Source organism: Ellagibacter sp. (genome assembly GCF_048412355.1).
In the GTDB taxonomy this organism is placed as follows: domain Bacteria; phylum Actinomycetota; class Coriobacteriia; order Coriobacteriales; family Eggerthellaceae; genus Ellagibacter.
Window position 1 is genome coordinate 1 of sequence record NZ_DBFSAP010000052.1, and the last position, 42,841, is coordinate 42,841.

The 42,841-nt window shown below is 61.9% G+C and carries 39 protein-coding genes and 1 pseudogene; 25 read left to right on the top strand and 15 right to left on the bottom strand.

What is annotated here, in order from left to right:
• The first annotated feature begins 19 nt into the window (after nt 1-19).
• Nucleotides 20-355: an HIRAN domain-containing protein gene (locus tag ACMRQN_RS08400; protein WP_418734606.1), complete on the top strand. Its 336-nt coding sequence runs from the start codon at nt 20-22 to the stop codon at nt 353-355.
• Nucleotides 356-513: 158 nt separating this feature from the next.
• Nucleotides 514-882 (top strand): 3-hydroxyisobutyrate dehydrogenase, encoded by a 369-nt coding sequence (locus ACMRQN_RS08405; protein ID WP_297149599.1) that lies wholly within the window; start codon nt 514-516, stop codon nt 880-882.
• 233 nt (nt 883-1,115) lie between these two features.
• Here ACMRQN_RS08405 and ACMRQN_RS08410 read toward each other — a convergent pair whose 3' ends face one another.
• The 3 genes from ACMRQN_RS08410 to ACMRQN_RS08420 all read right to left on the bottom strand — a co-directional run bounded on the left by ACMRQN_RS08410 (nt 1,116) and on the right by ACMRQN_RS08420 (nt 4,732).
• On the bottom strand, nt 1,116-2,501 hold the full coding sequence (locus ACMRQN_RS08410) for an APC family permease (RefSeq protein ID WP_418734607.1): 1,386 nt from the start codon (nt 2,499-2,501) through the stop codon (nt 1,116-1,118).
• Nucleotides 2,502-2,724: 223 nt separating this feature from the next.
• A complete protein-coding gene (locus ACMRQN_RS08415; protein ID WP_418734608.1) occupies nt 2,725-3,636 on the bottom strand; it encodes an acetamidase/formamidase family protein in 912 nt (303 codons plus the stop codon).
• Between the two features lie 295 nt (nt 3,637-3,931).
• Nucleotides 3,932-4,732 (bottom strand): SDR family NAD(P)-dependent oxidoreductase, encoded by an 801-nt coding sequence (locus tag ACMRQN_RS08420; protein ID WP_418734609.1) that lies wholly within the window; start codon nt 4,730-4,732, stop codon nt 3,932-3,934.
• Nucleotides 4,733-5,192: 460 nt separating this feature from the next.
• Between ACMRQN_RS08420 and ifcE the strand changes: the two genes are divergently transcribed.
• From ifcE to ACMRQN_RS08450, 6 genes are all read left to right on the top strand, one after another.
• Nucleotides 5,193-7,031: a putative FAD-dependent oxidoreductase IfcE gene (gene ifcE / locus ACMRQN_RS08425; RefSeq protein ID WP_418734610.1), complete on the top strand. Its 1,839-nt coding sequence runs from the start codon at nt 5,193-5,195 to the stop codon at nt 7,029-7,031.
• Complete coding sequence (locus ACMRQN_RS08430; protein ID WP_418734611.1) at nt 7,024-8,742, top strand: [FeFe] hydrogenase, group A; 1,719 nt, start codon at nt 7,024-7,026, stop codon at nt 8,740-8,742. The genes ifcE and ACMRQN_RS08430 overlap by 8 nt, the downstream gene beginning before the upstream one ends.
• Nucleotides 8,743-9,849: a [FeFe] hydrogenase H-cluster radical SAM maturase HydE gene (gene hydE, locus ACMRQN_RS08435; RefSeq protein WP_418734612.1), complete on the top strand. Its 1,107-nt coding sequence runs from the start codon at nt 8,743-8,745 to the stop codon at nt 9,847-9,849.
• 24 nt (nt 9,850-9,873) lie between these two features.
• Nucleotides 9,874-11,325, top strand: a complete 1,452-nt coding sequence (hydG, locus tag ACMRQN_RS08440; protein ID WP_418734613.1) for a [FeFe] hydrogenase H-cluster radical SAM maturase HydG — start codon at nt 9,874-9,876, stop codon at nt 11,323-11,325.
• A 61-nt stretch (nt 11,326-11,386) separates the two neighbouring features.
• Entirely contained in the window at nt 11,387-12,667 is a 1,281-nt protein-coding gene (gene hydF / locus ACMRQN_RS08445; RefSeq protein WP_418734614.1) for a [FeFe] hydrogenase H-cluster maturation GTPase HydF, read from the top strand.
• A 122-nt stretch (nt 12,668-12,789) separates the two neighbouring features.
• Nucleotides 12,790-14,295: a uracil-xanthine permease family protein gene (locus ACMRQN_RS08450; RefSeq protein WP_418734615.1), complete on the top strand. Its 1,506-nt coding sequence runs from the start codon at nt 12,790-12,792 to the stop codon at nt 14,293-14,295.
• 80 nt (nt 14,296-14,375) lie between these two features.
• Here ACMRQN_RS08450 and ACMRQN_RS08455 read toward each other — a convergent pair whose 3' ends face one another.
• Nucleotides 14,376-14,987, bottom strand: coding sequence for a nucleotidyltransferase family protein (locus ACMRQN_RS08455; protein ID WP_418734616.1), 612 nt, complete (start codon nt 14,985-14,987; stop codon nt 14,376-14,378).
• A gap of 134 nt (nt 14,988-15,121) precedes the next feature.
• Here ACMRQN_RS08455 and ACMRQN_RS08460 point away from each other — a divergent pair, with 134 nt between their 5' ends.
• From ACMRQN_RS08460 to ACMRQN_RS08470, 3 genes are read left to right on the top strand one after another with little or no spacing between them, the layout of a single operon-like run.
• Nucleotides 15,122-15,892 carry an FAD binding domain-containing protein gene (locus ACMRQN_RS08460; RefSeq protein WP_418734617.1) on the top strand — a complete coding sequence of 257 codons (771 nt, stop codon included), beginning with the start codon at nt 15,122-15,124 and terminating at the stop codon, nt 15,890-15,892.
• On the top strand, nt 15,892-16,365 hold the full coding sequence (locus ACMRQN_RS08465) for a (2Fe-2S)-binding protein (protein WP_418734618.1): 474 nt from the start codon (nt 15,892-15,894) through the stop codon (nt 16,363-16,365). The genes ACMRQN_RS08460 and ACMRQN_RS08465 overlap by 1 nt, the downstream gene beginning before the upstream one ends.
• Nucleotides 16,358-18,652: a xanthine dehydrogenase family protein molybdopterin-binding subunit gene (locus tag ACMRQN_RS08470; protein WP_418734619.1), complete on the top strand. Its 2,295-nt coding sequence runs from the start codon at nt 16,358-16,360 to the stop codon at nt 18,650-18,652. Before ACMRQN_RS08465 ends, ACMRQN_RS08470 begins: the two co-directional genes overlap by 8 nt.
• Nucleotides 18,653-18,865: 213 nt before the next feature.
• Here the strand turns inward: ACMRQN_RS08470 and ACMRQN_RS08475 are convergent, their stop codons facing one another.
• Nucleotides 18,866-19,705, bottom strand: coding sequence for a hypothetical protein (locus tag ACMRQN_RS08475; RefSeq protein ID WP_418734620.1), 840 nt, complete (start codon nt 19,703-19,705; stop codon nt 18,866-18,868).
• A 106-nt stretch (nt 19,706-19,811) separates the two neighbouring features.
• On the opposite strand from ACMRQN_RS08475, the gene ACMRQN_RS08480 reads away from it, so the two are divergent.
• Complete coding sequence (locus tag ACMRQN_RS08480) at nt 19,812-20,168, top strand: DMT family transporter (protein WP_418734621.1); 357 nt, start codon at nt 19,812-19,814, stop codon at nt 20,166-20,168.
• A 166-nt stretch (nt 20,169-20,334) separates the two neighbouring features.
• On the top strand, nt 20,335-21,087 hold the full coding sequence (locus ACMRQN_RS08485) for an EFR1 family ferrodoxin (RefSeq protein ID WP_418734622.1): 753 nt from the start codon (nt 20,335-20,337) through the stop codon (nt 21,085-21,087).
• Between the two features lie 120 nt (nt 21,088-21,207).
• On the opposite strand, the gene ACMRQN_RS08490 is transcribed toward ACMRQN_RS08485, so the two are convergent.
• On the bottom strand, nt 21,208-22,161 hold the full coding sequence (locus tag ACMRQN_RS08490) for a tRNA dihydrouridine synthase (RefSeq protein WP_418734623.1): 954 nt from the start codon (nt 22,159-22,161) through the stop codon (nt 21,208-21,210).
• Between the two features lie 297 nt (nt 22,162-22,458).
• On the opposite strand from ACMRQN_RS08490, the gene ACMRQN_RS08495 reads away from it, so the two are divergent.
• Both ACMRQN_RS08495 and ACMRQN_RS08500 read left to right on the top strand, forming a co-directional pair.
• On the top strand, nt 22,459-23,796 hold the full coding sequence (locus tag ACMRQN_RS08495; RefSeq protein WP_418734624.1) for a transposase: 1,338 nt from the start codon (nt 22,459-22,461) through the stop codon (nt 23,794-23,796).
• Between the two features lie 526 nt (nt 23,797-24,322).
• Complete coding sequence (locus ACMRQN_RS08500; RefSeq protein ID WP_418734625.1) at nt 24,323-25,045, top strand: SAM-dependent methyltransferase; 723 nt, start codon at nt 24,323-24,325, stop codon at nt 25,043-25,045.
• Nucleotides 25,046-25,315: 270 nt separating this feature from the next.
• On the opposite strand, the pseudogene ACMRQN_RS08505 reads toward ACMRQN_RS08500, so the two are convergent.
• The 3 genes and pseudogenes from ACMRQN_RS08505 to ACMRQN_RS08515 form a co-directional block, all read right to left on the bottom strand.
• Nucleotides 25,316-25,612: pseudogene (locus tag ACMRQN_RS08505) on the bottom strand (carboxymuconolactone decarboxylase family protein); the annotation flags it as partial.
• Nucleotides 25,613-25,692: 80 nt separating this feature from the next.
• Nucleotides 25,693-26,466, bottom strand: a complete 774-nt coding sequence (locus ACMRQN_RS08510; protein WP_418734626.1) for an iron-containing alcohol dehydrogenase — start codon at nt 26,464-26,466, stop codon at nt 25,693-25,695.
• Entirely contained in the window at nt 26,424-26,882 is a 459-nt protein-coding gene (locus ACMRQN_RS08515) for an iron-containing alcohol dehydrogenase (RefSeq protein ID WP_418734627.1), read from the bottom strand. The genes ACMRQN_RS08510 and ACMRQN_RS08515 overlap by 43 nt, the downstream gene beginning before the upstream one ends.
• Nucleotides 26,883-26,978: 96 nt before the next feature.
• On the opposite strand from ACMRQN_RS08515, the gene ACMRQN_RS08520 reads away from it, so the two are divergent.
• The 4 genes from ACMRQN_RS08520 (at nt 26,979) to ACMRQN_RS08535 (ending at nt 31,574) form a co-directional block, all read left to right on the top strand.
• Nucleotides 26,979-27,416 carry a MerR family transcriptional regulator gene (locus ACMRQN_RS08520; RefSeq protein ID WP_418734628.1) on the top strand — a complete coding sequence of 146 codons (438 nt, stop codon included), beginning with the start codon at nt 26,979-26,981 and terminating at the stop codon, nt 27,414-27,416.
• 12 nt (nt 27,417-27,428) lie between these two features.
• Nucleotides 27,429-29,948 carry an excinuclease ABC subunit UvrA gene (locus ACMRQN_RS08525; protein WP_418734629.1) on the top strand — a complete coding sequence of 840 codons (2,520 nt, stop codon included), beginning with the start codon at nt 27,429-27,431 and terminating at the stop codon, nt 29,946-29,948.
• Nucleotides 29,949-30,105: 157 nt separating this feature from the next.
• Nucleotides 30,106-30,306, top strand: coding sequence for a helix-turn-helix domain-containing protein (locus ACMRQN_RS08530; protein WP_418734643.1), 201 nt, complete (start codon nt 30,106-30,108; stop codon nt 30,304-30,306).
• 5 nt (nt 30,307-30,311) lie between these two features.
• Nucleotides 30,312-31,574, top strand: coding sequence for a HipA domain-containing protein (locus ACMRQN_RS08535; RefSeq protein WP_418734630.1), 1,263 nt, complete (start codon nt 30,312-30,314; stop codon nt 31,572-31,574).
• A 133-nt stretch (nt 31,575-31,707) separates the two neighbouring features.
• On the opposite strand, the gene ACMRQN_RS08540 is transcribed toward ACMRQN_RS08535, so the two are convergent.
• Genes ACMRQN_RS08540 through msrB form a run of 4 tightly spaced genes read right to left on the bottom strand, consistent with a single transcriptional unit; the run spans nt 31,708 to nt 34,940 of the window.
• Nucleotides 31,708-32,679, bottom strand: coding sequence for a TlpA family protein disulfide reductase (locus ACMRQN_RS08540; RefSeq protein WP_418734631.1), 972 nt, complete (start codon nt 32,677-32,679; stop codon nt 31,708-31,710).
• A gap of 52 nt (nt 32,680-32,731) precedes the next feature.
• Nucleotides 32,732-33,634 carry a 4Fe-4S binding protein gene (locus ACMRQN_RS08545; protein ID WP_418734632.1) on the bottom strand — a complete coding sequence of 301 codons (903 nt, stop codon included), beginning with the start codon at nt 33,632-33,634 and terminating at the stop codon, nt 32,732-32,734.
• Nucleotides 33,627-33,773, bottom strand: coding sequence for a CD1871A family CXXC motif-containing protein (locus tag ACMRQN_RS08550; RefSeq protein WP_418734633.1), 147 nt, complete (start codon nt 33,771-33,773; stop codon nt 33,627-33,629). Before ACMRQN_RS08550 ends, ACMRQN_RS08545 begins: the two co-directional genes overlap by 8 nt.
• A gap of 48 nt (nt 33,774-33,821) precedes the next feature.
• The gene (gene msrB / locus ACMRQN_RS08555; protein ID WP_418734634.1) at nt 33,822-34,940 is read right to left on the bottom strand and encodes a peptide-methionine (R)-S-oxide reductase MsrB; all 1,119 of its coding nucleotides are present in this window, start codon (nt 34,938-34,940) and stop codon (nt 33,822-33,824) included.
• A gap of 116 nt (nt 34,941-35,056) precedes the next feature.
• Here msrB and ACMRQN_RS08560 point away from each other — a divergent pair, with 116 nt between their 5' ends.
• Nucleotides 35,057-35,731 carry a response regulator transcription factor gene (locus ACMRQN_RS08560; protein ID WP_418734635.1) on the top strand — a complete coding sequence of 225 codons (675 nt, stop codon included), beginning with the start codon at nt 35,057-35,059 and terminating at the stop codon, nt 35,729-35,731.
• Nucleotides 35,728-36,876 carry a sensor histidine kinase gene (locus ACMRQN_RS08565; RefSeq protein ID WP_418734636.1) on the top strand — a complete coding sequence of 383 codons (1,149 nt, stop codon included), beginning with the start codon at nt 35,728-35,730 and terminating at the stop codon, nt 36,874-36,876. Before ACMRQN_RS08560 ends, ACMRQN_RS08565 begins: the two co-directional genes overlap by 4 nt.
• 461 nt (nt 36,877-37,337) lie before the next feature.
• Here the strand turns inward: ACMRQN_RS08565 and tsaA are convergent, their stop codons facing one another.
• Both tsaA and ACMRQN_RS08575 read right to left on the bottom strand, forming a co-directional pair.
• The gene (gene tsaA / locus ACMRQN_RS08570) at nt 37,338-38,063 is read right to left on the bottom strand and encodes a tRNA (N6-threonylcarbamoyladenosine(37)-N6)-methyltransferase TrmO (protein ID WP_418734637.1); all 726 of its coding nucleotides are present in this window, start codon (nt 38,061-38,063) and stop codon (nt 37,338-37,340) included.
• A 123-nt stretch (nt 38,064-38,186) separates the two neighbouring features.
• On the bottom strand, nt 38,187-38,975 hold the full coding sequence (locus ACMRQN_RS08575; protein ID WP_418734638.1) for a DUF3825 domain-containing protein: 789 nt from the start codon (nt 38,973-38,975) through the stop codon (nt 38,187-38,189).
• A gap of 534 nt (nt 38,976-39,509) precedes the next feature.
• Between ACMRQN_RS08575 and ACMRQN_RS08580 the strand changes: the two genes are divergently transcribed.
• From ACMRQN_RS08580 to ACMRQN_RS08595, 4 genes are all read left to right on the top strand, one after another.
• Nucleotides 39,510-40,010, top strand: a complete 501-nt coding sequence (locus ACMRQN_RS08580) for a DUF6323 family protein (RefSeq protein WP_418734639.1) — start codon at nt 39,510-39,512, stop codon at nt 40,008-40,010.
• Nucleotides 39,979-40,659 carry a DUF6179 domain-containing protein gene (locus tag ACMRQN_RS08585; RefSeq protein ID WP_418734640.1) on the top strand — a complete coding sequence of 227 codons (681 nt, stop codon included), beginning with the start codon at nt 39,979-39,981 and terminating at the stop codon, nt 40,657-40,659. The genes ACMRQN_RS08580 and ACMRQN_RS08585 overlap by 32 nt, the downstream gene beginning before the upstream one ends.
• Nucleotides 40,660-40,907: 248 nt before the next feature.
• Nucleotides 40,908-41,105 carry a hypothetical protein gene (locus ACMRQN_RS08590; RefSeq protein ID WP_418734641.1) on the top strand — a complete coding sequence of 66 codons (198 nt, stop codon included), beginning with the start codon at nt 40,908-40,910 and terminating at the stop codon, nt 41,103-41,105.
• Between the two features lie 16 nt (nt 41,106-41,121).
• Nucleotides 41,122-42,450 (top strand): IS4 family transposase, encoded by a 1,329-nt coding sequence (locus ACMRQN_RS08595; protein WP_418734642.1) that lies wholly within the window; start codon nt 41,122-41,124, stop codon nt 42,448-42,450.
• Nucleotides 42,451-42,841 lie beyond the last annotated feature (391 nt).

Consider the following 42,841-nt stretch of genomic DNA (forward strand, 5'->3'; position numbering starts at 1 on the left):
AGGAAGGACGGCTTCGATTATGAGCTCGAGTTCTCGCTACGTCGCGGATTTCAACGTTGCCGGAATGCGTTACTGGGATGGTGCAAAGGTGATTTCCAAGCTTAAGCCGGGCAAGAAGCTGCGCCTCGTTGCGGAGCCGCACAATCCGGCGGATCCCAACGCCGTCGCCATCTATCGCAAGGACGTGAAGCTCGGCTACATTCCCCGCGATCAGAACGACCTTGCAGCCCAGTTGCTCCGCTTCGGCCACGACGACGTGCTTGAGTGCCGCATTCTTAAGGTTGACAAAAAGGCTGAAACCTGGAATCAGGTTCGCGTCGGGCTTTACATGACCGACAAGGTGAAAGGGGAATAGTGCAAGGCGAGGCGAGCTGTTCGGGAAAGGGCTTTTGGCGGTTTCCGAAGACCCTCGACGGCATGTCTCCTTCGGTTTTCTTGGGACGATAACTTGGATTGCACTGACGGCGCCCTATAATGTCCGCAGGAATATACGCGCAACCAAGGAGGTTCATCATGGAGAAGGAACTGTTCGATTACGTTGCCGAGCGCGCGGGCATCCTCGCCACTGCTGACACGAGCAAGCAGGACACCAAGGACGCGGCTGCTGCCTGGAAAGACGCTGTTGCCGCCGACAGCAGTGACGCCGCTGTTGAGGCTGCGACCACCAAGCTGCTCGACTTCCTTGAGGGGCGTCCCACCACGATCGATGGCGTTATCGCGTTCGCTCAGGGCCCGGCGAAGGAAATGATGGGCGAAGAGGCCGCCGCAAAAATGCTCGAAGCGCAGCTTGCGCGCAAGGAGGCGGGCGCCAAGTACTGCAATTGCCCCTCCTGTGCCGCCGCCTCTGAGCTGCTTGCGAAGTTCGGCCGCATCGAGCTGTAATACATCTCACGTCGCAAACTATGCATCGAGCGCGCGGGTCCTTCAAGGTCCGCGCGCTTTTGTTTTGGCGCACGATAGGAGGGGATTCGGCGGTTTCGCTCTCCCTTTGTCTTCCCGCAAATGCAAAACAGGCCGCGTGTGCGGGACACGCGGCCTGTCGAGTGTGCCTCGCGGATAGCTGCGAGGCGGCTTGCTTAAAGGCGAAGTTTAAGCCTGGGTAACGCGATGAAGCGCTACACTTCCAGATTCTTGAAAGCCTCGGGGACTTCCTTGTAGCCCTTTGATTTCACGGCACCGATGATAAGGCCGATGACGAGCCATGCGACGCCCACAATGTAGGTCGGCACGTCGAAGCCGGTGAACACGTACAGCAGGATGAGTACGCCGAGGACCGGGCAGATCAGGTACTTCACGATGTCGCCGAAGCTGTTGCGCTTCTTCTCCTTGATGAAGAAGAAGACGAACACGGCGATGTTCAGCAGCACGAACGAGGACAGCGCGCCGAAGTTGACGAAGCGGGACAGCGTCGCCATGTCGAGGAACAGCGGCAGAATGAGCGAGACGCAGCCGATTGCGATAGCGGCGAACCAGGGCGTCTGGAACTTCGGGTGCACCTTGCCGAACGCGCGCGGGATCACGCCGTCGCGGCCCATGGAGTAAAGCAGGCGGGCGGACGCGGTCTGTGCGTTCATGATGTTCGCGATGCCCACGGCCACGATGTTCACGATGAGCAGCAGCTTGTAGAAGACGGGGCCGCCGCAGGCCAGAGCGGCGTCGAAGAAGCCCATTTCAGGGTCGATGTTCTGCCAATCGGGCTGGATGAGCGCGGCGATGTAGGTCTGCGCGACGAACACGACGACCATGATGCACAGAGCGATGATGATGCCCTTGCCGATGGTCTTTTCAGGCTTTTCGGTTTCCTCAGCGAGCGTGGACATACCGTCGAAGCCGAGGAACGACAGGCACGCGATGGAGCAAGCTGCCGCGATGAAGTGCACATCGACCTTGCCGGGCTGATAAATCGGGTCCATGGTGAACTCGCCGGAGCCGCCGCCACCTAAGATGAAGTTCGTGCCCAGGGCGATGAAAGCGATGACCGCGAGGATCTCGATTGCGAAGATGACCCAGTCGACGCCCTTCTGCATGGTGATGCCTCGGATGTTGACGATCGTGTTGAACGCCACGAACACGAGGACCCACAGATACCAGGGGCTTCCCGGGATGAGCGCTACACCCCAGTTCGCCACCATAACCAGAAGAAGCGAGGGGACGAAGATGTAGTCCAAAAGGATAAGCCAGCCAGCGACGAAACCGACATGCGGATTGATGCCGCGCTGCACGTAGGAGTACACCGAACCCGCGATGGGGAAGCGCTTCGACATGTGCATATAGCCCATTGCGGTGAAGCTGATGGCGATGAAGCCGATGATGTACACCAGCGGGGTCATACCGCCGGATTCCTGCTGAATCTCACCGTAAATCGACTGCGGCGCGATGATAACCATGAACAACACGCCGTAGAGAATGACGTCCTTCAGCGTGAGGCCGCGGCGCAGCTCCTGCTTGTAGCCGAAGGCCTCGATTCCTCCGCTTTCTGCGGAGACTTTCTGCTCTGCCATTTCCCTTCCTTTCATTATCTCGATAGGAAAAAGCATTACGCAGAGCCAGAAGCGCTATCCGGCTCTGAGTAATAGGGTGAACTTTAGCACGATAAAGCACTGTATCGTTCATTAAATAGTGAAATGGTTGCCGATTCGAACGGAACGGCAACCATTTCTTGGTGAGTGGTTAGTTTTTTGCGCCCTCGGCCTTCCCCAGCGTGCGCTGCGGAAGCGCGAAACCTTACGGCTGGGGAATCAGCACGGGGAACTGCGTCAGCTTCGGGGTACCGATGCGCAGCGACACGTCGACTTCGCACGGCTCGCAGCCTTGGTTCACTTCGACGTCGCTTTGCACCGACATGTACATGTAGGTTTCAACGGCATCCCAGCCGGTGACGCGCATCAGCAGGCGCTGCAGCTCCTTCGATCCGTTCATGAGAGCCTGCTCGTAATGCTCGCCGCAGCTGTTCACGTACCACTTGCCGCCCTCGCCGAAGGTTTCGAGCACTGGCCAGTTCAGCTCGAAGTCCTTCACCAGCTGCACGCGGCAGGTGATTTCCGCCGGGATTTCGATGCCGGTGCCGCACAGCTCGGCGTCGCCCATCGTGGCGTGCACGTCGCCCATCTGCAGCAGCGCGCCGGGGACGCGGACGGGGAAGTACAGGCGCGTGCCCTTGGTGATCTTCTTGTTGTCCATGTTGCCGCCGTGGCTGCCGACGAAGCCGTCGATGACGTCGGGGCCGGAAGGCGCGGTGCCGATGACGCCGATCATCGGATCGATGGGGAAGCTGACATCGTTGAACGTGGCCATGCCGTCTTTGATGGGAATCTTTTTGGTGCGATAGCCCGTCGTCTCGAAGAGCGGGCCGCAGTGGTCGTCGGTGGCGATGGTTCCCTCATCGGTGACTTCCACGTCGAAGATGTCGACGACGAGCACGTCGCCGGGCTCCGCACCTTCGATGTAGACGGGGCCGGCGGCGGGATTTGCGAAGCCGTAGGAGTAATCCAGGTCGGCCATCGTCGTCTGCTCGTCGGGGATGCGGTTGCTGAAGCAATCGAGCGTCTTAAACAGCAGCACTTCGCCCGGCTTGGCGGTGGCGCATGGCTTGTTGTCCTTCGAGAACACGGTGACCTGGTCGGTGATAACCTGCATGATGCTCATCCTTTCGTTGGCTGCATGGCATCGTGAGGTTGTGCCGCGGGGCTGCCGTGGGGCTTTCCGCTTGCGACGCCGATGCCGATGAGGCGATTCTACACCTTATCGGCATCGCGGCGCGTATCGCCTCGGCGTGGGACAGGGTCGGGCGGAGTTGGGGGCCGTCTCGCGCGCAACCCTGTGACGCAAAACGCCCGGGGCGTGTCGGGTTCAACCGACCTGCGCCTCGGGCGTTCGCGTTGATTCTCGAAAAGTCGTTCGCGGAGGTTTGGGGACACGCGGCGGAAGCAGCTTACGGGCGCTGGCCCATGCCGCCTTCGAGCGTGATGGTCTCGCCGCTCATGAACTTGAAGTCGGGGCCGCAGAGTTGAACGACCGCACGCCCGATCTCGGTCTCGACGTTGCCGTAGTGGCCCATCGGCGGCATGTGGACGTTGGCCTCGTATGCCTCGGGGTACTGCTCCTTGAAGTTCTCCAAGGCGGCGGTCCATGCAAGCGGGCACACGATGTTCACGTTGATGCCGTCCGGACCCCACTCGGTTGCCGCGACGCGCGTCAGGCCGCGGATTCCCTCTTTGGCGGCTGCGTAGGCGCACTGCCCATAGTTGCCGAACAGGCCGGCGCCGCTCGCGAAGTTTACGACGGAACCCTTCGTCTCCTTAAGATGCGGGTAGCAGGCCTGCATGTAGTAGAAGGCTGCGTAGAGGCCGGAGTAGATGGCGAGATCGAACTGCTCGGGGGTGTGGTCGGCGAGCGTAACGCCCGACGCGGACGCCTGCGCGTTGTTCACGAGGAAATCGATGCGCCCGAACTTGGCCATCGCCTCGTCGACGACGCCCTGCGCAACCGCCTTGTTGTCGGCGGACGCGTTGATGTCTGCCTGCGCGGTCAGCACTTCGATGCCGTAAGCGCTCTCGAGCTTCTCCTTCGCGGCGTTGAGTTTCTTCTCGTTGCGGCCGGTGATGACAAGGTTCGCGCCTTCCTTGGCGAACGCCGTGGCGATGCCGTAGCCGATCGATCCGGCGGAGCCGTCCTTCAGTGCCGCGAAGCCGGCACCCGTGACGATGGCGGTCTTTCCACTGTAGAAGCCCATGGGTCCTCCTTATTGATGGGGATTCCCCCTGCGATTGGGGTATGGGCCGATTCTAGCCATATGTGGCTTGCGAGGTAGCAATCAATTTCTGCGAGCTTGCCCAGCGGTAGATTCTGCCCGTCCTGCGCGATGGACGGGAGAAGAGGAAGGCGGGGGGAACAAGGTGCGGCGGCGTCCCTCAAGCAGCGACAATCCTGCATCAAGAATAACGAGGAAGCGAAGCAGATAAAGCGCGCTCACGCGGCAGGAAAAGAAAGGGGAAGGAGAGATGTCGCAACGAGTGATAACGGTGCGCTTGCAAACCCCTATGCCGCTGATGGCCGCAGATTCCCGCTTCGGCGATTGGGGTTTGCGGGCTTTCATAGCGTAATGGTAGGGTGAGGAAACCGTGATGACGACGCATGCCATACACGTGTCACATTCTATCACATTTCATCACTTAAACGATGAGGGGGGTCATATGGCAAGACTATCGGTCGCGCCGCGCGCCAAGGACGACGCCAAGTTCGCAACGTTTTTGGACGAGTATGAGCGCAGGGTGGAGGCTACGCCGCCTGGTATGTGCGCCGTTGCGATGCAGCTCGACCTGCTGCGTGCGGGCGGATGCCAAACGTGCGGCAAGTGCGTGCCGTGCCGCGAGGGCATAGCCCATATCGAGACGCTGCTCGAAGAGGTGCTCGCGTTCGACGCCGAGCCCGATGCGATCGACGAGATCCGCGCCCAGGCCGTAGTCGTGCGCGACACCGCCGACTGCGCCATCGGCTGGCATGCAGCCGAAGTGCTCCTTGCGGGCCTCGATACGTTTAAGGAAGAGTTCGAAAGCCACGTCAAGCAGGGAAAATGTCGCGAAGGCGTCGCACAGACGGTGCCGTGCGAAACGCTGTGCCCGGCACACGTGAACGTGCCGGCCTACATCGCGCTTGCGGGCTCAGGCGATTACGCCGGGGCGATCGGCATGATTCGCAAGGACAACCCGTTCCCCACGGCGTGCGCGTTCGTGTGCGAGCATCCGTGCGAGAATCGCTGCCGCCGCACGCTCATCGATGCGCCGATCAACATCCGGGGCATCAAGAAGTTCGCGGTCGACCAGCTCGCCGCCGATCAGGTGCCGACTCCCGCCCCCGCCGCGCCCACGGGCAAGAAAGTCGCCATCGTGGGTGGCGGCCCCTCTGGCCTGACCTGCGCATACTTCTGCGCCCTTATGGGACATGAGGTGCATGTGCTCGAGATGCGCAAGCAGCTCGGCGGCATGATGCGCTATGGCATCCCGGCGTACCGCTTCCCGCGCGAGCGCCTCGACGAGGACATCAGCGCCATCGTGTCGGCGGGCAACGTCACTGTGCACACGGAGGTGCGCATCGATGCTGAGGGCATGCGCCGTCTTTCGGAAGAGTACGACGCGGTGTATGTGGCCATCGGCGCGCAGGGCGGCAAGACCTTAAAGCTCGATGGGGCCGACGCCGAGGGCGTCATGAGCGCCGTCGACCTGCTCACCAAGATCGGCGATGGCGACTATCCCGACTTCACGGGCAAGAACGTGGTGGTCGTCGGTGGCGGCAACGTCGCCATGGACTGCGCGCGCACGAGCGTGCGTGCCGGCGCCGCGAGCGTGACGGTCGCCTATCGTCGCCGCCTCGAGGACATGACGGCGCTGCGCGCGGAAATCGACTCCGCTATGCAGGAAGGCGTCGAAATGATGACCCTGCAGGCACCCGACCATATCGAGGTCGAAGACGGGCGCGCGGTGGCGCTGCACACCCAGCCGCAGTTCATCGGCCCCGTGAAGCGCGGCCGCCCAGCTCCGCAGAAGGCGGACAAGCCGCTTGTTCGCATGCCCGCCGACGTGGTGCTCATCGCCGTTGGACAAGACATCGAGAGCGCGCCGTTTGAAGAGGCGGGCATGCAAGCCGACCGCACCTACTTCGAGGCGGACGACGGCTTGAAATCGGTGGGTTCGCTCGACAACGTGTTTGTGGGCGGCGACTGCCAGGTGGGCCCGAAGACCGTGATCATCGCCATCGGCGCCGGCAAAGTCGCCGCGCGCAATATCGACGACTACCTGGGATTCAACCACGAGCTTGATTGCGGCGTCGAGGTTCCTCCTGCGGCTGCGAACTGGCGTCAGCCCTGCGGCCGCGTGAACATCGTGGAGCGCCCCGCGCGCGAGCGCAAGGGGGACTTCGATGCGGTCGAGGTGGAGATGTCGGCCGAAGAGGCGTTCCAGGAAGCGCGTCGCTGCCTGCGCTGCGATCATTTCGGCTGCGGTGTTCTTGACGAGGGAAGGGTCCAATATGTGTAAGGTTACCATCGACGGTGTGGCCGTAGAGGTCCTCGAGGGCTCCACCATCTTGGATGCCGCGAAGCTCGCCGGCGTCGACATCCCGACGCTGTGTTACATGGCGAAGATTAACGAGATCGGCTCGTGCCGCGTGTGCGTGGTCGAGGTCGAAGGGCAGGACGGCCTGGCCGCCGCCTGCAACACCCCCGTGTTCGACGGTATGGCCGTGCGCACGGCGACCCCGCGCGCCATCTCCGTCCGTCGCCAGAACGTGAAGACCATTCTCGCAGGTCATCGTAGCGAATGCACCACGTGCAAGCGCAGCGGTACCTGCGCGCTGCAAAATCTCGCGAACTCGCTCGGCGTGGCGGACTTGGAGCGCGACCCCGTGTTCGCCTTCGAAGCGTGGGATGGGGAATTCCCCTTGCAGCGCGACGCCACCAAATGCATCCGCTGCATGCGCTGCGTTGCCGAGTGCGCCAAGGTGCAGCACTGCTCGGTGTGGGAGATGTCCGGCCCCGCGGCAAATCGGGGCGTGCGGGTCGCTGGCGGTGCGCACATCGCCGATGCAGGCTGTGCTCTCTGCGGCCAGTGCATTACCCATTGCCCGACGGGCGCCCTTACTGCGCGCGACGACACTGACAACGTGCTCGCGGCGCTTGCAGACCCCCAGACGATAACGGTGGTCCAGGTCGCGCCCGCCATCCGCTCGGCGTGGGGCGAGGGCGTGGGCCTTGCCCGCGAGCAGGCCACGCAGGGCCGCATGGTGTCGGCATTGCGCGCGCTCGGCTTCGACTACGTCTACGACACCGACTTCGCCGCCGACCTCACCATTATGGAGGAAGCGAACGAGTTCATCGAATGGGTCAAGGAAAGCAAGCCGCGGCCCATGTTCACGAGCTGCTGCCCGGGCTGGGTGCGCTTCGCCAAGCTGCACTACCCGCAGTTTGTCGCGCAGCTTTCCTCGAGCAAGTCCCCGCACCAGATGCTGGGCGCCACGGCGAAGGCGCTTCTGTCCGAACAAGCTGCCGAGCGGGGAAAACGCATCTTCGTCGTCTCCGTTATGCCGTGCGTCGCCAAGAAATACGAGGCGGGCGTCCCTCAGCTGTCCTCAGAGGCTGGCCAGGATGTCGACGCCGTGCTCACCACGCGCGAGTTCGATCGCATGCTGCGCATGTTCAGCGTGGACTGCGCCGCGCTGCCCGAGCAGAAGTTCGACGACCCGCTGGGAACCTCCACGGGCGCGGGAACCATCTTCGGGCGCACGGGCGGCGTGATGGAGGCGGCGCTTCGTTCGGCCGCGTTCTTCCTCACGGGCGAAAACCCCGACTTCAGCACGTGCGACACCACGGCGGCGACGCCCGATAAGCCCTGGGTCGACAAGACGCTTGAGATCGCGGGCCTGCAGCTTCGCATCGCCATCGCGAGCGGTCTGGAGAATACGGCGGCGCTGCTCGACGCGCTCGAATCGGGCGAGGCAAGCTACGACTTCGTCGAGATTATGGCCTGCCCGGGCGGCTGCGTGGGCGGCGGCGGCCAGCCGATCGCCTTCAACCAGGAGCTCGCGCGCGAGCGTGCTGCGGTGCTCAACTCGCTCGACGGGGCCGACGTGCTGCGCTACTCGCACGAGAACCCCGACATCGCGGCGCTCTACGAGAGACTCTACGGCCGCCCGCTTTCCGAGAAGGCCGAGAAGCTGCTCCACACCGATCAGCTGACGTGGGATATCTAGGTGCCCCACGACTTACATAGCAGTGAAGCCGATGAGGGGCTCGCGCTCCTCATCGACAAGCTGTGCCGCACCCGCTCGCTTTCGCTTGGCGAATACGAGCGGCTCATCGCGCAGCGCACGCCCGGCACGGCCCGTGAGCTTGCGAGTCGCGCCGATGCCGTGCGCAGGCGGGTATACGGCACGAAGGTGTTCACCCGCGGGCTCATCGAGGTGTCGAGCTTCTGCAAGAACGATTGCCTGTACTGCGGCATCCGCCGGTCGAACACCTCTGCACGCCGCTACCGCCTCTCCGCCGACGAGATCGTCGAATGTGCGGACACAGGCTACGAGCTGGGATTTCGCACGTTCGTTTTGCAGGGTGGGGAAGACCCCTTCTTCACCGATGACGTGCTGTGCGGCATTGTGGAGCGCATCCATGCGGCGCATCCCGACTGTGCGATCACGCTGTCGTTCGGCGAGCGAAGCCGCGAGAGCTACGAGCGTCTGCATGAGGCGGGCGCTGGGCGTTACCTGTTGCGTCACGAGACGGCAAGCCCCACGCTCTACAGGCGTTGGCATCCCGCCGAGATGTCGCTTGAGAACCGCATGCGCTGTCTGTCCGATTTGCGCGAGATCGGGTATGCGGTGGGTGCCGGCTTCATGGTGGGTGCGCCGTTCCAAACCGCGACCGATCTTGCGTGCGACCTGCAATTCATCGAGCGGTTCCAGCCCGAGATGTGCGGCATCGGCCCGTTCGTCCCGCACCACGCGACGCCGTTTTCCGCCTTTGCGCCGGGCACGGCGGAGCTCACGTGCTATCTGCTGTCGATCATCCGGCTCATCAAGCCGAATGTGCTGCTTCCCGCAACCACGGCGCTCGGCACGATCGTTCCCGATGGGCGCGAGCGGGGCATCCTCGCGGGCGCAAACGTGGTGATGCCGAACCTTTCGCCGGTTAATCGCCGCAAAGACTACGATTTGTACGATAACAAGATATGTACGGGTGAAGAGGCTGCGGAGTGCCGCGGCTGTTTGGGCGCGCGCATGCTGTCGATCGGCCACGAGCTCGTCGTCGACCGCGGTGACATGGCGCCCCTGCCCGAGATGCGATTGCCGTCGGGCGCTTGAAAGCACTGAAGAAAGAAGGACCCTATGGGGTATTCGTATAACCCGAAATCGCTCTGCGCCGATGAGTTCATCAACGACGAGGAGATCTTGGAGACGCTCGCCTTCGCCGACGCGCATAAGAACGACGTGCAGATGTGCTACGACATCCTGGAGAAGTGCAAGCCCCATTTGCACCCGGCAAACGAGCACGGAGCCATGATCACCCATCGCGAGGCGAGCGTGCTTCTGGCCTGCGAGGATGCGGGGGTGAACGAGGCCATCAAGCAGCTTGCGCACGACATCAAGCAGGCATATTACGGCAACCGTATCGTGCTTTTCGCGCCGCTGTATCTGTCGAACTACTGCGTGAACAGCTGCCTGTACTGCCCCTATCACGCCAAGAACCGCGAGATTCCGCGCCGCAAGCTCACGCAGGACGAGATTCGCGCCGAGGTTATCGCGCTGCAGGACATGGGCCACAAGCGCCTGGCCATCGAGGCGGGTGAGGACCCAAAGCACAACCCCATCGAGTACATCTTGGAGTCGATGGACACCATCTATTCCATCAAGCACAAAAATGGCGCCATCCGCCGCGTGAACGTGAACATCGCCGCCACGACGGTGGACGAGTACCGCATGCTCAAGAAGGCCGAGATCGGCACATATATCCTGTTCCAGGAAACGTACAACAAGGAAGGCTACAAGCGCCTGCACCCGACGGGGCCGAAAAGCGACTTCAACTGGCACACCGAGGCGATGGACCGCGCCATGGAGGGCGGCATCGACGACGTGGGCTTGGGCGTGCTGCTCGGGCTCGAGAGCTATCGCTACGAGTTCGCGGGCCTCATCATGCACGCGGAGCACCTGGAGGCCGTGCATGGCGTGGGCCCGCACACCATCAGCGTGCCGCGCGTGAAGCCCGCCATGGACATCGACCCCGACGTGTTCGACAACGGCATTCCCGACGAGATGTTCGAGAAGATCATCGCGCTCATCCGCATTACCGTGCCCTACACGGGCATGATCATCTCCACGCGCGAGAGCCAGGCGGTGCGGGAGCGCGCGCTGCGCTACGGCATCAGCCAGATTTCGGGTGGGAGCCGAACGAGCGTGGGCGGCTACACCGAGCAGGCGCGCCCGCACGACACCGAGCAGTTCGACGTGAGCGACCAGCGCACACTCGACGACGTGGTCTCGTGGCTGATTGATCAGGAGCATGTGCCCAGCTTCTGCACGGCGTGCTACCGCGCGGGGCGCACGGGCGATCGGTTCATGAGCTTCTGCAAAAACGGGCAGATTTTGAATTATTGTCACCCCAACGCGCTCGTCACGCTTGCGGAGTACCTGACCGATTACGCCAAGCCCGATACCTCCCAAAAGGGCTTTGCGCTCATCGAGCGCGAGTTGCAGAAGGTCGAGGACGAGAAACGGCGTCGCCAGTGTGCTGAGGCGATTTCGGCGGTCGTGCACAAGGGCGAGCGCGATTTGAGGTTTTAGCGAGGTTTTCGCGCGGTGCGGAAGGCGCGCTGCGACGGTAAGGCGAAAGGACGGCTTCGACATGGGTTTGAACGAGACGCCTTCAGGCGAGCGCGTGCGAATCGGTTTCTTCGGGGTGCGCAATGCGGGGAAGTCGAGCCTGGTGAACGCTGTGTGCGGGCAGCAAGTGGCGCTTGTGAGCGACGTCGCTGGCACCACGACTGACCCGGTGCGCAAGGCCATGGAGCTTCTGCCGCTCGGGCCGGTCGATATCGTAGACACTCCCGGCATCGATGACGTTGGGGAACTGGGCGCGCGCCGCGTCGAGCGCACGCGCGAGACCTTGCGCAGCTGCGATGTGGCGGTGCTCGTGACCGACGCCACGCGCGCGCCGGTCGCCGCCGAGCGCGAGCTTATCTCCCTGTTCGAGGAGCTCGGGCTGCCCTTTGTCGTGGTGCGCAACAAGGCCGACCTTCTGCCTGGGGAAGAGGCGGCTGCGGGTTCAGATGGCGCTATCGGGGGAGCCGCATCGGGCGCTGCCGCTCCCACCCCCCAGGTCGTCGCTGCCCCCGATGCTGCCCCCGCCCCTGTTTCCCCAGTTCGTGCAGAGGTGCTCGCAAGCGCGCGCACGGGTGCGGGCATAAACGAGTTGAAAGAGGCCCTCGCGCACGTGGGCGGCTCGGCAACGCGTGAGCGCCGCGTTGTGGCCGACCTGCTCTCGCCGGGCGACAAGGTGGTGCTCGTCGTGCCCATCGACTCATCGGCGCCGAAGGGCCGCATCATCTTGCCGCAGCAGCTCGTTCTGCGCGACGTCCTCGATGCCCACGCGAGCGCTCTCGTCTGCCAGCCCGAAGAGCTTGCCGATCTTATTGCGGCGGTTGGCGACATCCGCCTCGTGATCACCGACTCGCAAGTGTTCCAAAAGGTTGCGCGCATCGTTGCGGAAACGACGCCGCTCACGTCGTTTTCCCTTCTCATGGCGCGATATAAGGGCGATCTGCGCACGCTTGTGGAAGGCGCGGCGGTGCTCGGTGCTCTTACCGACGAGAGCCGCGTGCTCATCTCGGAGGGCTGCACGCACCATCGTCAGTGCGAGGACATCGGAACGGTGAAGATGCCCGCGTGGATTCGCGGCCATTGCGGCGCGAATCCGACGTTCGAGTTCACCCAGGGGCATGGGTTTCCCGATGACGTCAGCGGCTACGACGTGGTGGTGCATTGCGGCGGGTGCATGCTCAACGAGAAGGAGATGCACTGGCGACAGAGCGTGGCGGCGAAGAGCGGTACGCCCATGGTGAACTACGGCGCGGCAATCGCCTGCGTGCACGGCATCCTGGAGCGCAGCTTGCGGCCGCTTATGTGATGCGGGTCCGAATCAAGGGGCGGAATTTAAGACCCTACGTGGAAAAATCCCTGTTGCTTCTTCAAATGCGCGCCCTGCGGTGTTATTTTTTCACTTTACTGTCCTTTTAGAGAGGGATTCAGATGGTGGAGGAAAAACAGGAGGCGGCTTCAGAGGCTCGGGCTTCAGAAGCTTCGGGAGAGAAGCCCGCGGCCGCTTCTTCGGAGAAGACGTCTGGCAGCGCGAGGTCGCTCGGCGTTTTCTCGTTCGAGGGAGACATGCCCCTCGCTCAGGCGATACCCCTGGGATTGCAGCATGTTTTGGCCATGTTCGTGGGCAACCTGACGCCGCTTTTGATCGTGACGGGTGCGTGCGGCCTGGCGGGAGCCGAGTTCGCCGATGTCCAGCTGGCGCTGCTGCAGAACGCCATGTGGATCGCAGGCGTTGTGACCTTGGTCCAGCTTTTCGGCATCGGCCCTGTTGGCGGTAGGGTTCCTATCATCATGGGCACGTCTTCGGGTTTCATCGGCGTGTTCAATTCCGTAGCGGCGTCGATGGGCGGCGGCCTTGTTGCCTACGGCGCCATCATGGGCGCTTCGATCATCGGCGGCCTGTTCGAGGCTGTGCTCGGTTTCTTCCTGAAGCCGCTGCGCCGCTTCTTCCCGTCCATCGTTACGGGTACCGTCGTCCTTTCTATCGGCCTGAGCCTCATCAGCGTCGGCGTCAACGCGTTCGGCGGCGGCAATAGCGCGGCTGATTTCGGTTCCCCCGAGAACCTGTGCCTGGCGCTTATCGTCCTCGTCGTCATCTTGGCGGTGAAGCATGCGACGACGGGCTTCGTCAGCGCGTCTTCCATTCTGGTCGGTATCGTCGTCGGCTATGTCGTTGCGGGCATTATGGGGCTGGTCCTGCCTACCACAGGCATCAACTCCGAGGGTGTCGAGTACACCAAGGCATGGGTTTTGAACTGGGATAAGGTCGCTGCAGCGGCATGGTTTGCCATCCCGAACCCGCTGCCTGTGGCGCCGGTGTTCGACATGCGCGCCATTGCCCCCGTGCTCGTGATGTTCATCGTCACGGCGGTCGAGACCGTCGGCGACATCTCCGGCGTCACGCAGGGCGGCATGGATCGCGAGGCGACCGACAAGGAGCTTTCCGGCGGCGTGGTCTGCGACGGCGTGGGCTCGAGTTTTGCGGCTCTCTTCGGCGTTCTGCCGAACACGTCGTTCAGCCAGAACGTGGGCCTGGTCACGATGACCAAGATGGTGAACCGCAAGGCTCTGGCCTGCGGCGCCGTCTTCCTGATTTTGTGCGGTCTGTGCCCGAAGCTCGGCGCGGTGGTGTCCATTATGCCGCAGTCCGTCTTGGGCGGCGCGGCCGTTATCATGTTCGCGTCCATCGTGGTGAGCGGCATCCAGCTGATCACGCGCGATCCGCTGACGCCGCGCAACCTGAGCATCGTGTCGGTGGCGCTGGGCTTGGGCTACGGCATCGGCGCCAATCCCGCTATCCTGGCGGGCTCTCCCCAGATGGTAAGCCTCATCTTCGGCGGCTCCGGCATCGTTGCCGCTGCGGCGGTCGCCATCGTCTTGAACGTCGTTCTTCCCAAGGATAAGGCAATCGCTTCGAAAACGGACGCAAACGCATAGAGGTTAGCAGATAAAGCGTAAGCGCAGAAGGCGCCCCGTGGAACGACGATTCCGCGAGGCGCCTTCTTTCTGTTCGGCCCCTATTTGAGCCTGTTTTCGAGATGCGCTTGAAGGGTTTGCAGGTCATCGGGGGTGTCCACGTCGAAGAGCTCCCATTTGCTGGAAACCTCGATGGTGCGCACGCGCTCCTTGTGCGCCTTGGCGACCACGCCGCCGCCCTTGCCGGGCGGAAGCGATCGCAGCTCGTCGAACGACCATGAGGGAAAGAGCACGGGAGCGCCCGGCGTGCCCCGAAAGCTTGCCCGCCAGATGCAATCAGGGTGGCTCTCGGCGCCGCGAAGAAGCGCAGCGAGGCTGTTTGCGCTGACGAGCGGCTGATCACCTTGAACGAACGTGACCGTGTCGCAGTCCGCCATCTTTTCCATTCCCAAGCGCACGGTGTCGTTTCTTAGGGGCTCGTCGTGCAGGACGGCTTCGACCCCTCGCATATCGCACAGGCGCGCCACGTCCGAGTGCCGCGTGACCACGACGCGCCTGCTGTACAGCCCATCGGTTGCTCGCAGCACGTGCTGGATAAGCGGCATGCCGCCGAGCTCGGCTATAAGCTTGTTCGCTCCGAAGCGGGTGCTCGTGCCCGATGCCATGATGATGCATCCGTGCTTTGTCTGCGATCCTCGGGCGGGGTGGGTCATGATGGGGCGCCTCTGCAAATTCGATGGTTGGTCAGGTGTGTTTTCGGGGATGCCCCCTGCGCCACAGTATAATAGCGAAGACTATGTAAACCTCAAATAATGGGGCGAGTGACATTATTACCTTCCAAAAATACGTGCGCCCGCAAAGCCTGGAAGAGGCGTGGGAACTCAATCAGAAGAAGCGCAACCGCGTGGTCGGGGGCATGATGTGGCTGAAGATGGGCACCCATTCCTTCGGCACTGCCATCGATCTTTGCGATTTGGGTTTGGATGCGATCGAGGAGACCGAAGGCGAGTTTCGCATCGGCGCTATGGCGACCCTGCGCCAGATGGAGAAGCATCCTGGCCTGGACGTTTACTCCTGCGGCGCGGTGAAGGCCGCGCTGCGCGACATCGTGGGCGTGCAATTCCGCAACGGCGCCACGCTGGGCGGAAGCCTGTGGCGCCGCATGGGCTTTTCTGACGTCGTTGCGATATTCCTTGCCATGGACAGCTCCGTTGAGCTTTTCAAGGGCGGCGTCGTGCCCTTGGAGGAGTTTGTGCGTATGCCCTACGACAACGACATCCTCGTGCGCTTGATCGTCAAGAAACGTCCGGGCGCCTTCGCCTACCAGGCGGTGCGCAAGCAGCGAACCGACCTGCCCACGCTCAATTGCGCAGCGGCCAAGGTGGGGGAGGAGTACCGCGTCGTCGTGGGTTCCCGCCCGGCGCGAGCGATGCTTCTTCGCGATGAGCGGGGCATTCTCGCTGGCGGCATTACCGAGGAAAGCGCTGCGGCGTTCGCCGACTACGCGGCGGGTGCCGTTCCTGTTTCCGGGAACATGTGGGGCTCGGCGGAGTATCGCCGCGCGCTGGTACCCGTGCTTGTGCGTCGCACCCTGCTGGCATTGGGGGAGGTGCGGTAATGGAGATTGCGATCAAGCTGAACGGCAAGGCGGTATCCGACAACGTCTCGGCCGATATGCTGCTCATCGATTTCGTTCGCGCCCATGGCTGCTTAAGCGTGAAGCGCGGCTGCGAGACGTCTGCCTGCGGTCTGTGCACGGTGCTTCTCGACGGTGAGCCGGTGCTGTCTTGCTCCACGTTGGTTGCCCGCGCCGATGGGCATAGCGTGCAGACCCTCGAGGGACTGCAGGATGAAGCGTCCGAGTTCGTGGGTTTCATCGCCGATCAGGGCGCTGAGCAGTGCGGTTTCTGCAACCCGGGCTTCGTGATGAACACGATCGCGCTTTTGCGCGAGAACCCCGACCCTACCGATGAGGAGATTCTTTCGTACCTTTCCGGTAACCTGTGCCGCTGCTCGGGGTATGTGGGCCAGTTGCGCGGCATTCGCAACTTCCTCACCAGCAGAAACGAGGAAGGGAGCTCACGTGAATAGACCCGACTACCAATCGGTCGGCAAGTCCGTCCGCAAGAAGGACTCGCTGCAGCTCCTTTTGGGCAAGCCCGTGTTTACCGAGGACATCGCGCCCGACGCGCTTGTGGTGAAGCTTTTGAGAAGCCCTCATGCCAACGCCATCGTGGAGGATATCGACACGTCGAAGGCGAAGAAGATTGCCGGCGTGGTTGACGTGTTCACCTGGGAAGACGTGCCGGGGGAGCGCTTCAGCAACGCGGGGCAGACCTATCCTGAGACAAGCCCCTACGACCGCCTGATCATCGATCGTCATGTGCGCTATGTGGGCGATGTGGTGGCTATCGTGGCGGCCGAGAGCGAGAAGGCGGCCGAGGCAGCCCTTTCGCGCATCAAGGTGACCTACGACGTGCTCGATCCCGTGCTGGATTTCCGCGCCGCTAAGGACAATCCCACCCTCGTGCACCCCGAGGACAACTGGCATATGCTGTGCGACTTGGGCGGAGACAACAAACGAAACCTCGTGGGCACGACCGCTGACGCCGACGGTGATGTGGAGGCGGTGTTCGCCGACTGCGACATCGTTTTGGAGCGCACCTACCACACGAAGGCCTTCAACCAGGCCATGATGGAGACCTTCCGCACGTATACCGAGCTGGACCGTTACGGGCGCCTGCATGTGATCTCGTCCACGCAGATCGTGTTCCACGTCCGCCGCATCTTGTCCCATGCGCTGGGCATCCCGAAAAGCCGCATTCGCGTGGAGAAGCCGCGCATCGGCGGCGGTTTCGGCGCGAAGCAGACCGCGGTATGTGAGGTGTATCCCGCGTTCGTCACGATGAAGACGGGCCGCCCCGCGATGTGCGTGTTCACGCGAAAAGAGGCCCAGACCTGCGGCTCTCCGCGTCACGAGATGGAAATCAAGGTTCGCCTCGGCGCGAACGACGATGGGCGCATCCGTGCGCTCGACGTGACGACGCTGTCGAACTCGGGCGCATATGGCGAGCACGGCTGGGCGACGGTGGGTCTCACCGGGCACAAGTCCATCCCCCTGTACACGGGTTCCCTCGAAGCGTTCAAGTTCACGGCCGACGTGGTGTACACGAACATGCAGCCTTCGGGCGCGTACCGAGGCTTCGGGGCGACGCAGGGCCAGTTCGCCGTGGAAACGACGGTGAACGAGCTCGCCGAGACGCTGCGCCGCGACCCGATCGGGCTGCGCGAGCAGAACATGCTGCGCGAGGGAATGACCATGCCCGCCTACTTCAACGAGGTGGCCAACGCATGTGCGCTCGATCGCTGCCTGGACCGTTGCCGCCAGATGTTCGACTGGGAAGCGAAATACCCCGTGCGCGACATGGGCAACGGCAAGGTTCGCGCTGCGGGCGTGGGCATGTCCATGCAGGGCTCGGGCATCGCCGGTATTGACTCGGGGTCGGTCACCGTCAGGCTGAACGACGATGGGACCTATATGCTGGTCATCGGCGCGGCCGACATGGGAACGGGCTGCGACACCATTCTGGCCCAGATGGTCGCCGAGCATATGGAATGCTCGGTGGACGATGTTTCGGTGTTCGGCGCCGACACGGATGCCTCGCCCTACGACTCCGGCTCCTACGCGTCTTCGACGACGTATGTCACCGGCATGGCCGTCGAGAAGGCGTGCGTGCAGCTGAAGGAGCGCTTCTGCGCCATTGCGGCGGAGGTCCTTGGGTGCGCGGCGGACGAGCTTGCCTTCGAAGGCGGCTGCGTGGTTCGTGAAAGCACGGGCGAGACGGTTTCCCTTCCCGCTATCGCCGAGAAAAGCCAATGCAACAGCTGTCAGCTGGCGGAGGCCACCGCGATGCATTCCTCCCCGGTGTCCCCGCCGCCGTTCATGGTGGGCATGGCTGAAATCGAGCTCGATCGCGAGACCGGCACAGTCGAGGTGCTCAACTTCGCCGCCGTGGTCGACTGCGGCATTCCCATCAACCCGGCGCTCGCGCGCATCCAGGTCGAGGGCGGTATCGTGCAGGGCATCGGGCACACGCTCATGGAGGACGTCACCCGCACGTCCAAGGGCGCCATCCGCGAGTCGAGCCTGTTCACCTACCGTTTGCCCACGCGCCTCGACGTGGGGCAGATCGACGTGGGGTTCGAACACTCCTATGAGCCCACGGGCCCCTTCGGCGCGAAATCCATCGGAGAGATCGTCATCAACACGCCGGCTCCCGCGATAGCGCATGCGATCTACCGGGCGACGGGCGTGTGGCATCGCGAGCTTCCCATTCTGCCGGAGCATATCCTGCTCGCGAAACCGGAGGCGAGCTAGCGCGACGGGGTTGAGGAGCAGGGGCCGGGGCGCCGGGTAGGCTCCCAACCCGCCCCTCCTGAGACAGGGGTCGGGTGATTTGTCTCGCTTTCGCGTTACTCGTCCGACCACGCCTCGGCTGATTCCCGTTAGGCAGTGAGCCGAACCGCCCGACACCCGCCTCGCCCCGTCCCACCTGACAGGAAAAGCCTTGCTGTTTCGCTTTCGCTTGCGCTAGGAGCGGAGCGTGATGGCGTCACCGGGGGCGATGCCTGCGGCTTGCGGGCTTAAGATCACTATGGCGTGCATCCCCTCGAGGATTCCCGCTCTATCGGATTCGAGGTCGCCGCCGTCGATGTTGCTTTCCTTGGGATATTTGCCCGAGGCGGAGGCGTATGCCGGATACAGCCAAAGGCTCAGGTGGAGGCGCGATTCCCTAGCGGTGAGGATCGTCGCCGACAGCGTTTCGTTGCCATGGTGGATCTCGACCACGTCGCCCTTGCGGAAGGCGCCCAGGCGCACGATTCCTGCAAGCGCAATCGCGCCCTTGTAGCGCTTGATGTTCGGAAGGCCGACGCGTAAGGGCTTGAGCTTCGGCATGTTCATGACCTCGAGCACCTCGAAAGCGTTTTTGGCGCCGGCGAATTCCTGCCGCGTTTCTTCGCGGTACGAACCGATGCTTGCCAGTTCAGCCCGCACCTGGCTAGAAGTCAGCTTTGCGAGCGGGTCGAAGTTCAAATGCTCGGTGTAGCTGGTGGTGCTGTTGTCGATGATGCTGTACTCGTCTGTGTAGAAGAGCTCGTTTTTGATCGCGGTGAGAACGGGCCGCCCGCCGTCTTCCGACTTTACGCGAACGTAGCTATCGCCCTTTTTCTCGTAGAAGTACTTCTTATCCTTCTCGTAATACATTGGATATTTGATACGCAGCTTGGAGGCGCAGTCCTTGCAAAGCCAGCCGTCCACGAGCTTCGCTCCGCAGGTTTCGGTGATGGGGCTGAAGGCCGTGTTCTTCATGATGGCTCCGCAACCTGGGCAAATGAACTCTTTCGGACCTGTCCTATCCGCTTTCGCCATGACGGGCTCCTTTCGTTGGGGAACTGGGCCATGCTGGTAGCGCCACCGCCGTTAAGATAGAAACAGTATAACAGTACGCGAAGACCTTCCAGGAGGAGGTGCAGCGATGAGCCCCTATGCGCTTTTGGGACTGTCGGTGCTCTTTGAGGTGTTCGGTACCACGTGTATGAAGCTGTCGGAGGGTTTCACCCAGCCCGTGTTCGGCATCGTGACCGCTGCGTGCTATATCTTGTCGTTTGTGATGCTGACGTTCGCGCTCAAGGATCTGAGCCTGGGGATGGCCTACGGCATCTGGGGCGGCGTCGGCACGTTTCTGACGACGCTTATCGGCATCATTTTCTGGAACGACCCGTTCTCTATCGTCGTCGGTATCGGGATGATCGCGGTCGTCGCCGGCATCGCGCTGCTCAGCAAGGGAACGCAAGAGGCCGAGGAAGCGGAACTCGCCCCCGCGCAAGGCTAGAAGAGCGCCTTGCTCGCGGGTCTCTTCTCGGCAATTGTCAAGGGTTCGCGAAGGGAACATCGCTAGTGCTTCATCTCGGTAGATGTGTCCTTTTCCAGCGTGTCGGTGCGATTCTCGAAGAATGCTGCGATAATCGTCGCCGCAGAGCTTCGATGAGGGGAGTGCCGTGATTTTCTTCTTTTCAGCTACGGGCAATTCGAGATACGTTGCTCAGCGTGTTGCCGCAATGACGAGGGAAGAGGTGGTCTCGATTGCCGAGTGCGTCAAAGAACAGCGATTTCGCTTCGTCGCAAACGGCTGCCCCATCGGCATCGTCAGCCCTGCGTATGCCTGGGGGCTGCCCAGTATCGTGCGGGATTTCCTGCGGCAGTTGTCGTTGGACGGGAAGCCGAGCTATCTGTGGTATGCCGCCACGTACGGAAGCACGCCAGGGCAGCCAGGGCGGTTCGCCAACAAGATCATGGGGGAGAAGGGCCTCGCCTTCGATGCGTACTTCGGCGTGAAGATGCCGGACACTTGGATGCCTATTTTCGACTTGAGCGACAAGGAGAAAGTCGACCGCATTAACCAGGACGCGGAGCGGGAAATTGACTTCTTGGTCGAGGGGGTGGAAAGCCGGGCAATCGGGGACTTCACGCGACGCAAGGTTCCTGTGTTCGCGGCGAAGCTGTTCTATGTGTTAGAGTACGATTCGATGCGCAAGACCAGCCATTTTACTGTTGAAGATTCCTGCATTGGCTGCGGGTTCTGCGCGAGGAAATGTCCCGCCTCCGCCATCGAGATTCGCGATACAAAGCCTGTTTGGGTGAAGGAACGGTGCGTGATGTGCCTCGCTTGCCTGCACCATTGCCCGAAGTTCTCCATCCAGTACGGAAGCCGAACGAAGCGCCACGGCCAGTACGTACACCCAAATATTTAGGAATCTCGCTGATTTCGGTTAGCGTGTCGGCGGCGGGGCGAAGGATTGCCCGCGTCCGTTTTTCGCGCATGGAATTATGGATGCCTCGGTTTGCTTGCCCACCGACTTTTCAGCCTGGCCTCAGCAAAGTCGCGGCGAGTTGGCGAGTCTTTCGGTGGAGAAGATTTTGCGTGCGGCGGCTTCGTACTCGTCGGCGCGGCGGGTCTTTCTCATGGTGCGGTGGACCGAGGACGGGTCGGCGAAGGCGTGCTCGGCGTATCCCCACCACTCCTTCATGCGAAACACCGCGTTGCCGCCCATGTCGTCGGTATATGCCTGATAGAGTTCGTCGTGGAAGCGCTCGAGCTCCTCGTGCGTCAAACCTGCGCCGCCGCGAATCATGCGTGCGAGGGCGGGGTTGGCCACGATCCCGCGACCGATCATGACGTGACGCGTTTGCGGGTAGGCTGCGACCAGCGCATTGTAGTCGTCCAGCGTGAAGATGTCTCCGTTGTAGGCGACGGGGAGCGGTGCGCGCTCGAGCGTCTTGCCGTACAGTTCCTGGCGCGGGGCGCCGTCGTAGAAGTCCTTCTGCACGCGGGGATGCACGATGAGCTCGGTGATTCCGCAGCGGCAGAACAGAGCAAGGAGCTCGTCGTACTCGTCGTCGTTCGCGATGCCGACGCGCGTTTTGACCGAAACCGGCAGCGGCGAGCGCTCGCACACGTCGGCAAGAAACGCCTCGAGCCTGGGTAGGTTGCGCAAAAGGCCGGAGCCCTTCTCCTTGGCGACCACTGTTCCCGAGGGACAGCCGAGGTTGAGGTTGACTTCCTTGTAGCCCATGTCGGCAAGAAGCCCAGCCGCCCAGATGAACCTGTCGGCGTCGTTGGTCAAAAGCTGGGGCACGACATTGAGGCCCTGGTTGTTCCCGGGGTCGAGCTCGCGGCTGTTGCGCTTGCTGAATGGCGTTCCCACCTTGGGGAGCGGCGAGATGAACGGCGTGTAGTAGCGGTCGAGCGCGCCAAAGATTTCCGCGTGCACGCGGCGAAACGCATATCCGGTGATTCCCTCCATGGGGGCAAGCGATAGCAGCATTCCGCCTCCTTCTTCATCTGAGCATACTTCTGGTGATGACGCCTCTTGAACGGGCTGATGATTTCATTATCGCAGGATAATCCCGTTCGCGATGCTGCGATTACTCAGTTGGGCTCTAGCTGTATTCTTGTAGGTTGAAAAAGTAAGCGCAAAGTCGTTGCGTTTAACCTTGCAGCGCGGCGCAAGCCGCCCGGTTCGGGAGGGCGGGCCCCGGCCCGGCCGAGCGAACCGCAAGGAAGCCCCGAAAGGCCTTACAATCTAGGCGCGCTTTCCCTCCGGGCGGGAAGGAGGTGCACCATGCCGAAGAGCGGAAAGCACCTGACGCTGGAGAGCCGGGAAATCGTCGAGCAGGGCATAAGGGACGGCGACCCGGCCAGCAAGATAGCGCGCAGGCTGCGCGTCGCCGCCTCGACCGTGACGCGGGAGGCCAGGGCCCACCGCACGGTGAGGCCCAAGAAGATGTCGCCGCACGAGAGGGCGTCGAACCGCTGCGCCAGGCGGCCCTCGTGCTCCAAGAGCGGCACGGCCTGCGCCAAGTGCTCCACCAAGTACACCAACTGCAAGGACTGCAGGACGCGCAGGTGCGTTCTGACCTGCCCGGACTTCGAGCAGAAGACGTGCCCGGACACCGAGAGGTGGCCCTACGTCTGCCCGGACGGGTGCCGCAGGCGGGGCGGCTGCAGCTTCCCGAAGTGCTCGTACCGGGCCTCCGAGGCCCAGGCCGCCTACGAGGCGACCCTGTCGCGGGCCCGCTCGGGGATCTTCGCGACGGAGGCGGAGCTCGCGGCGGCCAACGAGCTCGTCGTCCCGCTCGCGAGGAAGGGGTGGAGCTTCGAGGCGATATGGCTCGCGCACGGCGCTGAGCTGCCGTTCGGGCTGCGCACGGCCTACCGGTACCAGGAGGGGGGCCTGCTCGGCGTGGCGGCCATTGAGATGCCGCGCAAGGTCAGGCACCTGCCGAAGAGGAAGGCGAGGACGCCGGGAAGGCCGCGCGTGGACCGGTCCGGGCGGGAGTACGCCGACTTCGAGGCGCTGCCGCTCTCCGAGCGCGCGCGGGCCGTGCAGGGCGACTCGGTGGAGGGCCTCGGGTCCAACTCGACCGACGTGCTGAGCCTGCACTTCCTGGCCAGCTCGCTGCAGCTCTACCTGAAGAAGGGGAGGGGGTCGGCGGCGGACACGGTGGCCTGGCTGGACGCGATGGAGTCCGAGCTGGGCTCGCCCGGGGCTTTCCGGGCCGTCTTCCCGGTCCTGCTCGTCGACCGCGGCGTCGAGTTCGACGATTGGGCCGGGATGGAGCGGTCGTGCCTGGCCGGGGGCGAGGCGAGGTGCTCCGTCTACTACTGCGACCCCATGAAGTCCAACCAGAAGGCCCAGGCCGAGAGGAACCACGAGCAGCTCAGGCGCATCCTGCCCAAGGGCCGCAGCGACTTCGACAGGCTCAGCGCGTGGGACGTGGCGGTGTGCTGCAGCCACGTGAACTCCTACCCTTTGGGGAGGCTGGGCGGCAGGTGCGCCATCGAGGCGTCCGAGGGGGTCGTGCCGAGGAGCCTGCTCGAGTTCCTGGGCGTGGAGCGCGTCCCGGCGGACGAGGTGTGCCTTAGGCCGTGGCTCATGGCCCACGCCGTCGATCAATAGCGATAGATAGATAGATAGATACCGAAGAAAGACGAAGCCTGGGGGCGCGCCCGAAAACCTACCGAGAAGCCGGGCCCCGCCCGTTGCGTTTACCTTGACAGGAAAACGGGCCGGGCCCCGCGTCAGCGCGCCCTCCGGGGGCCGGGGCGGCGCGGGGCGCCGCCCCGGCAGGTCCCATTCTGCCCTTCTGCCAAGGTAACCGCAACGGTTTCAGCCATGTTTTGCCTGTGAAGGCGCAACCGTTGCGCTTAGGTTGTCAGCGTTGCGTTTACTTTTTCAACCAACCAGCTGTATTCTTGCTTGCGCCGCCTGCGACCAGTTGCCGTTCGACCGTGCCTGGTTGTATACTTCGTCCGACGGGGCAATCGTGCTCCGCGCAAACGCATCTTAGGGGATGTCTTTTTGGTCATTGTTCTTTAGGGAACGGTTAATCGCAGAGCACTTCTGAAAAGGCCGCATCAAGGCCTTATGTTTATGCGCCGTTCCGCACCTGTTTTTACCATCGACTCAACAAACAGGAGTAACAATGAACAACTTCCCAAAAGCGAACAGCTTCGACATCAACCTAGTCCGATCCAAGATCATGGGGCCCAACCCGCTTAAGCTCTGCGAGGAGCTACTTTGCGACGCCGATGTCGCGAAGGGGTCGCGCGTGTGCGACCTCGGCTCTGGCACTGGCATAACAAGCGTGATGCTTGCGCGCGAATACGGGCTCGATGTGTACGCCGTCGACCTGTGGAGCGACCCCGATGAGAATCGCGCGTTCTTTCGAGAGATGAGCGTGCCGGACGAGCGGATTCATCCCGTTAGGGCCAACGCCGCGGAAGGCTTGCCTCTCGAGCTGGGGTTCTTCGATGCCGTGGTGAGCATCGATTCGTATAACTATTTCGGGCGCGACCCGCACTATCTGGGGGAGAGGCTTCTTCCGTATGTGAAGCCTGGTGGCAGGATTTACCTTTCCATCCCCGGCATGGTGCGCGATTGCCATGACGCGCTGCCGGCATGCCTGCTTGCATCTTGGAGCGTCGAGCAGCTTGAATACATGCACGATATGGCCTGGTGGCGATCTATGATTGGGCAAACGGACGGCGTTGCTATCGAGGATATGCATCAGATGGCGTGCACGCCCGAGGCGTGGGCCGACTGGATTGTCTGCGATAACGAGTACGCTCAAGGCGACCGTGCGGCCGTTGAGGCGGGCGCGCTCGAGTTCTTGAACACCATCGCGGTCACGCTTGTGAAGGCCTAGGCTAGGTAACCGGAAAACGGGCGGCGGGCGCATAGTTTGCCCGCCGCCTCTGCTCGCATGATGGATATGCCAATTGTTGCGACAGCCCGGCTCGAAAGTCACGTTGAAAATTGCCAGGTAGTCATCGGGCCCAGTGAGCGCGTTGAGATAGCTTTGCCCGATGAAGTACTGCGCGAAACCGTCGTTGGGTTTGCCCAGGCCGAAGAACCCACCGTGGGACTCGGGGCTGCCGCTGCCCGCAGTGTCTTCCGCATACACCTCCTTCGCCATGTTGAAGGCGGCCCAGGCGTTGGGCCAGCCGGCGTAGAAGGCGATATGGGTGAGAATCTCGGCCATCTCCTCTTGCGTGACGCCGTTCTTCTTGGCGCTGGCCAGGTGATATTTCAGCGAGCTGTCGACGATGCCTTTCCCGATGAGCGTGCTCACAGTGACGATGCTGCGCAGCTTGAGCGATAGCTTGTCCTCGCGGTTCCACACCTCGCCGAAGAGAATATCGTCGTTCAAGTGCGCGAACTCGGGCGCGAACTCGCCGAGCGCATCGTGTCCTGCGGTTTGCTTGATTGCCATTTCTGATTTTCTTCCCGTCTTCTTTCTGAGGAGTTGATTGGTAGTGAATGGTGTCGCTATCCGCGATTGAGTCCTGCCCGCTACTCCGCAGCGAGGCTCTTGCGCAGGACGTCGAGAATCTCGACGCGGGTGAGCGTGCGGTAGCCGCCCGTCATTGTGAGGGTCGCGTCGGCGATGGCGTCGAGGCTCGACTCGTCGGCGCCCAGCTCGCGAATGCTCATCACGCAGCCGATTTCGCGCATCCAGGCCTCCATGGCGTTAAGGCCGGCAATCGCAAGCTCCTCGCTGGTTTTGCCTGCGGCGTCGATGCCCCACACGTTTACGGCGAAACGGGCGAACTTCCCCAGACCGTAAGGCATGATCAGGCGATAGTAGGGAAGCGCTACGGCGAAGAGGGTCATGCCGTGCGTGGCGTCGGTGACGGCGCCTACGGCCTGTCCGATCATATGGACTTCCCAGTCCTGCGTCTTTCCGCAGCCTACGAGGGTGTTGAGTGCCCAGGTCGCCGTCCACATGATGTTCGAGCGCGCCTCGTAGTTCATCGGGCTGGTTACGGCGACTCGGCTCGCGGTGACAAGGCTGCGCATGAGCGATTCGGCCAGGAAGTCGCTCGTGTTGTCGTCGGTGCCGGAGAAGTACTGCTCGGTGATGTGGTTCATGATGTCGAAGATGCCCGCGACCATCTGATAGCGCGGCACCGTGTAGGTGAACTCGGGGTTCAGCACGGCGAAACGCGGCGAGACGCGCTCGTCGGTGAAGACGTGGCCGACCTTAAGGCCAAGCTCTCGATTGGTGATGACCGAGCCGCGGTTCATCTCGGAACCGGTGCCCACCATGGTGAGGACCGACCCCACGGGCACGATCTCCCTATCTGCCGAGGGTTCCTCGAATCGGTCGAAATACACGTCCCAGGGGTTTTCCCTGTGGGAAGGTTCTTAGAGACGGCGACCGCCTTCGCGTAGTCGACGCACGAGCTGCCGCCTACGGCGAGGATGAAATCGACATCGTTCTCGCGAGCGATTCGCGTCCCCTCGCGGAGCTTCTCGATGGTGGGGTTCGGCATGACGCCGCTGTCTTCGACGATGTGCTTCCCAGCGGCGCGAAGCGCATTGATAACCTGGTCGTAAATGCCAAATCGCCTGATAGATCCCCCACCGTAGACGAGTTGGACGGTGTCACCGTAGGGGGCGAGCTCCGCTGCCAGCGAGGCGAGGGCGTCTCTGCCGAAGATGAGCTTGGTGGGATTGTGGTAGGTGAAGTTGCCGAGCATGCAGTTCCTTCCGCTTGTGGCCTGCTTTTGGTATGATGGGGGCACCTTAATACCTAAACCTAACTTCAGGTCAAGATACTTTGAAAGGAATTTACCATGTATTCAATCGGGCAGGTTTCGGAGATGTTCGGCATCCCCGTGTCGACGCTGCGCTACTACGACAAAGAGGGGCTGTTCCCCAACTTGGAGCGTTCGGGCAGCACGCGCCGCTTCGGCGAAGGCGAGCTTGAGCTGCTTCGCGTCATCGATTGCCTGAAGAAGACGGGGCTTGAGATCAAGGACATCAAGCGTTTCGTCGAGATGGTCCAGGAGGGGCCGTCGACGTACGCCGCGCGAAAGGAGCTCTTCGAGGCGCGCAGGGCCCAGGCCGAGGAGGAGATCGAGCGTATGCAGAAGGCGCTTGCCATGGTGAAGTTCAAGTGCTGGTACTACGAGACGGCCCAAAAAGACGGCGGGGAAGAGCGCCTTCGGGAGATGATTCCCGACGGTTTGCCGAAAGAAATTAGGGAACTATACGATTGGGCGCATCGTTAAGTGAAGGAAACCATGCAGAATATCGACCATATCGAGGTGCGCGGCGCGCGCGTGCACAATTTGAAGAACGTGAACGTGGACATCCCGCTCGGCAAGCTTGTGGGCATCGCGGGCGTGTCGGGTTCGGGCAAAAGCTCGCTTGCGCTTGGCGTGCTCTATGCCGAAGGGTCGCGCCGTTATCTGGAGGCGCTTTCCACTTACACGCGTCGGCGCATCGCTCAGGCGGGCAAGGCCTCGGTCGACGACGTGCGCTACGTTCCCGCCGCCCTCGCGCTGCACCAGCGCCCGGCGGTGCCCGGCGTGCGATCGACGTTCGGTACCTCGAGCGAGCTTTTGAACAGCCTGCGACTCCTCTTCTCGCGCGCCGGCAGCCATGTGTGCCCGCATTGCGGAAAGCATGTGCCGCCAAGCTTGAACGTTGCTGCTGAACTGGCGATTTCGTGCCCGCATTGCGGTGGTGAGTTCTTCGGCCCCGGCGCCGAGCAGCTCGCCTTCAACAGCGAGGGCGCTTGTCCCACCTGCGGCGGCACCGGTATCGCGCGCACCGTGAACCGCGCTGCACTCGTGCCCGACGAGAGCAAGACCATCGACGAGGGCGCTGTGGTGGTGTGGGGCTCGCTTATGTGGGACCTCATGAAGCAGGTGTGCGGCGCCATGGGCGTGCGCACGGACGTGCCGTTTCGCGAGCTTTCACCCGCCGAGCGCGAAATCGTGTTCAACGGTCCGGCCGAGAAGCGGCACATCCTGTACAAGGCCAAGAAGGGCGAGAACTTCGCCGAGCTCGATTTCACCTATTACAACGCCGTGCGTACGGTGGAGAACTCGCTTGCGAAGGCGAAGGACGAGAAGGGGTTGCGCCGCGTCGCGAAGTTCCTGACTGAGGGGCCTTGTCCCGATTGCGGTGGCACGCGCCTCTCGGTGGCTGCGCGCGGGCCGCTTGTGCGCGGCATCAACCTGGCGCAGGCGACGGAAATGACGCTTGACGAGGCGGTTTCGTGGGTGGAAGGCGTGCCGGGGAGTCTTCCCGATAAGATGCGCCCCATGGCGAAATCCATCTGCGAGTCGTTTACGGGCACCGCCCGACGCCTGCTGGAGCTGGGGTTGGGGTATCTTACGCTCGACCGCGCGGGCGCAACGCTTTCCACGGGGGAGCGCCAGCGCGTGCAGCTCGCGCGTTCGGTGAGGAACCGAACTACTGGCGTGCTCTACGTGATGGACGAGCCTTCCATCGGCTTGCACCCCGCCAACATCGACGGCCTCCTCGGCGTGATGCGCGATTTGATTGCCGACGGGAACTCCGTGGTGATGGTCGATCATGACACGCGCATCCTGCGCGCCGCCGACCATCTGGTGGAAATGGGTCCTGCCGCGGGCGCGGACGGCGGCGCGGTGGTTTCCCAAGGCTCGGTTGACGAGGTCGCCCGCGATAAGGCTTCGATCATAGGCCCCTTTCTTTCGGGAGCGAAGCGCGTGGCGGCTCGCCCGCAGGCGCAAGCTGGGGAAATGTTCGATCTGGGGCGGATTCACCTCGAATCGAGCGGCCTGCATACGGTGAAGCCGTTCGCCATCGACATCCCGCGGGGCCGGCTTATCGCCGTGACGGGCGTGTCGGGTTCGGGCAAGACGACGCTCGTGCTAGAGACGCTCATCCCCGCGCTTTCCCATGCGGCGGCGGGCGAGGCGCTCCCCGAGCACGTGATGGCGCTTGCCGCAGACGGCATCAGGCGTGCGAACCTGATCGACGCGACCCCCATCGGGGTAAACGTCCGCTCGACCGTGGCGACGTACTGCGGCGTGCTCGACGACTTGCGCCGCGCCTATGCGCGCACCGAGAGCGCGAAGGCGGCGGGTCTTAAGGCGGGCGACTTCTCGTACAACACGGGAAGCCTGCGCTGCCCCACGTGCGACGGCACGGGGCAGATCTCGCTCGACGTGCAGTTCTTGCCCGACGTCGACATCGCCTGCCCCGATTGCCGCGGCTCTCGCTTTAGCGCTGCGGCCGAGGGCATTCGCCGCCTCGAGAAGGGCGCGAAGGGCGAGAAGGGCACGCCCCGTGGCCAGGCGCTCAGCCTGCCGGCGCTGCTCGCGCTCTCGGTCGATGAGGCGCGTGCGCATGTTGCCGATATCAAGAAGGCGCACGAGAAGCTGCAAACCTTGCATGACCTGGGGCTGGGATACCTCACGCTCGGTGAGGCAACGCCCGCGCTCTCCGGCGGCGAGGCCCAGCGCCTGAAGCTTGCAAGCGAGATGGGCCGGGGGCAGGAAGACGCCGTGTTCGTGTTTGATGAGCCGACGATCGGCCTGCACCCGCGCGACGTCGAGACGCTGCTTGGCGTGTTCGAGCGGCTTGTGGAGCGGGGCGCCACCGTGGTGGTGGTCGAGCACGACCTCGACTTCATCGCCAATGCCGACTACGTGATCGACATGGGACCGCATGGCGGGAAGGACGGCGGGCGCATCGTGGCGTGCGGCACGCCTGTGGAAATCGCCGCGAACCCGGAAAGCATCACCGGCCGCTACCTGATGCTTTAACGGATTTCTTACGTATAGGTACGTTTTTCTCAATTACATGAAAATCTTACGTATTCGTATGATATTATATCAAATCAGAATTTCTGCACCTATACGTAAGAATCGAGCAGTGATGACACTCAGTCGCGACCAAATCATGGCGTGCGGAACAAGGGTTATGGAGTGCGCTTCCCTTGGCCCATTGCTGAGAAAGCGACGGAAATCTTTTGGGTATACGCAGGAAGAGGTTGCCGAAATGCTTGGCTTTAGCCCCAGACTCGTGGGCGAAATCGAGCGGGGGCGAGGAACGGTCGGCATCGACAAGGTCTTGTCTTACGCTCTGGCGCTCGGAGTCGATCTCGTTGCACTCGAAAGGTGATGGCGATGTCTGGAAGAGAGCTTGTCGTATATCGCGAGCGTCTTGGCCGATTCGAAGAGGTAGGATTCGTCGGCGCGTCGGAGGTTGCCCTGACATTTTCCTATTCTGATTCTTATCGGCGAAACGACAGTGCCCAGTCCATTTCGCATGCCCTTCCCCTCGGCGCGGGCGAATTGCCCCCTTCTGCGGTGAAATCGTTTTTCGACGGACTTCTCCCAGAGGGAAGTATGCGAAGGGTCCTAAGCGCTTCGTTCCATACGTCGGAAGACGACTTGCATGAGCTGATATCGAGGCTCAATGATGAGTCAGCTGGTGCGCTGGTTTTCAAGGTTGCTGGTGAAGATCCCGTATGGGGACGGGGCTATGAGCCTATGGGAGATTCCGATTTTGAACGGTTTGCCGCCTTCCCGAGGGAGTTCGCTTCGCATGCAGCAGTTCGATCGAGGCTTTCTTTGGCTGGAGCGCAAATGAAGGTCGGTCTTCATTTCGATGCTGCTACCGGCGCATGGCAGTACCCGAAAGGTGCGGCTCCGTCGAGCCATATTGTGAAAGCGTGCGACGGAAGTTTCCCACTGCAGACAATCAACGAGGCTGTTTGCATGGCGACCGCGGCGAGGCTCGGTTTCGACGCTGCCGAATGCAGGCTAATTCCCATCGATGGCAGCGATCCGCCGCTTGCTGTGAAGCGATTCGATCGAATTGATGTAGGCAGCGAATTCTTCCATCGGCTTCATCAAGAGGATTTCTTCCAAGCTTTGCCGAAGTTCGGCGACAAGTACGAGCCGACAGACGGGAACTACGCGAATAATTGCGCCAAGCTGATAAACGAAGAAAGTGCTAATCCCTTTGGGGATAGGGCGATGCTGTTTTCGAGATTGGTGTTCGATTGGGCTGTTGGAAACGCCGACAACCACTTGAAGAATCACTCGATGCTTTGGAGCGATGATTGGTCGAGGAAGAGCCTCGCGCCGCTCTATGACGTGACGAGCACTACCGTGTACCCAGAAGTGGACAGGGAGATGGGCGTGTCGTTCGGTGGATCTCGGCGCGTGGACCAGGTTACGCGAAGTGAGGTCGCGGCGACGGCTAAAGCTTGCGGCGTGGGGGAGAAACGTGGTCTTATGGAGCTTGATGAGACGATCGAGGAGTTCCCCGTCGCTCTCCAGGCCTCTGTCGAAGCCATTTGCAACCAGGGATTTGAACTGGCTGAGGAAATGGGCGACCGCATCAAAAAGGATTTCCTGAAACGCAGGGAGTTGATGGCTTAACGTCGGAGCCTCTCTTCGCTGCCAGGGCCCTGTTCGGTCGTGCGTCTCGCTCAATCGGTCGACTGCTCACAAAACGCAGGAAGGCCCCGGCAGTTCGCATGCCGGGGCCTTCCCATAGCGCTCGCTTGCGGGCTTATCCCTCGCTGTTCGCGATTGCCTGGTCGATGAGCTTGCTGAGCGTTTTCTGCTGCTCGGGGGACGTGATCGCGCCGACGATCGGGTCTCCCACGATGCTGCCGTTCTTGTCGACGACGTAGGTGGTCGGGTACGAGAACAGCTCGGAGGTGAACTTCCCGGCCTCGCTGCTCGACGCGAACCAGACGTTCTTGTACGTGACGCCCTTCTTCGCGAGGATGTCCTTCGCCTCGGAAATCGCGGTCGCGTCGCCGTCGAGCGTGAAGGAGTTCACGCCCACGACCTGGCCGCCCTTGCCGGCGAGCTCCTTGCTGAGCGCTTCCAAGTCGCCCAGCTCGCCCACGCACGGCTTGCAGGTGGTGAACCAGAAGTTGACCACCGTCACCTTGCTCCCCGAGAAGAGCTTGTCGCTGGTCACTTCGTTGCCGTCGAGGTCTTTCCCCTGGAAACTCGGGAACTTGCCCGCACTGGTAGCGGCGCCTGCGCTATTCGGCATGCCGGCGCTCGACGCGTCGACGCTCTCCCCTGAGCTCGGGGAGCTACCGCATCCGGGGAAGTCCTTCTCGAGGGCCGCGAGCTTGTCCTCGATTTCCTTCACCTGCTGGGCCCCGGTCTTGAGCGTCTTCAACTCTTCGGCTGAGAACTGGTCTTTGGCGCCCTCGATCGTGTCGAGGAGGAAGTCGCCGTAGTTCTTGCCGTCCTCGATCATCGGCGTGTCCTTGTTGGCTGCCAGAAACACTTTTTCCCACAGCTTCGAGTTGCCGGAGAGGATTTCATTTTCCTTCTGCATGAGCTGTTGGTGCAGCTCAGTCGCTTCCTCGAGGTTTTTCGGCTGCGTTGCCAGCAAAGCCGCGATATCGGTGTCGCCGCTTGTCGAAGAGGCCTCGTTGTCCTTAGGAGCCGAACAGGCTGCAAGGCTGAACGCCAAAAGCGCGCCCACCAGCGCTACCGCAATTTTCGTTAGTTTCATAATAATTCCTCCATTTGCAATCGTTTGCTTTGCTTGGTTCTTTCTCAATTCGTTAGTTCTTTTCGCACTGCTGATTCGGTTGCTTTTCCGGCAAGCTCAGGCCGTAGTGGAAGCCGATGGCGTCGGTCGGGCAAGCTCTTATGCACTTGCCGCAGCGGATGCACTCGGTGTGATTGGGCGACTCCGTGACCTTGACGTCCATCTTGCACGTCTTCGCACACGTGCCGCACGAGATGCATCGGTGCTGGTCAACCTTTATTCCGAGCAGGGACACCTTGTTCATGAGCGCATAGAGAGCGCCGAGCGGGCAGATCCATTTGCAAAATGGGCGGTAGATGAGCACGCTCAAGACGACCACCGCGATCAAAACGGCAAGCTTCCAGGTGAACAGCGCTCCTAATGCGGAACGTATGCCGCTATCGACGATGGCGAGCGGAATCGCGCCTTCGAGCACCCCCTGCGGGCAGAGGTACTTGCAGAAGTACGGGTCACCCATCCCGACGTCGTTGACAAGCAGCGCGGGCAGCAAGATCACGGTGAGCAGCAGCACGGCGTACTTCAGGTACCTAAGCGGTTTGAGCTTCCTTGTGGACAGCTTCTTGCCAGGGATTTTGTTCAACAGCTCCTGCAGCCAGCCGAAGGGACAGAGGAACCCGCACACGAAACGCCCCAACAGCACGCCGATGAGAATCAAAAACCCGGTCACGTAGTACGAGAAGCTGAATTTCGACGAGCCTACGATCGCCTGAAACGATCCGATGGGGCAGGCGCCTGTGGCCGCGGGGCAGGAGTAGCAGTTCAGGCCGGGGACGCAGACGGCTTTGCCCTGCCCCTGATAGATAGTGCCCTTAAAGAAGTTCGACAGGTGAATATTGGTGAGCAGCGTCGCGCCCGCTTGGATCCAGCTACGGAAGCGGCTCAAAAACTGCGATACGGGGTTTCTTCTCTTATCCAATTCCGATGCACTCCAAGCACAGTCGAATCGCCTTGGCCAGCACGGCGTCAGCCTCGCCCCGCATCGCGCCGAAGCACACCATGGCCGCTCCGGCTGCCAGCAAGGCAACTTGCGCTGCAGGCTTTATCGCTTTGAACAATCCAATCGCTCCTTTCACTTCGTAATTCAGACATTGACCTGCGAAAACCTACTCTTTGAACAGGTAGAGCAGATATCCATAGCCTTCGGCTTCCATCTTGGCGTACGGCACGAAGCGCAAAGACGCGCTGTTGATGCAGTAGCGCACGCCGTTGGGGGATTCCGGGTCGTTGGTGAACACGTGGCCGAGATGGGAATCGCCAGCGCGGCTGCGCACCTCGGTGCGACGCATTCCCAGGCTGTTGTCCTCAAGCTCAACTACGGCAGGTTTCTCAATGGGCTTTGTGAACGCGGGCCAGCCGCAACCGCTTTCGAACTTGTCCGTGGAGGAGAAGAGCGGCTCGCCCGTGACGATATCCACATAGATGCCCCTTTCGAACTGGTTCCAGAATTCGCCGGTGAAGGGGCGCTCCGTACCGTTTTCCTGTGTGACGCGATATTGCTCCGCGGTCAGCCTGTCCCTGATGGACTCCGCTGCGGGTTTCTGGTAATCACCGGGGTCGATACGCAGCTTGGAGAACAGCTCCATCTCCGCTTTCGGGATGTGGCAGTAGCCGCCGGGGTTCTTCTCCAGGTAATCCTGGTGATAATCCTCCGCGGGAAAGTAGTTTCTCAGCGGCCCGATTTCCACGAAGAACTTCTCGGCGTGGCTTCGCTCGATTTCCGCGATGCGCTCCACCGCCTCCTTCGCTTTGTCGTTGGTGTAGTAAACGCCGGTCTGGTACTGGCTGCCCCGATCGTTGCCCTGCTGGTTTTCCACCGTAGGGTCGATAACGTAGAAGTAGGCGAGCAGTAGCGCGTCGAGACTTACCTGGTCAGGGTCGTATTCAACCCGCACGGTTTCCCGAAAGCCGGTGTTTCCCTTGTAGACGGTCGGGTAGTTGGCGTCGGCCTCGCAAGTGCCGTTGGCGTAGCCGCTTTGGGCATCGATGACGCCGGGGATGGACTGCATCAGCTGCTCCATGCCCCAAAAGCAGCCACCTGCCAGATAGATGACGTTTTCTGAGGTGTCCTTGTACATGATTTCCTCACCTGCCGTATCGGAGGGTTTCTCGATGGTGTCCGTTCCCTTCGATTGACTTTCGGGGGGCGCGGTCTGCGAAACGGCGACGCAGCCGCCGAGTGCCAAGGCTGCCGCAAGCAGGGGCGGCAATGCTCTCCGATGCATGGTGTTGTCCTCCTTTCGGGAGAAATGAGCCTATTTCTTTCGTTGCGCGTCTCATTGGAACATATCGCTTATAAAATCCGTGTTAAGAGAGACGGCACCCGTGCGAGGAGGCCCGAATGCGAATTTTGGTTGTGGAAGACGAGCGATCGCTGTGCGATACGATTGCGCGCAGCTTGAGGCATCTTGCGTACAGCGTTGACTGCTGCCACGATGGGCGGGAGGCGCTGGATTTGCTTGCCTTCGAGAGGTTCGATCTTGTCGTGCTCGATTTGAATCTTCCCGGCGCGGATGGTATGACGGTGCTTAGGACCCTGCGGGAAACCGATTGCGAGACCAAGGTGCTCGTCCTTTCGGCGCGCGGCGAGGTTGCCGACAAGGTGGCGGGCCTCGATGCGGGCGCCAACGACTACCTGACGAAGCCGTTTCACCTCGAGGAGCTCGCGGCGAGGATACGCGCCCTCACGCTGAGGCGTTTTACGCAAAACGATGTGCTGCTGACCTGCGGAAAGCTGACTTTCGACACAAAGGCGCGTCGGGCGGCTGTTGGCGGGGAGGCGCTGTCACTCACCCGAAAGGAGACGGGGATACTCGAGTACCTGATGCTCAACCAGGGGCGGCCGGTCAGTCAGGAGGAGCTGCTCGAGCATGTGTGGGATAGCAGCGTGAACAGCTTCAGCAATTCGATTAGGGTCCATATTTCTTCCTTGAGGAAGAAGCTGCGCGCCGCTTTGGGACACGACCCCATACGCAACCGCATAGGGGAGGGCTATGTGATGGAGGAAACCGCATGAAAAGGCTCTCGCTGCAGTGGCGCATCACGCTGATGACGGCCCTTCTCGTGTGCGTGACGTGCGTGCTGATGAACTGCCTGATCGGGTATTCGGGCATGCGCTACATGGACTCGATCGGCAGCGGCATATCGGCGAGCGCCGACATCGGCGATGGTGCCGCCGCGTCGTTCGACCCCGACAACCGCGAGCTCGACGAAGAGCTCACGATCGTGGTGAGCAACGCGCAGGAATCCTTCAGCGCGACTAATTGGCTGATAACGATTGCAGTGACGCTGCTCGGCGGCGTGCTAGCGTACTTCGTCAGCGGCCGCGCGCTCAGGCCGTTGCGGGCCTTCGCCTCGCAGATCGAGAACGTGCAGCCGAGCAATTTGGCCGACATGAAGATCAGCGAGGACGTGCTGCCCGAGTTCCAGCATTTCAGCAAGTCGTTCAACGGCATGATTGACCGCCTTGACGAGGGCTTTAGCGCACAGCGGCAGTTCACGGGGAACGCCGCCCACGAGCTGCGGACGCCGCTTGCGCTCATGCAGGCGCAGGTCGAGCTGTTCTCCGCCGAACACCCCGATATGGGGCGTGAGGAAGCTGCCTTCCTCGAGCTTCTGCGGGAGCAGACCGAGAAGATGTCGCAGATGACGAAGACGCTGCTCGAGATGAGCGAGCTTCGCAGCGTGCCCTGCAACGACCGGATCGAGTTAGCGCCGATGGTCGAGGAGGTTCTCGCCGACCTTGCTCCAATCGCCGAGGCGCGCGGCATCGCCCTTGAGCGTAGCGGGGATGCCCAGCTGATCGGCAGCGACACGTTGATATATCGGCTCGTGTTCAACCTGGTCGAGAACGCCATTCGCTACAGCCGACCCGATACGGCGGTCCGCGTCTCCGCCTGCGAGGAGGGCGGGCGCGTCGTCCTGCGGGTCGAGGATAGCGGCCCTGGGATCCCCGAGCAGTTCAAGGAGAGCGTCTTCCAGCCGTTCTTCCGCGTCGACTCGTCCCGCAGCAGGGAATACGGTGGCGTTGGGCTGGGGCTTTCGCTTGTGTGGGAAATCGCCGCACTTCATGGCGGTACGGTAGAGGTCGAGGCGAGCTCGGCGGACGGCACCGTCATGCGCGTGGAACTCCCCGTTGGGGAGATCGCCGCGACCGCGTGACGCGCAGGGGGCGCACTGCGACCGTCCCAATGTCGTCTGCGTGCTGTTTGGGGCCATTGACGCCGAAAATCCCTCATGCGGCGAGCAAAAGCCGAGTTGGTGGTCAACTGAGCGAGTTGTGCGACGTTCTGATTGCGAAAAACCGGCGTTTTCGGGCCTTGGGAGGTCGGTCGTGGCGCCCTTGCTGGTAAAAGGCCAGGTCGCAAACTTGCCCATTCAGAGACGGCGTGAAAAGACGAGCGCACAACTCTTCCTCTTGACCACCAACTGGCTGTAGTTCTCATTTCGCTTGGTGGCAACTTGCTTGACGCCGCACATGCGTCGACTACCTCCCTGGTCGACGGCGTGCGCACCGAGCCCTTCAAGTATCTGAGTAGGGAGAAACGGAGTCTGCTGCAGGAGCCTAGCGGACGCGAGGTGTGACGTGCTCTCCGCTGGGAAGATGCGCGATAGGGCGGAGTTTAGCTCATGCAGATGACGTGCAGCACGTCGCCGTCGACGGTGAAGGCGACGTCGAGCGAGGAATAGGCAAGGTGGTACACACGCGAGGGGTCGTGCTTGCTTCCCGCGCGCCGCGGGTCTTGCCTCAGAACCTCGACGAGGCCGGCGGGCTTGTCTTCCTCGATTGATTCGCGAAGCTGGTCAGGGAAGTCGACCGTAAGTTTGTGCCACGGTGCGTCTTCGATCCATCCGCCGCGGGCATCGGGATGGCAGTCGGCGAAGGGGATATAGGGCTTGATGTCGAGAATCGGCGTGCCGTCTCGCAAATCGGCCCCGAGGACGTGGAGCACGGGCCCGGCGTCGGTGCGTTCCACCCGATCGAGCTTCACGCAGCTCAAGCCCAGCGGATTCGGGCGAAAGGGGCTGCGCGATGCGAACACGCCTACTCGCTCGGTGCCGCCCAGTCGCGGGGGTCGCACGGTCGGCGACCATCGGTCGTTTGCCCCGCTCCTGCTAGACGCTGCATAATCGGCGGCGATGTCGTCGGCGGTTCCGCCGGGCACGCCGTTTTCGAATTGCCAGATTAGCCAGAGATGCGAAAAGCTCTCGATTCCCGAAACGGCCGACTCGAGGGCGCACTCGGGCTCAAATACGATGCGTCCTCGCAGGTGAGGCGCAAGAAAGCTGTTACGGGGTATCCCGAACTTCTGCGGTAGGTCGGTGCGGATGTGCGCTATCGGCTTCATGTTGCTCCTAAGCTAGGGTGGTCTGTCTGACATAGCGGGTTCTATGTGCTCATCAGCTAATCTGCTGGCGCAAGGCTTGCCCTGCGCGCCAAATGAAGTACAACCTCGCAGATGAGCCAGTCGCTACCGCTTAATCCAGGAGGTCTCGGGACGGCAGATGAGTCGTGCGTTGTTGTACGCCATCTCAATCGTGAGGCAGGTGCGCGCGGCATAGAAGCCGTCTTCGCGCTGGATGGTCAGCGCCAGTTCGGGCTTGTCGCTGGTCAGGCACAGCGGCAAAAGCAACTGGATTCTGCCGTCATAGAACTGCGGCACGGCGAGCGTATAGTTGGCAGCGGCGCGGCGGGCTGCTTCGGCGACGGCGCCCTCGAAGGCGCGGCGCAGCAGCAGCGAGTTGTCTTCTCCCATGAGGCTCGCGGGAATGCGCGTCAAGTTCTCCTCATCGCCTAAGATGTGGTCGATATTGGACCGGATGGGCAGGCGGTAGTCGAAGACGAGCTCAGAGGGATCCTCGGCAAAGTGCACGCGGCAGGGCAGGTATTCGAAGGCGACCAGCATGGGGTCACTCTCTTTGAAAAAGCCCTTCAAAAACCAGTGCTGGCGCGCGTCGGGCTTGGTGTTGGGCTCGAACAGGCCGTAGATATTCTCGTAGCGGCGTGTGTACAGGCCGGTGTTGAACAGGCAGCGGCCGTCGTCGAACACCAATGGCAGGTTGGACGGCGCGGTCTGGTTCGCGTCGCGCTCGGTAAGGAACACTGCGCGGCTAAACGAGAACGACAGGTAGTTTTTGAGAATGCGGTTGTTAAGGCCCCAGTCCTCAGGGTCGGCGAGGTCGACCAGGCGGTCATAGCAGGGCTCGGGGCAAAATGCGAAGTCGTATAGGTTGCTGCACAGGGTGCTAGGGATTTCCATATGGCGTCCTTCTGGTAGCTGGGCGGTCAATCGGCTTGATTTTACACGTACGAGCGAGGATTGACGCGTTGGCATTCCTTAGATATCGCCCGAAGTCTTTCGCCGCATATTGATTTGCGAGTGAGACAAATCACCCGACCCCAGTCTCGACCCCTGTCTCGACCGAGCTCGGGACGGCGAGCCGATTCTGGCGACGGCGGGCTTTGAGATTTTTACCGGTCAGCCGAATATGCGTGAATAGGGCCGACGGTAATAGGACAATACTCAAAACTGGCATCAGAATCAGGAGGAGATACAACATGAAAGCAAAGTTCGTGCATCGCTGCACTCTGAAATGTTAATAAGTCGTGTCATTTCTTGGGAAAAGACGCATCGGAAACGATTTCGCACGATAAAAAGACGCCTTGTCAAGAGCAAGGCGCTGCAGATAATTCTTTTGCACATTACCATGTTCCAAAACATAATTGCAGACTGTCTTTTCACCTGGTTTTCGGGTATTAAGCCTTATCTGGTTTATCGGAAAGGGTGATGTGCATGTTTGAAGTGATGGCGCAAATTGGGTTTATCGGGGCGATGCGGGATGCGGGTTGCAATCTCTCCAACCGGGAAGTCGAGGAGGTCGTTCGGACCGAAGCAGCTTGCCTGGCGGAAAACGGTCGGATTTGCTTCGGGGAAGGGGCGTCAGCGCGACTGATTCGGGCGTTTTCGGATTCCGCTTACTTTACGGGCAACGCTGCGAATACTTTGATGGAACTTGTCGAGTCGTTCTACGAGCTGCGCGATGATCTGCCTGCGCAGGTGGCCGACCAGGAGATTGTCGAAGCGCTGCGGGAGTGCTTCGACGGCGAGGCGGCTGGTGACGTGGGGCTGGCTCTTTCGTTGTCGAAGGACAGCCTTTCGTCTTGCGAGGGCATGCGAGCGTATGAGATCACGGACGAGGATGGTCTGCTTTATCGCTGGGATCCCGATGAGTGGCTCGACGACGTGATTGCCGACGGATGGTATGGCGAACGTTGGGGTGAAGACTGTGATTAATGCCTTGTTGAGCCTGGACGGCTTTAGCTCCGAGCGGGCGATGCGGGGATTCGCCGCGCTGATGACTCACGTCTGCCGGTTGTATACCTTGGGGGGATCCTCCAGCGTGTCCCAGCAAGAAGGCTACGACTTGGCGGAGTCGGCGCTGTACGTGTTGGGCCTCTTCGGCGAAGAGCCCGAGGTGGCGGTATCTCTTCTGGAGTCGGAGGACGTGGTGGGGGCTTGGACCGAAAGGCGAAAGCTGCTGGAAGCTCGCATCCCGGAGGTCATGAGTCTTTGGCGCCAGGTGGTGGTGACTATGCCTCCATTTCGCAATATCGCGCTGAGGGACACGCTTGCCAGCATTGAGAGGCTTCCCAGCTGCTACGACACGTTCTTCGGCGCGCATCAAGTCCCTTGCAGCATCGACTACCCGTTGAGCGCTCCTGTTTCCGAGGGGCTGAGGGGTCTGGATTACGTCGAGGCATGGCTTGCCCAACTGCTGGAGGAGGCGCGCTTTCTTGTGCGATTCGATTTGGATGACATGGTTGAACATTTGGAGTCTTTGTGTCCGGACTATCGAGGACTGCTGATCAACCTGTATGAACCAATTCGCGATCGCTTTGCTTGGTGGACAGCAGCGCGCCCTGATAGCGCCGAGGCGCACTAATCAAATCGCTGAATACACTAAAAGCCGGGGGATAAGCCCCAATGTCATTAACTTAAGCAAGTGACATTCAAGCCGGCAACGCTTATCAGGGCCTCGCTCCCGTAGTGGGAACGAGGCCCTCCTCTTTCTCCAGGAAATCAGATCGAAAACACTCCCACGCCGTCCCCCTCCAGTTCGATCGCATGTATAATAGTGGTGGGAAGATTTAGCTAAAACAGCATCAAGGTACCAATATACGTAGTGGGAATATGTTTCTTAAGGTTCAGCGTAAGAAGGGCAAGGGCGGCGAGGAGATGCTCTACGCATCCGTGGTCGAGAACAGGCGCGAGGGCAAGCGGGTCGTGCAGCGCACCGTGGTGAACATCGGGCGCGTCGCCGAGGAGCAGGTGCCCTACCTGAGGGCCGCGTGGTCCGAGAAGAAGCCGAGGCTGGTGTGGGACGACTGAGCGAGGAGGTTGCGCCGTGGGCGCGTCCGAGCGAATCGGGAGGGACCTGGAGCTCGTGGGGAGCGGCGAGTTCGCCGCAGCCTGCCGCCGCAGCCCGAGGGACTTCACGAGGCGCCGCAAGATGCCGCACGACGCGCTCGTCGAGAGCATCGTCTGCCGGAAGGGGCGCACCCTCAGGATCGAGCTGCGCGAGCTCGGGAGGGAGCTCGGCATGGAGAGCCCGATAAGCGCGCCCGGCTACCTCAAGCAGCGCGAGAAGCTCGACCCCGCCGCCCTGGCGATCCTCATGCGCCACCACGCCGCGCAGGTCTACGCCGACGGCGACGCCCCGACCTTCCGGGGTATGCACGTGCTGGCGATCGACGGCTCGACGGCCAACGTCCCCACCAACGCCGCCACCGTGGCCGCATACGGCGGCTCGTCGGCGAAGCACGGCAAGGTGCAGGCGTTCTGCGGGCTGTCCGCCGTCTACGACGTGATCGCGAGGCAGGTTGTCGGGCTGGAGGTCACGACCGGCGGGTTCGACGAGCGCTCCTTCGTGGCCGGCCACGTGGAGAGAGCCCGCGAGGCGATGGGCGGAGAGCGGTTCGTGGTCGTGATGGACCGCGGGTACCCGTCCTTCCCGCTTCCGGCGTGGCTCTCCGACAACGGCGTCCCCTACCTGATGCGCTCGCAGCAGAACTTCATGAACGCCGAGTTCGCGCGGGCGGCCGAGGCCGGCGGCGACGCCGTCTGCGAGTTCGGGTTCGGCTACCAGCGCATCGCGAGCCTGCGCAAGAGGGAGCCGGAGGCCTTCGAGGCGCTGCTCTCCCACGAGCCCATAGGGGTCAGGTGCGTCCTCGTCGACATCGGCGGCGAGACGCCCGAGAAGCTCGTCACCAACCTGCCCGCGTCCTTCACGCCCGACGACCTGAGGGAGCTCTACCACCTGCGCTGGGGCGTCGAGACCTGCTTCCAGATGCTCAAGGACCGCCTGCAGCTGGAGAACCTGACCGGCACGAAGCCCGTCTTGATAGAGCAGGACATCTACGCGACGGCGTACCTGCTCAACGTGGCGTTCGACATCGCCAACGAGGCGGACGCGGCCGCCCTCGCCGCAGGCGCGCCCGAGCGCTACAGGCACCAGATGACGGTGAACAGGAGCTTCGCGCTGGGCGTGGTGAAGGACGAGCTGCTCGGCATGCTGCTCGCCGGCGACGACGAGCGCGAAGTCATCATGGCCGGGATCGTGGAGGAGCTCAGGCGGTGCCTTGCGCCCGTGCGCCGCGAGAGGTCGTACCCGCGCGACGGCGTGGAGGGCCGCTACGCCAACAGGTACAGCAACACCCACAAGCGGGTCTTCTGAAGAGGCCGCCGCACCGCCTGGCGGCGAGTCCCGCTGCGGGCTGCAGCCAGCAAGCCCCGACACCCAACCGAGAGCGCGAAAAGGCCCCGTGGCCGGTGGTGGCTTCGGGGCCTTGACAAGCGGCGCCGGCTTGAATGTCATCCGCTTAAGTTAATGACATTGGGATAAGCCCCCGGCATTTGGAGGTAGCTGAGACAGCCACTGAAACTTATGTACCAAATTTGCTTTAGATTATCAAGGGCAGTGGCAAGCGAGGTGCGAGTTAAGTTTTGCGGGAAAAGCCGACCGGAAGCCTTGCCGGTGCGACGGGGATCGGGGCGCCGTCGGCGCTGCGGATGACCGCATTCTAGCACGACCTGGCGCGGAAGCGCGCGTTGGACCTCATCGCCCA

Excerpts from the sequence above, each read along its gene's own strand:
- ACMRQN_RS08415 (WP_418734608.1), bottom strand. The coding sequence starts at position 3,636 with ATGCAGGTTATCACCGACCAGGTCACCGTGTTCTCGAAGGACAACAAG.
- ACMRQN_RS08585 (WP_418734640.1), top strand. The coding sequence starts at position 39,979 with ATGGCGAACGTTGGGGTGAAGACTGTGATTAATGCCTTGTTGAGCCTG.
- ACMRQN_RS08535 (WP_418734630.1), top strand. The coding sequence starts at position 30,312 with ATGTCTGGAAGAGAGCTTGTCGTATATCGCGAGCGTCTTGGCCGATTC.
- hydF (WP_418734614.1), top strand. The coding sequence starts at position 11,387 with ATGGGTTTGAACGAGACGCCTTCAGGCGAGCGCGTGCGAATCGGTTTC.
- ACMRQN_RS08575 (WP_418734638.1), bottom strand. The coding sequence starts at position 38,975 with ATGGAAATCCCTAGCACCCTGTGCAGCAACCTATACGACTTCGCATTT.
- ACMRQN_RS08475 (WP_418734620.1), bottom strand. The coding sequence starts at position 19,705 with ATGGCGAAAGCGGATAGGACAGGTCCGAAAGAGTTCATTTGCCCAGGT.
- ACMRQN_RS08525 (WP_418734629.1), top strand. The coding sequence starts at position 27,429 with ATGCAGAATATCGACCATATCGAGGTGCGCGGCGCGCGCGTGCACAAT.
- ACMRQN_RS08465 (WP_418734618.1), top strand. The coding sequence starts at position 15,892 with ATGGAGATTGCGATCAAGCTGAACGGCAAGGCGGTATCCGACAACGTC.
- ACMRQN_RS08480 (WP_418734621.1), top strand. The coding sequence starts at position 19,812 with ATGAGCCCCTATGCGCTTTTGGGACTGTCGGTGCTCTTTGAGGTGTTC.
- ACMRQN_RS08495 (WP_418734624.1), top strand. The coding sequence starts at position 22,459 with ATGCCGAAGAGCGGAAAGCACCTGACGCTGGAGAGCCGGGAAATCGTC.
- ACMRQN_RS08515 (WP_418734627.1), bottom strand. The coding sequence starts at position 26,882 with ATGCTCGGCAACTTCACCTACCACAATCCCACCAAGCTCATCTTCGGC.
- ACMRQN_RS08455 (WP_418734616.1), bottom strand. The coding sequence starts at position 14,987 with ATGACCCACCCCGCCCGAGGATCGCAGACAAAGCACGGATGCATCATC.
- tsaA (WP_418734637.1), bottom strand. The coding sequence starts at position 38,063 with ATGAAGCCGATAGCGCACATCCGCACCGACCTACCGCAGAAGTTCGGG.
- ACMRQN_RS08400 (WP_418734606.1), top strand. The coding sequence starts at position 20 with ATGAGCTCGAGTTCTCGCTACGTCGCGGATTTCAACGTTGCCGGAATG.
- msrB (WP_418734634.1), bottom strand. The coding sequence starts at position 34,940 with ATGCATCGGAGAGCATTGCCGCCCCTGCTTGCGGCAGCCTTGGCACTC.
- ACMRQN_RS08410 (WP_418734607.1), bottom strand. The coding sequence starts at position 2,501 with ATGGCAGAGCAGAAAGTCTCCGCAGAAAGCGGAGGAATCGAGGCCTTC.
- ACMRQN_RS08560 (WP_418734635.1), top strand. The coding sequence starts at position 35,057 with ATGCGAATTTTGGTTGTGGAAGACGAGCGATCGCTGTGCGATACGATT.
- ACMRQN_RS08430 (WP_418734611.1), top strand. The coding sequence starts at position 7,024 with ATGTGTAAGGTTACCATCGACGGTGTGGCCGTAGAGGTCCTCGAGGGC.
- ACMRQN_RS08405 (WP_297149599.1), top strand. The coding sequence starts at position 514 with ATGGAGAAGGAACTGTTCGATTACGTTGCCGAGCGCGCGGGCATCCTC.
- ACMRQN_RS08420 (WP_418734609.1), bottom strand. The coding sequence starts at position 4,732 with ATGGGCTTCTACAGTGGAAAGACCGCCATCGTCACGGGTGCCGGCTTC.
- ACMRQN_RS08450 (WP_418734615.1), top strand. The coding sequence starts at position 12,790 with ATGGTGGAGGAAAAACAGGAGGCGGCTTCAGAGGCTCGGGCTTCAGAA.
- ACMRQN_RS08580 (WP_418734639.1), top strand. The coding sequence starts at position 39,510 with ATGTTTGAAGTGATGGCGCAAATTGGGTTTATCGGGGCGATGCGGGAT.
- ACMRQN_RS08540 (WP_418734631.1), bottom strand. The coding sequence starts at position 32,679 with ATGAAACTAACGAAAATTGCGGTAGCGCTGGTGGGCGCGCTTTTGGCG.
- ACMRQN_RS08590 (WP_418734641.1), top strand. The coding sequence starts at position 40,908 with ATGTTTCTTAAGGTTCAGCGTAAGAAGGGCAAGGGCGGCGAGGAGATG.
- ACMRQN_RS08565 (WP_418734636.1), top strand. The coding sequence starts at position 35,728 with ATGAAAAGGCTCTCGCTGCAGTGGCGCATCACGCTGATGACGGCCCTT.
- ACMRQN_RS08490 (WP_418734623.1), bottom strand. The coding sequence starts at position 22,161 with ATGCTGCTATCGCTTGCCCCCATGGAGGGAATCACCGGATATGCGTTT.
- ACMRQN_RS08530 (WP_418734643.1), top strand. The coding sequence starts at position 30,106 with ATGGAGTGCGCTTCCCTTGGCCCATTGCTGAGAAAGCGACGGAAATCT.
- hydG (WP_418734613.1), top strand. The coding sequence starts at position 9,874 with ATGGGGTATTCGTATAACCCGAAATCGCTCTGCGCCGATGAGTTCATC.
- ifcE (WP_418734610.1), top strand. The coding sequence starts at position 5,193 with ATGGCAAGACTATCGGTCGCGCCGCGCGCCAAGGACGACGCCAAGTTC.
- ACMRQN_RS08520 (WP_418734628.1), top strand. The coding sequence starts at position 26,979 with ATGTATTCAATCGGGCAGGTTTCGGAGATGTTCGGCATCCCCGTGTCG.
- ACMRQN_RS08500 (WP_418734625.1), top strand. The coding sequence starts at position 24,323 with ATGAACAACTTCCCAAAAGCGAACAGCTTCGACATCAACCTAGTCCGA.